This is a genomic window from Pigmentiphaga sp. CHJ604 (assembly GCF_036972535.1).
Lineage (GTDB): Bacteria > Pseudomonadota > Gammaproteobacteria > Burkholderiales > Burkholderiaceae_B > Pigmentiphaga > Pigmentiphaga daeguensis.
Genome location: NZ_CP136998.1, coordinates 5,071,549 through 5,129,219 on the forward strand (window position 1 = coordinate 5,071,549; position 57,671 = coordinate 5,129,219).

Genomic DNA, 57,671 nt, shown 5'->3' on the forward strand with positions numbered 1-57,671 from the left:
TCGGTCCAGACCTTCAGCACTTCCCCGACGTTGACCACCAGCGTTCCCCCGATGGGCGGCACCGCCACCCATTCGCCGTCCCGGTTACGCACTTCGAGTCCGCCATTCGCGTCCTGGGCCAGGATGGTGAAGGCATTGGTATCGGTATGTCCGCGCGCCCCCAGGTGCTCGCCCGATTCGTCGGGGCGCTGCGGCGGATAGTGCAGCAGGCGCAGCGAATTCATGTCCTTGGCGAAGCTCGCCTTCAGCGCGCCGGCCGTCAGGCCCAGGCTCAGCTCGAACAGATCCAGAAGCCGATAGCCCAGGTCGTTGACCTTGTCGTAGTAAGCCATCATCCGCGGCTTCAGGTCCGGCATGGCGGACGGCCAGGGAATGCGGCCGTGCAAGGGCTTGCCGGCCAGCAGGTCGGGATCGTCGTCGGCCAGCGGCCGGCGGATCTGGAACGCTTCCTGGAGGTTCTCCTTGATGTTCGCGTCGTTGCCCTTGCTCATGCCATGCAGGTAGCCCTGGGCATGGTCGTTGAGCTTGAGCGAGACCTCCATCTTGGCCTCCATGGGCAGGCTGTGGAAATCCACGGCGGTCTGGAAGATGTCGCGGATGTCCTGCTCGGCCAGGCCGTGGTTCCTGACGTAGAAGAACCCCACGGTGCCGGCGGCGGCGGCGATGGCCTCGGCCACTGCGGCACGGCCGGCATCATCGCGCCAGGCCGGCCCGAGGTCGACGATGGGCACTTCCGAGAAAACCAGTTTTCTTGCGGTGGGCAACATGTGCAGTCCTTGTTGAAAATTGCCGCTCAGGCCTCGGGCCGGATGTTCTCCCGGCGGGCCAGTTCGTTCCACTTGACGAATTCGCTGCGGTTCCAGGCGGCGAAGTCCGCGTGGCCGCGCACCGTCACCTCGAAACCCGCGGTCTGCAGCCTTTGGATGTTCTCGGACTGCCTGCCACCCTTGACGATGGCATCGGCCAGCTTGTCGATGTTGGCCTGGGGCGTGCCGACCGGCGCGTAGGCCCCCAGCCATCCCGTCGCGACGAAGTCCTCCATGCCCAGTTCCAGCAGGGTCGGCACATCAGGCAGCGCCTGCGCGCGCCTGGCCCCCGTCACCGCGATCGCCCGCAGCGAACCGGCGCGCACCAGGGAGGCCACCGATGGCAGGTTGGCGAAGGACACCTGGATGTCCCCGTTCTTCAGGCCGGTGATGATTTCACCGCTGGAGCGGTACGGGATATGGACGAAATGCGTGCCCGCGCGCTGGTTGAACAGCACCGAGGTGAAATGGGCCAGCGTGCCTACGCCGTTGGAGCCGTAGTTGAGCTTGCCCACGCGCGTCTTGCCGTAGGCGATGAGCTCGGGCAGCGTGCGGGCCTCGACGTCCCGGCCCACCACCAGCACGTTCATCAGCTCGGCCAGTTGGGCCATGGGAACGAAGTTCTCCTGCGGATCGATGGGCAGGCGAGGATTCAGGATGGTCGGCAGGATCAGCCCGCCCAGACCGCCGGACAGCAGCAGGTGGCCATCGTGCGGCTGCTGGAGGATGTATTGCTGGGCCACCGTGCCTGTGCCGCCGCCCTTGTTCTCGACGATCACGGGCTTGGCGGGGAACTCCTTGGCCAGGATGTCCGCCAGCACCCGCCCCAGCAGGGCGGTGATGCCCCCGGGCGGATAAGGAACCACCACCTTCATCAGGCGGTTCGGAAACTCTTCCTGAGCCCATGCCCTGCCCGCGGCCCCCAGGCCCGCGGCCGCTCCCAGACGCAGTACATCTCGACGATTCATCGACTCACTCCCATGCAAGCAGACTTACTGCACAATGCCGGTGCCGCAACCACGAAACGCGGGACTAAGTTATCGGAGACGTCCGCCTGCCCACAAGCGACGTCTCATCATGAATTCATTAGCAGGATTAATGACATGCGTCGCAAGATCCCCTCGCCCGTCATGCTCCAGGCGTTCGAGCTGTCGGCACGCACGCTGAGCTTCACGCAGGCGGCGGACTCGCTGAATCTGACGCAGAGCGCCATCAGCCACCAGATCCAGGCGCTGGAGGACTTCCTCGGGGTCCGGCTGTTCGAACGCGTACGCAAGCGTCTGCAACTGACGTCCGCGGGCGAGATCCTGCTGCTGCGCCTGACGCCCGCGCTCGACGCGTTGGAATCGGCCATCATCGAAACCGTGTCGACCGAGCCCGCGGCCAGCGTGCTGCGGCTGGGCGTGGTGCCCGCGGTCGCCACGCAATGGCTGATCCCGCGCCTGCCCCGCTTCCAGCGCGAACATCCGCGCATCGCGCTCACCCTCGTCACGCGGCTGCCCTTCAACTTCCAGAACAACAGCCTGGACGCCGCCATCAACCTGGGCAACACCCGCTGGCCCGGCGCCCGCTCGGACTGGCTGATGGACGAACACATGGTCGTGGTCTGTACGCCGGAGATGGCCGCGACCACGCTGCGCACGCCGGACGACCTGCCACGCGTGCCCATGCTGCAGATGACGTTCCGGCCGCATGCCTGGCACGACTGGCTGGCCGCCAGCGGCCTGCCCGCCGAAGGCACCACCGGAGGAATGAAGTTTGAGTCGTTCTCGCTGGTGCTGCGGGCAGCCATGGCGGGCCTGGGCGCCGCGGTGGTGCCCCGCCTGCTGGTGGAAGAAGAGCTGGAAAATGGCCGGCTGGTATCGCCCTTCGGGCCGGTGGTGCGCTCGCCGACTTCGTACTATCTGGTCTACCCGCCCGCCAATGTCACGCTGCCCGCCCTGCAGGCCTTTCGCGGCTGGCTGCTGCAACAGACGGGCGCGCCCGGGGGCTGAGCGTCCGCCGGCACGGCAGGCGCGTCACTTCGCCAATCCGGGAGACCCTTCGGCGGGAAGCGGATCCGCATCGGCGGCCACCGTCACGACGCGGTCCCTTCCCATCGCCTTGGCCGTGTAGAGCGCGGCGTCCGCCCGCGCCATCAGGCTGCTCAGTTCCTCGCCGGGGCGATACTGGTCGACCCCGACGCTGAACGTGACCTTGAGCTTGCTTCCCGGCAGCGCGCTCTCGGCCTGCGCGACCCGGGCGCGCAGCCGGTTCAGCAGCTTGACCGCGTCCCGCATGGACGTGTCCGGACAAAGAATGGCGAACTCCTCGCCGCCCAGCCGGCCGAAGGCATCGCCGGCGCGCAGGTTGCTGGCCACCACGCCGGTGAAATGGGCCAGCACCCGGTCTCCCGCCGCATGCCCATGGGTGTCGTTGATGCTCTTGAAGTGGTCGATGTCGACGATGGCGAACACCAGCGGCCGCCCGGAGCGCGATGCGGTGCGGGCGGCCGCGTCGGCCTGGGCCAGGAACGCGCGCCGCGCCAGGATGCCGGTCAGTTCATCCAGGTTCGCCAGGCGTTCGAGCCGATGGGCCAGGCGATCATGAGTCAGCAGCACCATGCCGATCGACAGCCAGGGCAGCGCCAGCACGCCCAGCGCCAGGAAGGCGATGTTGACGGGCGTCGATTGCAACAGCTCCGCCTGCCTGACCCATCCCACGCCGTAGGCCAGCCCCCGGCCCACATGGCCGATCGCGCCCAGGCATGCGCCGATGCTGACGAACCAGTAGGCGTAGTGGGGCCGGGACAGCGGCCGCGCCATGAACACGATCCTGGCCACCAGGATGTAGGCGTAGGCATAGAACGCCGACACCAGCGCGATGCGGATGTTGATGTCGGGCACCACATAGGTCCAGTAGGCCATGGCCGCCAATAGGGCAACCCAGCCCGCATATTCTGCGTAGCGCACGGGCCGCATCCCGACGAACTGCCTGCACCCTTGCAGGATGACCAGCATGGCCAGGGCCAGCAGCTGGTTGGAGACCAGGATCGTCAGCCACCGCGGCCCGACGTTCTGGAACAGGAACAGGGCCAGCGCTGCGATGGCCATGACGCTGGCCTTGAACCAGCGCCTGACCCCGGGAATGGCGGTGGGCAGCAGCGACCCCAGTACCGCCGTGCTCATGATGGCGGAGAAGATCGTGACGAAGATGACGCTGATGGGGTCTAGCATGGCATGCCGCGGGAATCCACGCGGCGATCGGAACCCGCGCGAGAGCCGCCCGATGATAAAGCATTTCCGGGCCTGGCCAGCCCGGCCGCCATCAGCGCCCGGCCGCTCGCCGGTGGCGCGCCAGGTACGCCCGATCGTCCAGACTGGAGAACAGCACCGCCAGCACGATGCCCGCCGCCGCGCCGACGATGGTGTCGAATACGCGCTCGAGCGCCATGTTGCCGGCCATGGCGGGCGCAGCCAGGTGCGTCATCAGCAGCGCCATGGGCGTCACGGTGATCTGTCCGAGCGCATAGTTGTAGCCGATGATGATCTCGGTCACGAACTGGAAGAGCGCGATCAGGCCCACCACGGCCCAGAACGAGGGCGATTGCGCCAGGATGGCGCCCGCCACGCAGGCGCCCACGACGGTGCCTGCCATCCGTTGCAGCGCACGGCTCATCGTGATGTGCAGGTGCCCGCCCTGCATGACGGCGGTCGCGCCTATGGCCGCCCACGAGGGATGCTGCCAGCCGGCCGCGTGCGCCAATAGCGCGGCCACGGCGGCGCCCGTGGCGATGCGGCCGGCGGCGATCAGCCGGTGCCGCATGGGGCGCGGAGGATCGCTGGGAAAGGCGCCCGTCGCGGGCTCTTCATGCCTGAGGCGATCGGTCAGGACACAGATGATCCAGGCCAGGGCGCCGCCCGCGGCCGCGGCGGCGGCGCGCGCGAAGACCGCTTCCCAGGACCCGGCCGCGCCCAGCGCCGCGCCTGCCGCGAACACGATGATGACGGCACCCGGTCCGCCCAGGCGCCAGCTCGACACTGCGACCGTGGACACTCCCGCCACCAGCGCAAGAACCAGCACCATCATCGTGGACGAGGCCCCCGCCTGGGCCGCCATCGATGTCGCAAAGGTCGCGGCGACCAGCAGCAAGGCGCTCAGGAAGACCATGCGGCGGCGGCGCACGCGCGAGGCGTAGCGCCCGAACAGCGAAGCCAGCGCGCCCAGCGCGCCCAGCGCGCCGAAACCGACCAGTTGCGGCCAGGGCGAATAGTGGAAACACGCCAGGGCCACGACCACGGCCAGGGTCGCCTGCATCCCGGCCACCACGGCATTGCGCACGGACAGCGGCGCGGCCATGGCCAGGCTTTCTTCCAGCTGGGCCGGCGTGAGCAGGTACCGCGCCGCGTTGGCGCGCGTCGTCCCGCGCGGCCGGGCAGGCGCGGGCGAACGGCGATCGTCTTCGTCAATCATGGGCATCCAGAAAAAAATCGCGCGCTGTGCCGGGCATGCCGGCGCAACGCGTGCGCGCCCATACGGCGTATGCCGTACGGCGGAAGCGATGAGAGAACCGCGGAAGGGACGGCTCCGCCTGGGCGGCGGCGCGTCAGCACGTCGGCGCCTGCGGCCAGGCGCAGGCGCGATAAGACACCATTCTACTTCAAACCTAGGGTTTACCCTAGTCTGTCAATCCATCTTGATGTGGGCCGCCTGCACCACCGTCTTCCAGCGGTCGATCTCCTTGCGCTGGAACGCCTTGAAGGCATCGGGCGCCATGCCGCTCGGATTGGCGCCCTGCGCGATCAGGCGCTTGCGGACCTCGGGCTGCTCCAGAATCGCGGCGACCTCGCGCTGCAGGCGGTTGGCGATGTCCGGCGGCGTCCCGGCGGGAGCGAACAGTCCATACCAGGCATTGGCCTGGTAATCGGGCACGCCCGATTCGGCCAGCGTGGGCACCGACGGCAGCACCGGACTGCGTTCCCGATCACCCACCGCCAGGGCTCGCAGCGAACCGTTCTGGATATAGGACAGCACCAGCGGCAGGTCGGCGAACATGACCGGGACGCGACCGCTGATCAGGTCGGGAATCGATCCCGCGCTGCCCTTGTATGGCACATGCACCATGTCGACCTTGGCAAGATACTTGAACAGCTCGCCGGCCAGGTGCTGGGATGCGCCGACTCCGCCGGACGCATAGCTGACCTTGCCCGGCCGCTCCTGCAGATAGGCGATGAGTTCCTTGACGTCGCGCGCGGGCACCGAGGGATGCACGACCAGCACCAGCGACACCGAGGCGACCAGCGTCACGGGCGTGAAATCCTTCACGGTGTCGTATGGCATGGAGCCGTAGATCAGACTGTTGGTCGCGTGCGTGCCGATGGACCCGATGACCAGCGAGTAGCCGTCCGGCGCGGCCTTGGCGACGAGGTCGGCGCCGATGTTGCCGCCCGCGCCGGCCCGGTTCTCGACCACCACCGGCTGGCCCAGGCGCGTGGCCAGGCCATCGGCCACGGTACGCGCCAGCATGTCGCTCGACGCCCCGGCGGCGAAGGGCACGATCATCTTCAATGGCCGGTCCGGGTAGGCGCCCGCCCAGGCCGCGACAGCCGCGCAGCCCAGCGACAGGGCCAGGGAAAACTTGGCAAGATAACGATGCATGGTTGGTCTCCTTCCTCGTTGTCGGCAAGACGCCCGGCGCCCCCTCGCTTGTCTCCGGAGGGTGGCGCCGGACGGCGCGGCGTTCAATACACGCCGTCGATCACGCCCCCTTGCGCGCGCAGCCTGGCCTGCAGTTCCTTCACCGGCAGGCGGCGCACGTCGGCATCGCCGCGTTCGGCGCACATGGCCGCCGCGGTGCCCACCGCCTGGCCCATGGCCATGCAGGGACCCATGGTGCGGGCCGTGCCCATGCCTTCCCGCGTCGCGGACAGGCAGCGGCCAGCGACCATGACGTTCTTGAGCCCCTTGGGCAGCAGGCAGCCGAAAGGGATGTCATAAGAGCCGCCGTTGGCGATGGGAATGCGTATCTGGGTCGTGCCGGACTGGTGGATGTCGACGTGCTGCGCGCCCTTGGCAACCACGGAGTCCGGCTGCTTGCGGCCCGACACCACGTCTTCCTTGGTCAGCAGGTAGTCGCCCATGACGCGTCGCGTCTCGCGCACGCCCACGCGCGGGGCCAGTCCGGCGAACACCGAGTTCTCGAAGCCGGGCAAGTGGGCCTTGACGAACTCATAGGTCTGCCAGACCTGCTCCATCAGGGTGCCCACGGTGGCGCTGACCGCCGCGGTGTCGGTCCCGTCGATGTTGCCCCCCACCCGGGTGGCGTTGACGCAGACCTCCTTTCGCGCGGCGGAAGTCGGCTGGATCATGATCAACGCGGTGGGCGCCAGGTCGCCACGGCGGATCGCATCGCCCAGGAAAGGCCCCTCGCTCTTGAAGAACACCGATGGCTGGCCCTGTTCGACCAGCAGGTCCAGCAACTGCTCGTCGGTCTTGTCCCCGCGGATGTAGTCGCTCTCGCCCACCGCCATCGAGGCGGGATTCTCGCGCGCGAAGCGCAACAGCGTCGCGCTGTCCACGCTGCCCACCCGGAACATCAGCGACACCGGCTGCAGATCGCCGCTGTCATCGCTCATCTCGAACGGCGCGCCGGCGCGGACAGCCAGGTCGCCGTCGCCCGAGCAGTCCAGGAAATGATCCGCCGTCACCAGCGTGCGGCCGCTCTTGTTGACCACCACGAGGCCGGTGACCACGCCGTCCCGGACCACGACGTCCTCGGCGAAGGAATTGACCCAGGTAGTCACGCCATGCCGGTCGAGGACGCGCATCACGGCGATTTTCATGATCTCGGGATCGACGCACACATAGCAGATCAGGCGATGGTCGTGCACCGGACCGATGAAACCGTCCATGCGCCGGCATTCGTCGAACAACTCGTCGGAAATACCGCCCACCACGTATTCGCCGCGGGCATTCAGCACGCCGTCCAGCGACATGCCGCTGAGCAGTTCGCCGCCCAGGATGGGATTGGCCTCGATGATGAGTGTCTTGCGTCCGTTCTTGGCCGCTGCCGCGGCGGCCGCGACGCCGGCGGCGCCTCCGCCCAGCACGACGACGTCGTAGTGCGCCTGTTTGAGTTGCTGCGCCATCTTCCTGTCTCCCTGGATAGCAGGCTGGTGTGGTCCTGTGGAAGAAGCCCAATAATCCATAATATGGAATATATTTGGCCTTCATTACTCGATTTGAGTCGGTCCAGTGTGTTTTATCCAGTAAATCACTGTCAATACGAGTCCATAATATGGAAAATCAATCCAGTTCCACGGGCACGCAAAGCATAGAGCGGACCATCCTGGTCCTGAAGAAAGTGGCCGCCCGCAATACCGCTGGCATCACGCTGGCGGAGGTGGCGCGCGAGACCGGGCTCAAGTCCCCCACCGCCCATCGCATCCTGGCCTGTCTGGTCGAGCAGGGGTTGCTGATGCAGCGCGGGCCCAAGCGCGAGTACTTCCTGGGCATGCTGGCCTACGAATTGGGGCTGGCGGCGAACTGTCACTTCAACCTGCGCGAGCTGTGCGGCCCGGTGCTGAACCGGCTGGCGCGCGCCACCGGCGACACGGTGTTCCTGACCACGCGCAGCGGCACGGACAGCGTAGTGATCGAACGCGCGGAAGGCAGTTATCCGGTCAAGGCCCTGACGCAGATGGTGGGAGAGCGGCGCCCGCTGGGCAGCACGGCGGGCGGACTGGCGCTGCTGGCCGCCATGCCCCAGGCCGAACGCGACGATGTGATGCGCAGGAACCGGCACCGGTTGAACCGCTACGGGAAACTGTCCGAGGCGGTGCTGGACCATATGGTCGAGCGCGCCTGCCAGCTGGGCTACGCGCTGAACGACGGCGACATCCTGCCCGAAGTCACCGGGCTGGGCGTAGTCGTGCCGACGCTACTGGGCAGCCACTATGCCGCGATCAGCATCGTCGCGCTGAACCATCGCCTGCGGGGAGACAGGCGCGAGGAAGTGGTGCAAATGATGAACGCCGAGGCGGCGAAGCTGAGCCAGACGCTGGCCGATGCCGGCGCGGCATTCGCGTAGCAGGCGGGAACCTGCGCATTCATCTGACCGGGCTTTCCGCATAGCTGGCGGCGGGCCGCAGCGCCAGCCGCATGAACAATGCGAAGGCCAGCACATCGAGCACCAGCGCCGCCATGCCCAATGCGGGATAACCGCTGAGCTTGACCAGCGTGCCGCCCAGGATCGGGCCGACCGCGGCGCCGATCATGGTCATGGCGGGAGTCGCCGCCGCCGCCCGGCCCGACGGGTCCAGCGCGGCGAACTGCCCGAACGCGAAGATGTGCGTGAAGACCATTACCGCCACGAATACGGCACCGGCTGCCGCGTACGGCTCGAAGGCCGTGCTCGAGGCCAGCAGCATGGCGAGCACTCCCTGCGCGGTCGCGCCGCACAGCACCACGACGCGCGCATTGATGCGGGCCTGGAACAGCGCCGCGATCACCCCCGGCAGCAGGTTGAACAACCCCACCGCGATCAGCAGGCCATTCAACTGGGAAACGGAAAACCCGCGGTCCGCGCCCATGCGTTCCATGAAGCTGAAAACCATGCCTTGCACGATGGCCATCACGCTGATGCCCCAGATGCCGAACCAGACGCTCGCGGACAGCTTCGCTGCCTTGCGGGACACCGCCTGCTGGCCGCCGGCGGCCGCCACGTCAGGGAAGAACAGCCCCGTCACGAGGCTGGCCACCAGCATCACGCCGCCGAACACGCCGAACAGGGCTGGCCCGCCCAACGCCCCGATGAGCTGCGGCGTGGCCGCCATGAAGATCACGCCGAACACGCCCAGCATGGTTTGCATGATTCCGAACAACCGCTGCGGGTTGCCCGTGCGCGCCACGGTGCCATGCGTCACGCTCAGGCCTACGCCGTTGGCCAGGCCGCCCGCGAGATGCAATGCCGCCAACGCGCCGAACTGGCTGACCTGGGAGCAGGCGAAGAACGCCAGTGCCGCGGTCCCGAAGGCCGCCGGCGCGATCCAGCGCCCGTTCAGGCCATGGAAACGCGGTGCCAGCCAGGCGCTGGCGAGCACCGCCCCGGCCAGGAACAAGGTCGCCAGGGCTCCCGCCTGCTGGGCATCGAGGCCGTAGCGGGACATCAGCGTGCCCACCCATACCGGCAATGCCACCAGGTCCACCATGCCGGCGCAGTGCGCCACCATCAGCGCGCTCCGCGCCGGCCACCGTTGGATGTCGTTCATGTCGTCTCCCAGCCCTATTTGTCGTTGCGGCTAGGATAGAAGGGCTTGGATGGCCCGAAAAACGCATTCTGTTTCTACGAGGTATCAGTTTCGTCCACGCATGCGGGTAAACCCGGCGCCGGCCGCCGGTGGAGGATAATGGTCTGGACCTCCACCAACCGGTATCCGCGCCCATGACCATCGAGCTCCATGCCTGGAACACCCCCAACGGCCGCAAGATCAGCGTGGCCCTGGAAGAAATGGAACTGCCCTACGAGGTGGTACCCGTCGACATCCGCAACGGGCAGCAGTTCGAGGCCTCGTTCCTGCGCATCAGCCCCAACAACAAGATCCCCGCCATCGTCGATCCCGACGGGCCCGGCGGCCAGCCGATCAGCGTGTTCGAGTCCGGGGCCATCCTGTTCTATCTCGCGCGCAAGACCGGCAAGTTCCTGCCGGCCGACCTGCGGGCGCAGACAGTGGTCATGGAGTGGCTGATGTGGCAGATGGGCGGCTTCGGGCCCATCCCGGGGCAAGTCCACCACTTCCGCGCGGTGGCCGACGAGACCGACCGCCGCTACGGCCTGCAGCGGTTCAGCGTCGAGACGCACCGCCTATACGGCGTGCTGGACAACCGCCTGGCCTCGTCCGACTACGTGGCGGGCGAATTGTCCATCGCCGATTTCGCCATCCTGGGCTGGGCCTGGCGGCACGAGCGCCATCAGGTCGACTTGGCGGCCTATCCCAACGTGGCGCGCTGGTACGCGGCGCTGATGGAGCGTCCCGCCGTGCAACGCGGGTTCGCCCGGAAGCTGGACTGAGCCCGCCGCCGCTACACCACCAGCCGCCCCCCCGCGTCCAGCTGCACCAGTTCCCCGGTCAGCGCGGCCGGGCCATGCACCAGCCACCAGACGGCCTCGGCGATCTCGTCCGGGGTCTGCACCGACTTGAGCGGGTTCTTGGCGATCAGCGCAGCCCGCACGGCCTCGTAGCGCTCGCGCCCCATGCCGTTGATCAGCCAGTCGCCTTCGATGAACCCGGGCAGCAGCGCGTTGACGCGGACCTCGGGCGCCAGCACGCGGGCGAACGAGAACGTCATGGCGTTGAGCGCGCTCTTGGACGCGGCGTAGGCCATGCTGGACCCGGTGCCGCGCAATCCGCCCACCGACGAGATGTTCACCACCGAGGCATTGCCCGTACGCCGCAGCAGTGCGGCCATGGCCCGCGTGACGACGTAGACGCCCGATACGTTGACCGCGAACACCCGCTGGAAGTCCTCGAACGACAGGCCGTCCAGGTTCTTGTGGTCGTTGAAGGTGGTCACGGCCGCGTTGTTGACCAGCGCGTCCAGTCGCCCCCAGCGCTGCTCGATGTCGCGCGCCATGGCGCGGCAGGCGTCGTCGCTGGTCACGTCGGCGCGGGCCACGAGCACGTCGGCCGCGCCCAGCGAGCGGCACTCGGCCGCCACCTCCTGCGCCGCCGCCTCGTCCCGCGAGTAGTTGACGACGACGCGCCAGCCCTGCTTGGCGAAGAATTTGATGGTGGCCGACCCCGCGCCGTTGCGGCCGGTCGCGCCGGTCACCAGGCAGACTTGTTTCATGCTTGCCCCTTTCATGTCCAGTAAGGCTGGCGCAGCTCACGCTTGAGCAGCTTGCCCAGCGCCGAACGCGGCAGTTCGCTTCGATATTCCACGGCGGCCAGCCGCTGGGTGCGCCCGACCTGGCCGTTCACCCACGACCGCAGCGCCTCCGGGTCCAGCGTGCTGCCCGGCTTGAGCACGACCAGCGCCAGCGGCGTCTCGCCCCATTGCTCGCTGGGAATGCCGATGACCGCCACGTCGGCCACCTCGGGATGGGCGGCGGTCACCGACTCCAGGTCGGTCGCGTAGATGTTGAACCCGCCGGAGATGATCAGGTCCTTCTTCCTATCGAGCAGGATCAGGAATCCCTCGTCGTCGAAGCGGCCGATGTCGCCGCTGCGGTGAAAGGCGATGCCCGAGTCGTCGCGCCAGTAGAAGGCCTCGGTGGCCTGCGGCTGCTTGTAGTAGCCGGCCATCATGTACGGCGACCAGCCGACGATCTCGCCGACCTCGCCCTGCGCGAGCACCCGGCCGTCGTCGTCGACGATGCGCATGTCGTGGTCCGGCGCCGGACGGCCGACCGTGCCGAGCTTGTCCGGAAACTCATGGGCGTCGAGCACGCAGCTGCATCCGCCTTCGGTCATGCCATAGATCTCGCGCAGCCCGCCTGGCCACCGGTCCAGGATCTGCGACTTGACCCTGGCGTCGAGCGGCGCGCCGGTACATTGCTTGAGCACGAAGGACGACAGGTCCGTGCGCGCGAAGTCCTCGTGCGCCAGCAGTCGCTGGTACTGCACGGGGACCAGCATGGTATGGGTGACCCTGTGCGCGGCGCACAGCCGCAGGTACTCGGCGGCGTCGAACTTGCGCATCAGGACCGTCGACCCGCCATTGGCCACCGTGGCCAGCATGGGCTGCAACGTGGTGTTCGAATACAGCGGCGTCGACAGCAGCATGACGCTGTCCGGCCCCAGTCCGAAGCTGCGCCGGTTGGCCTGCCGCGACCGCATCCCATGGAGGTGCAGGATGCCCTTGGGCTTGCCGGTGGTGCCCGAACTGTAGATCAGGTTGAAGGCCTGGTCGGCCCGGTGGTCCACGGCGGGCGGCTGGCCGCCGCGCGCCAGCCAGTCGTCCCACCCCAGCCAGCCCGGCGCCTGGAAATCCAGCGCAACCAGGCGATGGGGCAAGGCCGCGGCCAATTCCGCCTCGACGGCCTTCAGGCTTTCACGCGCGTCGGCATCGGCCACCAGCACCGTGGCGTCCGAATCGCCCAGCATGCCCATCAGCGTCGCCGCCGTCGCCGACGTGGCCAGCGGCACCACGCAGCCGCCGGCGCGCACCACGCCAAAGAACGCCTGGATGGCGCGCAGCCCCGGCGAGGCCAGCAGGGCGACCTTGCCATCGGGGCCGACGCCCAGGGCCGCGCAGGCGGCCGCGACGCGTTCCGTCGCGCGGGCCAGTCCGGCCCAGTCGAGCGTGTCGCCGCCGCAGCGGAAGGCGGGCGCGCCGGGCCGCTCGCTCGCGTGGCGGGCGATCAGGGAAGGAAAGTCGACGAAGGGCTGCCGGGCCTGCCGCGCCATGATGTCGTGCACGTTCTGGGTCATGGCGGCGTCACTCGTCATAGACCAGCATCAGGAACTCGGCGACCAGCGCCGGGCGCTCCTTGCCTTCGATCTCGATGGTGCAGTCCGACACCACGCGCGTGGCGCCTTCCTGCCCGCCCCCCTCGCCGCGCTCGACCGCCTTGATGCGCTGGCGCAGGCGGATGCGGTCGCCGACCTGGACCGGGTTGACGAAGCGGATCCGGTTGGTGCCGTAGTTCAGGCCGCGGCCCCGGTGCGTGATCGCATAGACCGAGCGGACCAGATAAGGAATGAAGGACAAGGTCATGAAACCATGCGCGATGGTCTTGCCATCCGGCATCTCGCGCCGCGCGCGCTCGACGTCCACGTGCAGCCAATGATCGTCGCCCGAGATGCGGGCGAAATCGTCGATGCGCGACTGATCGATGGCCAGCCATTCGCTGACCCCTATTTCCTTGCCTATCCACGCCTTCAGATCGGCGGGACGGTCGAGAACCACCATGACGACTCCCTTGAAAAATGCCCTCACGCTTGCCGCTTCGCGGCGCTGCCCCCAAAGGGGCTTTTTTCAAACTGTCAGGCCTGCGCGCGCGCCGGCACCCTGCCGAGCGACACCAGCGACATCACGGCATCGCCGTCCTGGTTGCGCACCGTGACGCGCGTGCGGATCATGCCCATGCCGGGGCGCGACTTCGACCGCACGGTCTCGATGACCTCGCGCTCGACCACCAGCGTGTCGCCGGCCTTCACGGGTTTCGTCCAGCGCAATTCGTCCAGGCCCATGCCCACCATGGGGGTCTTGCCATAGCCGCCCGCCTGCAGGAAGACGCGCATCGACAGCGCGGCGATCTGCCAGCCGCTCGCGATCAGCGTGCCGAAAGGGCCTGCGCGCGCGGCTTCCGGGTCCATGTGCATGGGCTGGGGATCATTGGCGCGGGCGAAGGCGATGATCTCTTCCTCGGTGATCACCGTGGGCTCGCTAATCCAGCGCTCTCCCACCTGGAAATCCTCGAAACAGCGGGCCTCCCCGCCGTTCGCGGCGGACGGGGCGGAATGCATTGCAGCAGTCGTCATGAATCAGTTTCCGTAGCCGAGTATGGCCTTCACCTCGAGATATTCCTCGAATCCGAAGACCCCGAATTCGCGTCCGTTGCCGGACTGCTTGTAGCCGCCAAAGGGCAGGCTGCGATCGAACGGCGCGCCGTTCAGATAGACGCGACCGGCACGGATCGCGTTGGCCACGCGCCGGGCTCGCTCCAGGTCCGGCGACTGCACGAACCCCGCCAGCCCGAACGGCGTATCGTTGGCGATGGCGATGGCCTGGTCCTCGTCGTCGTAGCTCATGATGGACAGCACGGGGCCGAAGATCTCCTCGCGCGCGATCCGCATGTCGGGCGTCACGTCGCCGAACACCGTGGGCCGCACGTAGTAGCCGCGCTCGAGGCCGCGCGGACGCCCGGTGCCCCCGGCCACCAGGGTGGCGCCCTCGTCCACGCCCGACTGGATCAATTGCTGGACCTTGTCGAACTGCGCCTGGCTGACCAGGGGTCCCATCGTGGAAGCCGGGTCCATCGGATCGCCCAGGCGTATCGCCGCCACCGCGTCGCGTGCCGCCGCGAACACCTCGTCGCGCCGATCGCGCGGGACCAGCATGCGGGTGGGCGACTGGCAGTTCTGGCCGGCGTTCGTGTTGCACGCATGCACGCCTGCGACCACCGCGGCACGGATGTCGGCGTCGGGCAGGATGATGTTGGCGGACTTGCCGCCCAGCTCCTGCGCCACGCGCTTGACGGTATCGGCCGCCAGCTTGGCGACTCTCACCCCCGCCCCCGTGGACCCGGTGAACGACACCATGTCGATCGCGGGATGGGCGGCGATCGCCTCGCCCACGGTCGGTCCGTCGCCGTTGACCAGGTTGAAGACGCCCGGCGGCAGGCCCGCCTCGTGCACGATCTGGGCGAACAACAGCGAACTGAGCGGCGCGATCTCGCTGGGCTTGAGGACGACGGTGCATCCGGTGGCCAGCGCCGGCGCGACCTTGGAAGCCACCTGGTTGAGCGGCCAGTTCCACGGCGTGATCAGTCCGCAGACGCCGATGGGCTCGCGCCGGACGATGCCGCTGCCCATGCGCTCCTCGAACGGGTAGTCGGCCAGTACGCGCAGCGCCTCCTCGAAGTGGAACAGCGCAACGGTGGCCTGGCGTTCGGTGGAGAACGTGATGGGCGCCCCCATCTCCATCGTCATCGCCCGCGCCAGCTCCGGCAGCCGCGCGCGAAAGCCCGCGACGATCCGTTCCAGCCACCCCAGGCGCTCCTGCACGCTGGTCGCGGCATAGGCCGGAAACGCCCGCCGGGCAGCGCGCACGGCCCGCTCCACGTCTTCGGGCGACCCCAGGCTGATGCGCGCGAAGCTTTCCTCTGTCGCCGGGTTGACGACTTCCAGGTTTCTCGGCGCCACCGGATCCACCCAGGCGCCGTCGATATAGAACTGCAGCGTGTTCATGGTCATTCGATCGAGATCCGTGCCGACTTGACGACTTCCTGCCACTTCGTCGCCTCGTTCCTCATCAGCTCGCGCAATTGTTCGGGCGTGCCCGACAGCGGCACCATGCCCAGCGAGTTCAGCTTGGCCTTGCCTTCCGGCGACGCCGTGTATTTGTTGATCTCGGCGTTCAGCGACGAGACGATGGACTTGGGCAGGCCGGCGGGCCCGACCATGGCGCTCCATACCGTGGCTTCCAGCTTGACGCCCTGCTCGTTGGCCGTGGGCACGTCGGGCAGGCCCGGGAACCGCGTCTTGGACATCACCGCCAGCGCCCTGAGCTTGTTGGCCTGGATATTGGGAATCAGTGACGTGACCGGTGCCACGACCGCCGAGACCGAGCCGCTCATCGCATCCACCATGGCCGGCGAATCGCCCTTGTACGGCACCGGCTGGAGCTTCGCCCCGGTCTGGATGCTCAGGTACTCGGTGGCCAGGTGGCCGATGGTGCCGTTGCCCGGATTGGAAACCGTCACCGCATTGGCGGACGACTTGCTCAAGGCGACGAACTCGGCCAGGGTAGTGGCCTTCACCGCCGGGTTGACCGCGATCACGACGGGGATCTCGCCGACCAGCGCGATCGGCGTCAGGTCCTTCTCGGCGTCGAACGGCATGGGGTGGTACAGCGACTTGTTGTTGGCCAACGGACCGGACGTGCCGATGCCGAGGGTATAGCCGTCCGGCGCGGACTTGGCCACCGCATCGACGCCGATGTTGCCGCCGGCGCCCGCGCGGTTCTCGGCCACGAACTGCTGGCCGTAGTGCGCGCTCAGGCTTTGCGCCACCTGCCGTCCGACCAGGTCGGAACTGCCGCCGGCGGCGAAGGGCATGATCACGCGGACGGGCTTGCTGGGCCAGGATTCCTCCGCCTGCGCGGCGGCGCCCTGCAGGGCTAGTAGCAGCGCGGCCAGCGTGGCGCATGCGCGGGGGGATGCGTAAGGTTTCATCGTCGTCTCCGTGTGCTGTGTTCAGCGTATCGAGAAGCCCGCGGGAAGCGGGCTCCGCTTTTTTTCGATGAATGCAGGCGAGGCGCGCCCGACACGTCGGAGGCACGTCGCTGGAGACGGGGAATACCCTGGCTGGTATCGCGGGGCGCGGCAGGCGTTCAGGCCGTCTCGCCAAAGAGGATGCACCCCGGCGTCCCGCGCCATCAAGGCGAGTTTTGAGAGTTTTCGGCCAGTGAAAAGTTTGAGCGGGTTCAGTTTTCCAGTGGTCCATGCAAGGCCGTGTACTCCGCGGTCGCCTCCTTGAAGGCGCGGGAAAACGAGAGCCCTTCCCGGACCAGACGGCCCGCGATCCGGTCACGGCCTGCGATCCAGTCCGCCATGGCCGCCACCTGAGCGAGCCGGCGCGCCGGCACGCAGGCGATCCCGCTTGCATCGCCGACCAGCACGTCCATGGGCTGGACGGAAACGCCATCGATGACGATGGGACCGTTGACCCGTTCGATGCGGACCCGGGTGCGGCCGGTGACGGCCACCCCATGGCGTACGTGGATGGGAATGCCGGCTTCCCCCAGCTCGTCCACGTCGCGCATGCCGCCGTCGACCACCCAGGCGGCGACGCCGCGCCGCGCGCTGGCCAGCGCCGCGATGCCCCCCGCCAGCGAGACGCGCGCGCCGCCCGCGTCGATCGCGATCACCTGCCCCGCGCCGGCGTGGTCGGCATACTGCGCGATGTCGAAATCGCCCGGGTCGTAAGTGCCGAGCGGCCCTGTCGAAGCCTGCACGGTGAAGGCCGGCCCCGCGAACGATCCGCCGGGGCGGATGGCCGGCAGCCCGGTGATGGTGCCGGTGGCGCCCAGCATGTCCAGTACCGCGCACACGGTGCTGGCGCCGGCGGACCGGAGCCGTTCGTGGATGTCGTGCATGATGGTTTGCTCCTCGGCCATGGCCGTTCAGCCCAGGGTTTCCAGCGACGCGCGCACCTTGGCGGACTGCGCGCGGGCGGCGCCCAGCAGGTAGCCGAGGTCGCTGCCGACCACGAAGAACCGGGCTCGCGCCTGGGTGACGTAGCGCCGGATGAACTCGGGGTCGTAGCACCCGCCCACGCCCAGCACCTTGCCATGGGCCGCGCAGGCGCGCGATACCCGCTCGATGGCCTGCGCGACGGCCGGCGCGCCCACCTCGCCCGGGATACCCATCTCGGCCGACAGGTCCTGCGTGCCCACGTGAAGGATGTCTATGCCCGGCACGGCCGCGATCTCCTCGCAGCGCTCGATGGCCTCGGGCGTCTCCAGCATGACGGCGATCAGCGTTTCGCGGTTCACGAAGTCCATCAGCTCGCGAGGGTCGTGGCTGGCGAACTCGACGTGCGGCAGGCCATAGGCCATGGAGCGGTGGCCCGCCGGCGCATAGCGGCAGATGTCGACGATGTGCCGCGCCTCGTCGGCGTTCTCCACGTGGGGAAACACCAGGCCTTGCGCGCCGCTGTCCAGCGCATGGATGGCGTGGACGCGCTCGAGGTTGGGCGTGCGCACGATGGGCGCGATACCCGAACCCAGGGCGGCCTGGCAGATCTGGCTCACGACGTCGGCCGGCACGGGGGTGTGTTCCGTGTCGATGAACAGGAAATCGTAGCCCGCGGTCTTCATGATCCGCGCGATGTCCACGGTGCGGGCCTGGCGCACCGCGACGCCCAGGACGGTCTGCGAAGCGGCGAGTTTCTTGACGAGAGGATTGGGAATCATGCTGGCGTTCCTGGAACCTGGGGTTGGGAAGAATGCAGGCGCGCCGCGGCGAACGCGCGATCGCGGACGGCTGACAGCCGGCTTTGGGCGCTGAGGTGTTCGATCTCGGTAGGCAGCTCGATCAGGCTCGGCACGCCCGCGTCCAGCGCCCGCCGAAGCGCCGGCGCGAAGTCCTCGTGGCGCGTGACCCGCTCGGCGGACAATCCGAAGGAGCGGGCCAGCGCCACGAAATCGGGGTTGCCGATGTCGGTCGCGTAGACCCGCCCGGGAAAGCGCCGCTCCTGGTGGGCGCGGATCGTGCCGTACGAACCGTTGGCCACGACCACGACGACGATGGCGGCGTTGTAGCGGACGGCCGTCTCCAGCTCCTGCACGTTCATCAGGAAGCAGCCGTCGCCCGCCAGGCACACGACCTGTCGCCGCGGCTCGTGGATCTTGGCCGCGATGGCCGCGGGCAGGCCGTAGCCCATGGCGCCGTTCAGCGGCGCGAGCTGGCCGCGGAAATGCTTGTAGCGGTAGTGCCGGTGCAGCCAGGTGGTGTAGTTGCCCGCGCCGTTGGTCACGATGGCATCGGGTGCGAGTTCCTGGTCCAGGGTGGCCACGACCTGGGCCATGTCGACGGTGCCACCTTCCCGCGTGGGCGCGAGGAAGCGCAGATAATCGGACCGGGCCGCGCGCGTCCAGTCCTGCCATGAAGGATCCGCCGCGAGCGACGGCTGGCGGGCCGCCAGCGCCGCACGCAGGAAAGCCTCCGGCGTCGCGGGCACGAGGACGTCGGCCTGGTAGACGCGGCCCAGCTCATCGACGTCGGCATGCACATGGATCATCCGCTGGCGCGGCCGAGGCACGTCGACCAGCCGATAGCCGCCGGTCAAGGCTTCCGACAACCGGCCGCCCAGCACCAGCAGCAGGTCGCTGTCGCGCACGCGGGCCGCCAGCGCCGGATTGGTCGACAGCCCCAGGTCGCCGGCATAGCTGTCGTGGCGATTGTCCAGGTAGTCCTGGCAGCGGAACTCGGCCACGACCGGCAGCCGCAGGGTTCGCGCGAAGTCGGCCAGGGCTTCGGACGCCTGCGCGCTCCACCCGCCGCCGCCCACGACCAGCAGTGGCTTGCGGGCGCGCGCCAGTTCGCCATGCACCTGGGCCAGCGCGGCCGCCGTCGGTTCGATGCCGAGCCGCGACCACGCGCGCGACGGCGCGACGGGAGCGGGGGTTCGCGCTTCCAGCACATCCTCCGGCAGCGCCAGCACGACCGGACCGGGCCGGCCGCCGGCCGCGACCTGGAAGGCGCGAGCGACGATCTCGGGCAGCCGGGCCGGATCATCCACCTCGGCCACCCATTTCGCCATGCCGCCGAACATGGCGCGGTAATCGACCTCCTGGAAGGCACCGCGGCCCATGTGCCCGCGCGCGACCTGCCCGACGAACAGCACCAGCGGCGTCTCGTCCTCGTGCGCGGTATGCACGGCGATGCTGGCATGCGTGGCGCCAGGCCCGCGCGTGACGAAGCACACGCCCGGCTTGCCGGTCAGCTTGCCGTAGGCCTCGGCCATGTTGGCGGCCGCCGCCTCGTGGCGGCACACGATCAGGCGCAGCCGCCCGCGCTGTTCGAACAGGGCATCCAGCGCATCCAGGTAGCTTTCGCCCGGCACGCAGAAGGCCAGGTCCACCCGCTGCTCGATCAGGCAACGCACCAGCAGCTCGCCGCCGCTCGGCGATGCCGCCGCGGAGTCGTTCATCGTTTCCATCTCCATCAGATATAGGTCCCACCGTCGATGACGTGCCTGCGCCCCGTCACATAGCCTGCCTGCGCGCCGCACAGGAATGCGCAATAGGCGCCGAGCTCCTGTGGCCGGCCCGCTCGCCGCACGGGAATCGAGGCCACGCGGCGTGCGCGCAGCTCGTCCGCGCCGATTCCCAGATTGGCGGCCTCGGCCGCCAGGTTGTCGCGCAGCCTTTGTGTCTCGATGCTGTGCGGCAGCAGATGGTTCACCGTCACGCCGTACGGCGCGACCTCGCGCGCCAGCAGGTCGCAGAAGGCGATGAGCGCAGCGCGGGGCGACACCGACAGCGCGAATCCGGAGCGCGGACTCAGCACCGCGGCGGAAGAGATGTTGACGATGCGGCCGAAGCCCCGCGCACGCATCCCGTCCACACAAGCGCCGATCAATGCCCTGGGACCATGGAAGAGGCCGTTCATCGCCGATTCCCACAGCGCGCCGTCGATGCCGGTCGCGTCATGCCGTACCGGCGGCCCGCCGCCATTGGTGACGAGGATGTCCGGAACGCCGGTGCGGCTCGGCAGCTCGCCGCATACCCGTGGATCCGACAGATCGGCGACGACGGTCGTCACCGCCGCCCTGGCGCCGGTGCCGGCGATGTGCCGCGCCGCGGCGTCCAGCCGGGCCGGGTCCCTTCCGACGATGACCACCTCCACGCCCTCGCCGGCCAGCGCCTGCGCGCAGGCCAGCCCGAGGCCGCTGCTGGCCGCGCACACCAGGGCACGGCGTCCTTGCAGACCGAGATCCATGCCTATTCCACCTTCAGGTTGGCATCGCGGACGATCTGCAGGTACTTGGCCTGCTCCCGCTCCACGAACGCGCGGGTCTCGTCCGGCGACGCCGGAACGGGCACCGCGCCCACCTCCAGCAGCCGCTTGCGTACGGGCTCGGAAGCCAGGATACGGGCCGATTCCGCGGCCAGGCGCTTGACGATGGGGCGCGGCGTACCCTTGAGCACCGCGATGGTGTTCCACACGCCCACGTCATAGTCGGCATATCCGGACTCCGCGATGGTCGGCAGGTCCGGCAGCGCGGGCAGGCGCTGGGGCGTCGATACGGCCAGCGCCCGCAGTTTCCCGGAATGGATGTACGGCAGGGTCGTCGTCACGGGATCGATCATGAAATCGAGCTGCCCCGCGATCAGGTCCGTGATCGATTGCGAACTGCCCCGATAGGGCACGTGCACGGCCCGGAAACCGGCCCGCGAGGCGAAAATCTCGACCGCCAGGTGCGGCGCGGAACCGATGCCCGACGAACCGTAGGACAGCTTGCCCGGATGCTTTTTCGCATGGTCCACGAGTTCGGCCACCGTGCGTATCGGCGACTTCGCGTTCACCACCAGCAGTTGCGGCACGGTGGTCAGCATGGTCACGTAGTCCAGGTCGCCCGGCGCATAGCGCAGGTTCGGCAGCAGCGCGGGGTTGAGGGCCTGGGTGCCTATCGTCGCCAGCATCAGGGTGTAGCCGTCCGGCGCCGCCTGCTTGACCGCATCCATGGCGACCGCGCCGGCCGCGCCCGTCTTGTTCTCCACCACCACCGTCTGCCCCAGCCCCTTGCCCAGTTCGCCGGCGTAGATCCGCGCCACCAGATCGGTGACGCCGCCGGCCGAGAACGGGACGACCAGGCGCAAGGGCCTGTCCGGGTAGTCCTGGGCCTGTGCGGCATGGTTGAACACGGCCAATGCGCCAAGCATGACGAGTACCCGGATGAAGGCCATGGCATGTCTCCTGTGCTTTGTGTTGTGGCTCCCACTCTACTGGGCCGCGAGCCGCCATGGCATGCAAATTCGTATACTTGTTATTCACTATCGAATAAAGGCGCCGGCCATGAAATTCGGTGAACTCCAGAACGCCGACTTCACGTCGCTGCACTTCTTCGTGCTGGCCGCGCAGGCGGGATCGCTCTCACGCGGCGCGCTCAGCGCCGGGGTCAGCCAGCCGACGTTCAGCCGCCACGTCCTGAAACTGGAACGGGAGATGCATGCCCGCCTGTTCGAGCGCGTGGGCCGGGGCGTGACGCTGACGGCGGCGGGGCGGCGCCTTTACGAAGCCGTGCTGCCGGGCTTCGAGCAGCTGCTGAACGGACGCCGGCTTGCCATGGCGGAAGTCGAGGATGCCGGCCTGCGCCAGGTCACCATGGGCCTGCCGCCATCCATCGCCAACATCCTGGGCCCACGGCTCCTGAGCACTGTAAGGACGACGCTGCCGACCCTGCGCATGCACGTCGTCGAAGGCTTCCATCGCGCCCTGGTCGACTCCCTGCACCGGGGACACCTGGACTTCGCGCTGCTCTATACGATGATCCCGATCGCGGGCCTGCATGCCGACCCGCTGATGGACGAAGAGCTATGCCTGGTCATGACGCCCGCTCGAGCCCGCAACAAGAAATCCGTCAGCTTCTCGCAGTTGGGGGATTTCCCCCTGTCCCTGCCCAGCCGCCCCCACGGCTTGCGCGAGCTGCTGGAAGACCAGGCGGCGGTGCACCGGGTGCGCCTGGACGTGCGCCACGAGTTCGACACTTCGCTCACGCTGACCAAGCAGATGCCGATGACGGATCTGGCCTGCACGGTGCTGCCCTTCTCCGGCGTGCACGACGAGGTCGAGACAGGCCGGCTCGCGGCGCTGCCCATCCGCAAGCCCGACCTGTCGCGCCGGCTCGTCATCGCCTATGCGAACAACCGCTCCATGACGACCGGACTGTGGCAATTCCTGCGGATGCTGCGGACGCAGTGCGAGGCGCTGGTGGCCGATGGCGTCTGGAAGGGAGCCCGCATCGTGACGCCGGGGGCGTGATGTCTCGTCAGGGAATACCCTTACCCTCGCCGGAGGGAATGAAACCCCGCCCGGCGCGCTCTTGTACGACATGATCTCTTCCGCCGAGTCGCGCTACAACCAATGGGTGCGCGAACACTATCGTTTCCTGCTGCGCAGCGCCTGGGCTCTGACCGGCTCCCGGGCGATCGCCGAGGACGTGGTGCAGGACTGCTTCACCAGCGCCTGGCGCTTTCGCCACCAGTTGCGCGATCCGGCCATGGCGCGCGCCTGGCTGTTCCAGATCATGCGGCGCCATGCCTTCCGCAATCTCGATCCGGCCCAGACGAGCCTGCAAGGGGACGGCCGGGTCGAGGAAGAAGCCGACCCCCGCGCCCATGCGCTGGACGAGCAGCTTGACGTGGTCAAGGCCCTGTCCCGCATCGCCCCCATCCACCGCGAAGTGCTGGTGCTGTACTACTTCGACGACATGCCCACGGCCCTGATGGCCGAGGCGCTGGACATCGCGCCCGGCACCGTGCTGTCGCGCCTGGCGCGCGCCCGCGATGCCTTGAAGGCCGCCCTGCAAGCTCCCCCGCGCCCTGCCGCGCCGGACACGGCGGCCAGTGTCATACCGCTGCGAAAACAGACCCCATGAATTGCGACGACAGCCTCCAAGACACGGAATTCGACCTGCGCGCCCGCGCCGAGCTGGCCCTGGCGTTCGAACCGGGCGATCCGCCCGCGCACCTCCTGCGCCACACGCCCTGGCACGCGCGGCGCGGCCTGCGCGGCATGCTGGCAGCCGTGCTGGTCGCCGGCTCGGCGGCCGGCGCCGTCTTCGCCATGCGCCCGCCCGAACTGGTGCGCTCGGCCATCGAGCACGAATACTACGAGCGCACGCTGCGCGGCAGCTTCCTGCCCGCCACGGAAATGGCGCGCCACCTGGACCTCCCGCCGCAGCAGGCGCTGCCCGGCTACATCCAGTTGATGCGCCCCTGCGACATCGGCCGGGAACGCGCCTACCACCTGACCACCTTCTTCGAGAAAGGCGGCATCGTCACCGTGCTGTCCTTCGAGCAGTTCCAGCAGATTCCCGACGGCGAGGGCTGGTGGGCCAACACCTACTGGAAAGTCGTGCGCTCGCACGAAGGCCGCCCGCTGATACTCATTGCCCAGAAGAAACAGGCCCTGTCCGTGGCCTCGCGCGCGCTGGGGCAACCCGAAACCGCCCCCGCGTCCTGATTTCCCGTTCTCATCCACAACAACAAGGAGAGACCATGCAAGACACCACCCCCACCTCCCTGCCCCGCCGCCGCCTGCTCGCGGGCGGCGCCACCGTGGCCGCGACCGCCGGCCTGGCGGGCCTGCACGGCCAGGCCCTGGCCCAGGCCGCCGCCCCTGCGGCGGCCAAACCCCTGCCCGGCTACGCCGGCTGGAAGAACGCCGACGCGGTCGTCGTGCACAGCAGCACCACCATCGAAACCAAGCGCAGCGCCTTCGGCACCAGCGTGGTCACGCCCACCAACCAGCTGTACGTACGCAACAACCTGCCCACGCCCTCCGAATCCATCGTGGCCGACCGCGACGCCTGGCAACTGCAGATCGCCGGCGTCAAGCAGCCCAGGACCCTGAGCCTGCGCGAGCTCAAGACCCTGGGGCTGGAAACCGTCACCATGGTGCTGCAATGCTCGGGCAACGGCCGCGGCTTCTTCCCCAGCAAGCCCAGCGGCACTCCTTGGACGGTCGGCGCCGCCGGCTGCGTGACCTGGAGCGGCGTGCCCGTGCGCGACGTCGTCCAGGCCCTGGGCGGCCTGATCGACGGCGTGCCCTACATGACCGGCACCGGCGGCGAAGTGCTGCCGGCCGGCATCGACCCCAAGACCGTCATCGTCGAACGCTCCGTTCCCGTCGCCGCCATGCAGGACGCCATCCTGGCCTGGGAACTGAACGGCGAGCCCATCCCCCTGGCCCACGGCGGCCCGTTGCGCCTGATCGTGCCCGGCTACACCGGCGTCAACAACATCAAGTACATCAAGCAGCTCGCCTTCACCCCCAAGGAAAGCGACGCCCGCATCATGTCGCACGGCTACCGCATCACGCCCCCGGGCGGCAAGGGCGACCCCAGCCAGCCCTCGGTGCAGGAGATGAGCGTCAAGTCCTGGATCAACAGCCCCGTTCCCGAGGACGGCACCCAGGCGGCCGGCACCGTGCAGATCCACGGCGTGGCCTTCGGCGGTCTGCATGGCATCAAGGGCGTGGAAGTCTCGCTGGACGGCGGCAAGACCTGGCGCGCCGCACGCCTGGTGGGCCCCGACATGGGCAAGTACGCCTGGCGCCAGTTCGTGCTGCAGGCCACCCTGCCCAAGGGCAAGCACGTGCTGGCCAGCCGCGCCACCGACGACCAGGGCAACGTCCAGCCCGAAACGCGCGGTGAAAACCAGAGCGGCTACAACAACACCAGTTGGGCCGATCACGCCGTCACCATCACCGTCGCCTAGGCGGCGGTACGCCCCGGGGCACTCCCCGGGGCATGTCTCTCCTCAAGCCAACACTCTAGACATGAAGAACGTCCTTACCTTCTGTACGCTGGCCTTCTCGGCCCTGGCCGCCACCACGGCGCATGCCGCCGACGACGCCGCGCAAATGGCGCGCGGCAAGAAACTGTTCACCACCGCCACCCCGGCCTGCGCCGTGTGCCACACCCTCAAGGATGCCGGTGCCGAAGGCACCATCGGCCCCGTGCTGGACGAATTGCAACCCGACGCTCCCCGCGTTGCCCGCGCGCTGCGCGACGGCATCGGCAGCATGCCGTCGTTCAAGGCCACCATGAGCGACGCGGATATCGAGGCGCTGGCGCTGTATGTGAGCAAGGCCAGCCGGGGCAAGTAATTCCCCCGCGGGGGTGAACTATTCGAGGATGGACAGAGCGGAGTCCGTCCCCTTGCGGCCGCAGTAGGCGCTGCAGTGGGCCAAGGCCTCGTGCAGCGCCGTATCGACGGTCCTGATGGAAACCCCCAGCCAATCCGCCACGTCGCGCCGGCTGCGCTGCTCGACGCGCACGGCGATCAGGACCGCGCGCTGGCGGCGCGAGAGTCCCTCCAGGGCGCGATCCAGCCGTGCAAGCTCGGAGCGGGCCTCGACGGCCGCCTGCGGTCCCCGGCCGGCATCGGCCAGTCCGAGGGCGTCGATGTCCGGATCGTCCAGGGACACCGACGGACGCTGCGATCGCAGGTGGTCGGTGGCCGTATGGCACAGCATCCGCCATACGTAGGCGTCGGCATTCGCCACGTCGGCTTCGACGGGCCGCGACAGCTTGAGCCACACGTCGTGCAGACAGTCGGCGGCCAGGTCCACGCATCCCAGGCGGCGGGCCAGGCGTTGGCGCAGCCTGGCGTAGTTTCCGACCAGGTGCGCGCGAGTGGATGCGGCGATGCTAATCGTATCCATGACGGACCAGTCTCCACGCTCAGCGGTTGCGCTCCAATTGCCGTCTTTCGCTTTCCGTCAGGCGGGCAGCCAGGCGCGGGTCGATGTTGTGCCCCAGCCCGACCAGCTGGATCAGATGCCCCGGATCGTACCGCCGGTCCCCGCCAGCCTGCGCCTGGGGCCCGGATCGCGCCTCGCGGCCTTCGCCGCGGCTCTCGCTGGCCGGCTCGCCGCCGAAGCCAAGTACCCGAACGGTAAAGACGGATGGCAGGTTTTGCCTGGCCGCGACGCGCTCGCGCTGCACCACGTCCTGCGCGGCGGCGACGGCCTGCGATGCCGCCGCGCTGGCATTGGTCAGGGCGCCGACGTTGACGGCCGCCACCTGCGGCAGGCCCTTGCTCTGCCCCTTGACCTGGATGTTCTCGGCGTTGAGCACGTGCAGGGCCGCAATGTTCAGATTGCCGGCCACCCGCACGCCGGCATCGCCCGCGTTGACGGTCCCTTCCGGCGCGATCAGGTCCAGGTCGCCGTCGCCCACGGTACCGATGCCGCTGCCGCTCATGTCCGAGCGCTCGCGCATCGTCGTAAAGCCGTCGATGTCGGTCAGCACCTCCGGCGCCGATGGCACGCGCAGCGTCTTGGCGCCGCGCCCGGCATCGATATCGCCTTCGGTGGACCAGATGATCATGTCGCTGCCCTCGCGCCTGGCTTCGGGCACGAACGCCAGGATACGGGAGCGGTTCACCACGACGTCATTCCTGGCGAAGATGTCGATATGGCCGGAATCCAGCGTGACCAGGCCATAGCCTGGCGCGACCGTAGCGCCCAGCGCCGCCACCTGCAGCCCGCCCCCCGGCGTCAGCACGCTCACGTCGCCACCCGCCATGGTACGCAGCATCATGGTATTGGCCGCCACGCTGCCCCGCCAGCCGTCGCCAGGGAACAACGTCTCGATGGCCGCATGGCCGCGGTTGTAGCCGCCATTGCGCGGCAATCCGCCGATGCCGGGTTCGTTCTGGTCGCGCCCGGCCTCGCGCAGCTCGAGCAGGTACACCTGCCGCAGGAATTGTTCGCGAGCCAGTCGCGGCAGATCCTGAAAGCGCTTCCACGCGTCGAGCGGGGCCAGCGTCTGGCCGGTCATGTCCCGCATGTAGGAAACGAGGCCGCGCCGCACCACTTTCTCCTCCCCGCCGGGCCGGACCTCGATTCCGTCGGTCAGGTAGACCGGCAGCACGGCGCCCCCGTCGCCGGCGGCTTTCAGGTAATCGGGCATGGCCGCGACGTTCGCCGGGTCCAGATAGGCGGCCGCGAACGCGTCGTAGCCCGGCGCCTTGTCGAGCCCGGCCATCACGGTGATCGCCGCTCCGGTCGCCGGCAGGCCGTTGACGTCGGTACCGGGGATGGGCCGATTCGTGGCCGGATCGAACTGGCGATTGCCCACGGTCTCGACCGTCAGGTTGTCCGCATATACGTCGCGGCCCGCCGCCAGGACCAGCGCGCCCGGCCCCTGCACCACGATCCGGCCTGTCCCGTTGTTCAGCCCCCACCGGTCGCGCACCGGCCTCATCGCCAGGATATCGTTGCCGGCATCGATCAGCGTGATGTCGCTCGCCCGCACGTTGCGCGCATCGACCAGCAAACCCCTCACGTCCGTGCCGGCGCGTATCCTCATCTGCTCGCTGGCGGCCAGGTCGAGCCCGACGATCGACCCCCGCGCGGCATAGATGCGGCTGGGCTCATGATCGTCCGCCAGCGGCAATACGTCGGGGTTGGCGAGCCCCTTGTAGTAGGCATGCAAGCTGGAATACGGGCTGATGGCATTCTGCATCAACGCCATCAGATCGGCCTGGAACGGATTGCCGCCCCCGCCCGCGGGCATATCGGGCGAAGGCATCATCCCGGGAATCGCCCTGGCCATGACGATGCGCGCGTAGGGCGCCGAGCGCGTGGCATCGTCGATCACCTTGAAATTCTGGACATCGAAACGCACATCGCCGTCGGCGATCACGTTCAAGTCCATGCCCGCGCCGGGCATCACGAACATCGGTCCCTGGTTCTCCACATTGCTGTTGAGCGCGACGACGCGGGTCAGGGCGGGATAAAGATTGCCGCCCAGGCCGACGAGCCGGTCCTGGCCGGTGGTATTGCTGCGCAGGGACACGTCGCGGAACGCGAACTCGGCCTGGTTCACCAGCGTGACATTGCCGCCCGTGGAAACCAGGCTCAACGCGCTGCGTCCGGTATAGCCGCTCATGTAGGAACCGTGGTCGAGCCGCGGCAGGAAACCCGTGCCGTCATCGCCGTAGCGGATCAGCAGCGGGTCGATCACGGACTGCACGCGCAGGTCCCCGGCGGTGGCAAGGCGCAGCGTCGCATCGCCCAGCGCCAGCACGGGCGCGACGGGCAGCACCGTGATCCGCTCGTCGATTTCTCCCTGGTTGCGGGTAACGACCACATTGTGGCCGCTGGCGGTCTCGCCAGCGCGCAACTGGCCCGAGCCTCGCGCCACGTAGTACTGGCCGCCGCGGATCGCGCCGGCTGCTTCCACCTCCATCGATCCGCCGTTGCGGACTTCCATGGTGCGGGCCTCGTCGGCCGTCCGCCCGCCGCGCATGCGCATGGTCGTGGGCAGGACGACGACCAGGTTGTCCAGATCGCCGCCGGCGGAGACCTTCACGTTGCCGCCGCCCAGCGCCCCGACTCCCTGCTGGAAGGCGCCGTAGTTGATCCACCAGCTGGACTGTTCCGGCGGCAGATAGATGTAGCCATACGATCCGTCGGGACGAACTCCGTACTCGCCGCTGTTGTATTCGCCGAAATACATGCCTTCGCCGACGTTGCCCTGCCGGTTCAGCCACTCGACGAACCGCTGGCCGGAATGGCTGGCCTGGATGCTTCCGCCCGCCTGGATGTCCAGGTGGCCTCCCTGTACGCCGTACACCGCCGCCGGATTGGCCGTCGTGAAATCGCTCCACGTCGTCGTGTCCCGTCGGCCCGCGGTGTAGATCACCGACTCCTTGTGGGCCAGCACCAGATCGCGGCCGGCACGCACCTCGATATCTCCCGTGCCCGTGCGTACGAGCTTGCCGGCCCCCTCGTCGCCGTCCTTTCCCGTGCCTGCGGTGCCGACGCGCACGGATCCCTTGCCGTCGGCCTGCGCCGCCAGCGGACGCAGCGCCAGCGCATCGGCCGCCGCCAGGTCGGCGCCGGCGACAAGCCTCAAGTTCCATGAAGCAGTATCCCGCAGGACGCCGCCACGATCCGCACGGTCGAACCCATCGCTCAGGTGCCCTCCCACGACGAGGTCGCCACCCGCGCGCAGCGTAAGCGTTCCTTCCCTGGACGCGGCGAAATCGGTCAGCAGGTTCCAGTCGCTTTCGAGTGCCAGGTCGGCCGCGCTGCGTATCTCGATACCCGGGGCGAGCGTGATGCCATCGCCGCCCAGCCTGGCGGCGATGGTGCCGGCATTCGCCATGAACGTCCCGGCATCCTCTATCGCCGCCGCCTTGACCGCGTCGACCGAACCGCTGTCGTAGACGGCCACGCCCTCCAGCACGGTCGACCGCGCGCCGGCCACGGCCACGTCCAGCCGGCCGACCCGGACGTCCGCATGATCAACGGTTTGTCCGGCCCGCAGGCGCACCTTGCCGCCCTCCGCGCCGCCCACGTCGATGACGCCGCCGGCCAGGGCCAGTTCGCCGCCCGTCGCCTCGATCGTCACACGGCCGCTGCCCAGCTCGCCCGTGGCGCCTGCCAGGAGGCGGGCGCTGTCGCGCATGCTCACGCCGTCGCCGCCGATGACACGGATGGATCCGCCGTAGCCGGCTCGCGCATCGACGGTACCGGCGATGTCCACGGTGCCGGCGTCGGCGGTCAACAGGAAATGTTCGACGATGGTCGTGCCGTCGAGCAGGACATCTCCCTTGCGGACCCGGAACTCGCGGGTATGGTTGAAGCCCGCTTCATTCAATCGCACGTTGAGTGCCCCGAAGGCAGGCAGCGTCTCGATGTCCAGCGCGACCTTGCCGGCCTGTCCGCCCTCGCCCGCATGCGCCGCGATCGCGCCGTCCAGCATGACGTTGCCGCCGCCGGCCGCGGCAAGCGTCAAGGTCCCGGCGTTGCCGCCACGCGCGTCCGCCGCGAGATTCAGGCTGCTGCCCGCCCGCAGATCGACGTTGCCGCCCACGGCCGACAAGGCAATGCGGCCTGCATCCGCGAACTCGGCCACGTCGTAGAACGCCTTGGCAAAACCGCCGACATCGATGCGCGCCCCTTCCGCCACGACCAGGTCGCCATGGGTGGCCACCATTTCCACGGCACCGCCTAGCGCGGCGACATGTCCGTTCACGTCGATGCTTGCGCCCGTGAACGAAAGCCGGGCGCCCAGGCTGTCCTGCGGAGCAAGGCCGGAAGCGTTGCCGTCCGAGGCTTCGATCGCCAGGCGGCCCGTGGTCGCCAGATGCTGCGCGGCGCCGCCACGGCCGGTCACCAGCGGAGTCGCCAGCGTCAGGGCAGCCCGCCCGGCATCGACGCCGCCCGTCCCTTCCGCCACGATCTGCGTGCGGCCGGCGAAGGTCATGCCGTCGAAGCCGCTGAACCGCTTCGACCCTTCTCCCAGCACCAGCGTGTCGGCGTCCAGGACGAGATGCCCGCGGCCGGCGCCCGCCTCTCCCGCATGGCCGCCGCTGTTGGCCAGGACGATCGTGCCTCCTCTTACCGTGATGTCATGGTCGCCGTGGCCGGCGAACGATGCGCCGTCGAAGGTCAGCGAAGACACGCCGGCCTTGCCCAGGTCCAGCGACGAATGGAAATCGAAGCTGGAATAGCTGCGCAAGGTCAGGTGACGGGAGTCCGACAATTGGCCGAGCGTTGCCGTATCGAGCACCATGCCCGACCCGCCGCCAAAGCCTATGCGCCCCGCCGCCACCGACAGATCGTCGGCGGAAATTCGTGCGCCTGCAGCCAGCTCGGTCGTGCGTGTCGCATCGATCAGCAGCGACGCGCCGCCTTCCAGGACCGCGCCCGCCCCCACCACGGCCAGCCCGCCTCGCGTCGTATCCACATTCTGGCGAATGACCTTGAGCGCATCGCCATTCGCGACCCTGATCAGGGCCCCCCAATCGGCCGCGGGACTCGTCAGCACGTCATCCGCGGCATCGAGTTCGTTGATCACGCCATCCCAGTTATCGTCGAGATTGCCGTCGGGATCCGTGTAGACCGCTTGCCGCTGCGGCTGGACGACCAGATCCCCGGTGCCTCGGGCGGCGTCGCCGCGGGCATGGATCACGCTGCCCCCATCGACGGCGACGCGATCGCTCGCGGCCAGGATGATCTCCGGACCATACAGCGCCGACCCGGCATCGTTGCGGACGATGATGTCGCTGGCCGTGACATCCAACATGAGGCCCTGCGGGGCGCCCTGGCGGCGGCCGCCTATGAGCAGGCTGCCGGCGCCGAACGTCGACAGGCTTGCGGCGTCGATGACGAGATAGCCTTCGCCCCGCAGCGCCGCGGCGTCCTGCCCCTTGCCAAGAATGGCGATCTTTTCTCCGGCGATGTCCACGAGCCCGCCACGGCCTTCGCCGGCGGGCGCGGAGCGCAGGGAACCGTCCAGCAGCAGGGTCTGTCCGGCATTGAACACCACGGCGCCGCCGTCGCGGGGCAGGCGGGGCGTCACGATGTCCTGGCCGGTCAATCGGTACTGCGTCAGCTTGAAGGCATCGGACGAGAAGAACTCGTTGGCGAACGCTTCGTTGTATTCCGTGTAGCGCCGCACCGTACTGCCCGGCAGAACTCGCCAGACCGCCGCCGTCACGGGCTCGAAACCGTCATACGCGTTGCCCCGCCGCCCCTGCATGACGAGGCTGCCGTCAGGCGTTTCGAAGCCTGGCCGGTCCGGACCGGACCACGACCTACCCGTCGCCTGCACCGCGAAGGCGCCAGGCAGCAGGGCGTACCTTGCCGGCAAAAGGGTGTACCAGCCCGACGCCAGGCCGGGCCCGCCGGCCAGCCATACGCGCTCGCCCGCAGGCAGGTCGCTGAATGGCGCCGCTCCCGGCGCATCGGGCACGATCGCATACATCCCGGGCATGGCCAGCACGTCGTGCGATCCGCCCGGGCCGGGCACGTGTTCCCACGCATACAGATCGCCGCCGCCGGAAATGTCGACCACCGCCCCGGCGCCCACCGCCACGTCGGGCGCCTGCAGCGAAATGCGTTTTTCGGGCGGCACGGCCAGCATGGCCTGCGATGTGCTGGACCCGTCATCGGCTTTGGTCGGGTCCCGCCACTGCTCGTCGTTAGACAAGGTTCCGTACGGAACGGCGATACCGGCCCCGGCGACCGAGGTCAGGCTGCCCGCGCCCAGGACGAGACGCTGGCCGGCAACCAGCTCGATGGTTCCCAATGGCGCGCGCAGCACGCCGTCCTGCTGGATGACCGGAGCCTCGATACGTAGCGTGCCGCCCGCCGAAAGCGGCACCGGAAGGTCGCCGCCCAGGCGCTCGACCCGGATGGCGTTGCCGGCGCGCAGCGTGGCGGTCATCGCCGTGCCGGGATAGACCTGGCCTGCCTCCAGCACCAGGTCGCCGTCTACGTCCAGGTCTACCCGCAGCGCCTCGTTACCGGTCATTTGTTCCGGCAATGCGCTTCCCAGGCGGATCTCTCCGGCCCGGAAGCGGGTCTCGCCGAATCCCGTGATCCGGGCCCGGCCGCCGCCGGCCGCCAGCGCGGCGGCATCGGCCACGACATCGATCAGCTCCGCATTCAGCGCCAGCCGGCCCGCGCCGCCTTGCGCAACCGGCGCGGAACCGCCCGGCGTGGCCATCGCGCTCAGGGCGATGTGCGGCGCACGCAGCGACGACGAGGTCCCTTCGTGTCCCACCAGTTGCCCGCTCAAGACCATGGATCGGTTCGCCGACACGTCCACGCCATCCAGCCTGATGGCTCCCTGCACTGAATTGACCAGGGCCAGGTCCGCGAATCCTCCGGCGGCGAACGCGCCCGGCCTCACGGTCAGCGCGTGGATCTTGCCGGGACTCTGCAACACTTCCCGCAACAGGTCCGAGTAAAGCAGGCTGTCGCGGAAGAAATCGAGCGCCGCATCGCTCAGGCCGAATGCCGCCGGATCGAGCGGTTCGGATTCGAGCGCGGGAGCCGGCAGCCCTTCGGACAGCACCAGTTCCTTGCGGTCTTCCAGATGAGCCAGCAGGGCGGACGGAATCACGAAAGGCGCGGCCCCGCCGATCAACGGGCTCCAGTCGAAGTCCAGCGCTTCCTGCCAGTTGCTGTAGTCGCACACGCCATTGCCGGCCAGGCCATAGCAGTCGGGATCCATCCATTGCATCGCCTGCCGCAGCCTTTCCGCCGCGGAACCGTCGGGCCCGCTCGCCGCCTGCATGTCGAAGCGCAGCCGCCCCCCGGCGGCGCGAGGCCCGCCTGCCAGCCCGCGCAGCGTGCTTTCGACCAGCCCGGTTCCCGAGATCGAGATCGAGCCGCCGTTGCTGTCCAGCGTGACGGCCTGCGGATCGCGCGGTCCCCATGGACCGTACGACGGCTCGTCGATGCTTCCCGAGGCGCCCGAAACGTCCACCAGCCCTCCCCGGGCCAGGGCCAGCCTGGCGGTGTTGATGGAAATGGCGCCGCCGTCGCGCACCTCGCCCCGGCGCCAGCCGCGCGCGTCGCGATAGATCACCGGCGTGCCGCGCGCGAGCAGTTCGCCGCCGGCGGACAGCGTCACCTGCGTGCCGGCCAGGTCGATACGGCCGGAAGGCGCCTCCAGCCGGCCCGCCACCACCACGGTACCGCCGTTGACCCCGGCCGCCAGCGCCAGCGAGCCGCCCACCTCGGTGCGCACGCGCGCGCCCTGGCCCACCACGATGTCGCCGCCGCGGGTACCCAGGGACAAGCCCGACGCGCCGCGCGCCACACGCTGCTCCAGACGCGGCATGGTGGCAGGCAGGTGGTCCGCCAGGCGCTCTCCCGTCGCCAGCCGATGGTAGTCGAGCAGCGCCAGATCGAGCCCCACGGCGGCCTGCACGATATCGGCACCTTCGGGAATGACAATGTCGCCGCCGTCGGACATGACAGAGATGGACACGTTTCCGAAGCCATCCTGGGCAAACAGCGAAGCCGGCACGTGCAGTGCCGCATCATCCCGTTCCACCGCGCCGATCGTGACCGAGTCCGTCGTCATCAGAGCCAGGCTGCCGGCGTTTCCAAGCGCGTAGGCCCGCAGGTCCAGGGCCTCCAGGTCCATGCCCGCGCGCAGGCCGCCCAGACGCACGCTTCCCGCGTTGCCGGCCCGCAGTATCGGCTCGCCCCGCGAACCGCTTTCCACTCGCCCGCCTCCGGACACGTCGATGATCGCGCCGGGCGCGGCCACCAGCTCGCCCACGCCCAGGTCGACGGTACCGGCATCGATGGCCCATGCGGACGGCATCGCACCGTCGCGCCACCGGTTGACCCATTGTCCGCCGGCATCCAGCCGGCTGTCCGCGCCCAGGAACAGCCGGCCCGCGGAGGAGTCCAGCCGGAGGGATCCGCCCGGCGCCCGGATCGTGCCATCGATGTAGATGTCCGAGGTCGATCCTTCGCCCCCCGACACGAACAACGATGCCCCTGGCGACAGTTCCAGCACCGCATCCGCGGCCAGGACGAAATCGCCGCGGACGATGTTGAGGGCGATCTCGCCCAGGCCCGAGCGGCTGAGCCCATCGGCCAGCAGGTGTGTCAGCTTGCGCGATTTCGACGGGTCGGCCATGTAGAACTCGTCACCCAGGGCCGAAGTCGAGACGAAGTCCGCGCCCAGCCGCAGCGGATCGTTGCTGACGACGATCTTGCCGGGCGACCAGGGTTTGTCCTCGACCGAGCCGCCTCCGAGTTCGAGCCTGCCCCCGCCGTTGCCACCCGACTGTTGCCGATCGCCGATGATCGTACCGCCCCAGACCTCGCCTTCCAGCACCATCGCATCGCCGGCGAAGACCTGGACCGATCCCGCGTTGCGGCCTTCGACGTACCCCCCTTCCATCGCATTGGCGCCGATGACCGGACTGCGCCAGGTCTCCTTGACTCCCCAGCGCGGGCTGGACGATGCGTACTGGCCCGCGATGCCCACATACCCGATATCGGGCAGCGCACGGTCCATGGTGTAGAGCCTGCCGTCCGCCCCCAGCAGCTTGGTCGCCGTGTTGACACCGTCCGTGTACCGCACCGAGCCACCCGAGATGTCCAGCATCGAACCGCCGCGGGTGATGACCGAGCCGCCTGCCCGCATCGTGATGGTGCCCGCATCGGCCGACAGCTCTGCCAGGTCTGTCTTGCCCACGCCCACCCAGCCGGCGACGTCGCCCAGGGGCGTGCCTATCCACTCGCCCGGCACGTAGCCCACCTGGCCGCTGCCGTTGTCTTTCTGCACCCAATTGACGCCGGCCATCGGACCGTCCGTAAAGATGCCGTTGGCGCGACGGTCGACGATGAGCTTCGACCCCCGCAGCCACGAGTCGCGCAGCAATGGGGAGTCGCGCAACTCGTTGATGCGCAGCTCGACCTCGACGAAATTGCGTGCCATGGGCACCAGCACGTCCCTCACGCCGGCCACGCTCAAGAACGCGTCGCTGTCGATGTAGATCCGGCTGGCATCGCCCACGCTGCCGGGTTTGTACCAGGGCTGCTGGGTGAACAGGGGATTGACCGCCGACTCGATGTTGATGGTGCCGGCCGGCACCAGCACGCCCGCTTGCGGCTTGAGATCGATCAACTGCCCATACAGGTCCACCCGTCCTGGCTGGTAGCGGGTGGCAAGCGCGGAGGCTTCGATCTCGCCGATGTCGGATGTATCGGGCAGAACTTGTGTCACGCTGGACGGCCCGAGCGTCAGCGTGCCGGCCGACCAGTTCACCAGTTCGTTCATGCCGTCCGCATACATGTGCGTGCCGAGCCCCCAGGCACGCAGCAGGATGGAGCCGCTGCGATTGTTGAGCGCGGTCGTCGCGGTCAGCGCGCCAAGCTGCCGCACGTCGCGCGCCTGCAGCGTGATGTTGCCGCGGTCGGACCGGATGCTGCCGGTGTTGACCACCTCGTAGCCCACCTGCGCGGCGCGCTGGGCCATCTCGGGAAAGACCACATCGCGCAGGCCGGCCACGAACTGCGCATCGCCATAGACCGGCGACAGGCCCAGCGCTCCCGCGACCTGTCCGCCGGTGAACGCCCAGCCGGGCACGGCCGACACGGCGACGTCCAGGCCGCGCACGCCCGCGGGGTCGTCCAGGCGCGGCGTGGCCAGGAACACATTCTCTCCTGCCGCCAGGATGACCTGGCCGTCGGGCGCCGACAGAGCGCCGGCGTTGCGCACCTTGGGCGCGAACAGCATCAGCTTGCCGCCCTGCCCTGTGGCCAGCGTGGCGCCCGCCTCGACGACGACCTCGCCGGGCGGGGCTCCCGGCACGAAGCGGTCGATGGTTCCCAGCTTGTCCGGTGTCGTGCCGTCTCCGGGCTGGTACCCCGACTGCCCATAGATGACAGGCTGCTCGGTGGTGAACTCGCCGAACTGGGGAATGGCGAAATCGTTGCCCCCGTTGCTCATCCGCCGGGGATTGTTGATGCCCAGCTTGAACTGTTCGTCGGTCAGCCGCAGCGAGCTGGCCACCAGGGAGCGGGTATTCACCTGGCTCGTGCCGGTGAACAGGATGCCGTTGCGGTTGACGATATAGACCGAGCCTTCGGCCTGGATCCGGCCGGCGATCTGGCTGGGGCGGCCGCTGGGATCGTTCACTCGGTTCAGCGCGATCCAGGTGTTGGAGCCGTCGGCCTGGGCGCCTCCACGCTGGTCGAACCTGACCGTGGTGTTCCGGCCGACGTTGAACGTCTCCCAATTCAGGATCGCCTTCTCGGCGGTCTGGCCGATGACCACTTCGGTCCTGCCTGCCGACTGCGTCTGCACGGGAGCCTGGGCGTTGAGCCAGCCGGCGGTCAGGCTGTTCCCGTCCACCTTCAGGCCGCCCTCTCCCAAGCCGTCGACGAGGTCCGGGCCCCGGCCCCATGCGGCCTCGCGCGCCGCTGCCTGCACGGCCTGCTGTGCCGCGATCGCGCGGGCGGCCAGGTTCAGGTTCTCGTACGAGCGCTGCGCATTGGCGCGTTGCGCCGCATTGATGCCGGCCAGGCTGGATGCCGGCGCGCCGTTGGGCAGGCGGCCGGTCGTCGCGGCGTTGGCCTGCGCCGCCCCCTTGGCGGCGAACCATGCGGGGCTGAAGGCCTGCTGCGCCTGGACGCTTCCCACCATGCCGCCCGCCGCCAACGCCATGGCGATGGCGCGCGCCACGGGCGCCGGCTTGAAGTGCCGCCACTCCTTGCGTGTCATCCCACGTCCCATGTCGCCGCGCCCCCGTGTACCCATGACCGATCCCGCCAATAGTTGAGCCATTGCCATGCCGGCGGCATCGCCGCCGGCCGTATCCGCGCGAATCCCGCACCATCCGCCGGTGCGTTTCCGGATCCGATGCGCTAAGACGGAACGTGGTTTGGAAAAACCGCAGGTTTTTTCGATCAGCTGAGAATCAGCAATCCGCCGGGCAGCGAACGGGCGTGCAAATCGAAATTGTGTTGAAGCTGGGAAAGCGCCGAGTCGAGCGCCGCGATCACGAAACGGCCCGTTACCGGACGCTGTGCGGCCGCATCGTTCAGCAACATGATCTTCCCTGGGCGATAGCGGTTGATCTCGTCCAGCACGTCGCCCAGCCGGGTATGGTTGAAGACCAGCTCCCCCCTGCGCCATGCGGACACGTTGCCCGGATCGACCGCGGCCACTCCGCTCAAGGATGTCTCGTCATAGACGGCCTGCGTCCGCGCTTGCAACATGGCGCCGCCGGCCGGATGCTCGATACGGACCAGCCCGGCGATGCAGGTCACGCAGACCCGCCCCTTCAGGTTGCGCACCTCGAAGCTTCCCGTCTGCGCCGTGCTGCGGCCGGCACCGGCCATCACGGTGAAGGCCCGGCCCGCGCCGTCGAAATCGATGGCGGCCTCGCCCGCCAGCAGCTCGATGCCATGCATGCCGGTACCCGCGCCCTGTTGCCGGATGCGCGTCTGGGTATTGAGTGTGACGTTGACATGTGCAAGGCTCAGGGCCTGCTGCTCACCGGCGGCGGTGTGGAAATCGGCCCCCCATGCGCCAAAGGGCGGCCACACCCCCGCCGGCGGATAAAGCACCGCCACCGAAGCTGCCGCGGCCACCCCCGCGGCGGCCCCCAGGAACGCGCGTCGGCCGTGCCTCGGGACACGCAGTGTGCGCTCGTGAAAGACCGCGGCCTGGGCATTGGTTCGCAGCATCTCCGCCACCCCGGGGCCCAGTTCGTCCCACCGCCGCCGGACATCCCGGAATGCCTGCTGGTGAGCCGGGCTGGCATGCAGCCATCGCTTGAACGCCTCGGCATCCCAGGGCTTGACGTCGCCCGACGCGAGCGTGCGCAGCCACAGGCGCGCCTGCCGCTGGATCGCGTCGGCCGAGGCCGAAGAGCTGTCGAAAGATGTCGAGCGTCTCATCGCATGAACTTGTCGTGGGTGCCGGCCGTCCTGGCCAGCGCCGGCCGGATTTCCCATGGATCGACTATGACGGTTTGACGACCGCCATAACCGCAACTATTTTTCATTTGTCATCCGGGCATCCAGATATTCGTGCGCGCGCTTCAGATCCATCTCCACGGTTCGCAGCGACACGCCCAGGCGCCGGGCCACTTCCTTCTGCGCCATGCCTTCCAGGCGCACCAGCACGATGACTTCGCGCTGCCGGCTGGGCAGACGGTTCAACATAGCGACCAAGGCGGCAAGGTCGGAGCGCGCCTCGGCCTGTTCGGCCGGGCCGGGCGCCGGATCCGCCAGCTCCAGCAGGGCGCTGACCTCCTCATGCGGCAACGACTGGCCATGCCGGCGCTGGATGTCCACCGCCGCGTTGGCCGCCATGCGCATCAGATACGCCCTCGGACTCTGCACCGACCCGATGCCGCCGGACTTCTCGCTGTTCAACCGCAGCCAGGTGTCCTGCAACGCATCGCCGGCCAGATCGGCATTGCGCAGTACGCGCGCCAGCCGCAATTTCAGTTCGCCGTAACGCTTGGTCAGGTAATCCAGCAGAATGGGTTGCGCGCCCTGGGACATGGTCAGGGCGCTCCGCAGTGCCGCCAGCCGGCCGGATCGCCGGGATCGTTCGGCAGCACGATCATGGTCAACGGCTGCGGCATGCCGGACGGCGGCGGCATCTCCATCCGCACCAGGCCGATCGCACTGCGCACCGCCCGGTCGCGCACCGCGTCTCCCGTCGATTCCAGCAGTTGGACCGCCCCTACCCGCCCCTGGCCGTCGATCCGGAACCGCAGCAAGGCACGATACGCGCCAGGCATGGTCGCGGGCGAATCGCACAAGGCGTCCCACAAGCGCGCCTGGACCCGGGCCGGATAGTCGCCGGCACGATTCAGCGCCGACGCCATGGACCACGCCAGACCCTGGACGGGCTTCAGCACGAATGCATCCGCGGGGCCGTCCGCTATGCTTTCCGCCTCCAGACCGCTTCCCGCCAGCAATCGCGCCAGTCCTTCGTCGGATGTGTAACGCCCCTTCACCGCCGACGACCTGCGGCCGGCAACCGTTTCGCTGCGAACCAATGCGGCGCGGCGGGTCAGCGAGGCATAGCGGTGCAGCGCGTCGGCCAGCGGCATCGCGGGAATGTCGAACTCGAACACAGCCTGTGCCCGGTCCGCCGCGGGCTGGGCGGAACTCGAATCCTCAGGAGAGAAAACGCGTGGCGACTCGGCGCCCGAGGCTGGATCGGACCCGCATGCTCCCCAGGCCATCAGTCCGGAACCGATCAACCCCGCAGCCATGGCACGCATTCTGGCCGGCCTTTGCGTCCCGTCCCGAGGGAGATTGGAAAGATTGATCGCATCCGCACGAACTGGAAAGCATTCTCGGACCGCGCATGGTGACAGGCGGATATGTCGGTTTGGTTACTCGGCTGAGCAACAACCGCCGGACGCAGGACAAGACACTAGTCATAGTCCTTCAGGAATTCGGCAACCAGCCGCACGAACGCCTGCGTGACCAGCGACCGGGGTTTTCCCGCCGGAAACAGCATCGCGAAGTCATTGAAGAACGCCGGCTCGAACCGGCGCGCAACCAGGCCCCGGCCTGAAAAATCGTGGGCAGTGACGGGATCGACAATGCTGTAGCCCACGCCTTCTGCCACGAACGCGCACATCGACGCGAACAGCGGCGTCTCGACCTTGATGGACAGGGTGGCGCCATTTTCGGCGAACAGCTCCTGCAGGCGCTGCGTGCGGATGTGGTCGCGCGGCGCTGTCACGATGGGCAGTCCGCTCAGGTCGGCCGGACGGATGACATCCTTTCCCGCCAGCGGATGCTGTGCGGGCAGGACACAGACGCAGCGCAGGCGGAGCTTTTCGGCGTCGACCCATCCTGGGTCATACGCCGTCTCCGAGAATCCGATGTCGAACTGCTGGGTGGTGACCAGGGTCACGACCGTGGGTGAGCTGCGTGCCTGCAAGGTGACGTTGACGCCCGGGTAGTCCCGCAGGAAGTGGGCGGCGACGCGCGGCAGGAATTCGAGCGCCAGCATGGGAAGCGCCGCGATCCGCAAGCTGCCCGCCTTCGCATCGCGGATATCTGCCGCGAGCTGCGCTATGCCGTCCAGCCCTTGAAGCGCGCCCACCACCGCGCCGTGGAGATACTTGGCCTCTTCGGTGGGCTGCAGGCGGCTTTTTTCGCGCACGAACAGGCTGAAGCCGAGATCGGACTCCAGCCCCGCGATCAGGGTACTGATGGCGGGCTGCGACAACCCGAGCCGCACGGCGGCCCCCGTCACGGTTCCCGCGACCATCACTGCGTGGAAAGCCTCGAGCTGACGCACTTTGAACATGGCGGAATCGGGTATAGGCGATTTTTATGGGTTCAGAGAAAAACAGGATTGGATCGCGGATTTCGGCGTCTGTATGCTGGGGACAGTAGCGCATCCGCGGAAATGATAGTGCTCGAAACCGGGGGAAGAATCATGAAACATGCAACAGCGTGGGGCTTGAAGTTCTCTCTGGGGGCGCCGTTGGCCGCCGTCCTGGCGGGCGGGCTGGCCTTCGCGCCCCGCGCGGGCGCGGCCGACGACTACCCCGGCCGGCCGATCCGCATGCTGGTTGGGTTCTCGGCGGGCGGCGCCACCGACCTGTCCGCACGCATGATCGCGCTGCAGTTGTCCGAGCGGCTCGGGCAGTCGGTCGTGGTGGAGAACCGTCCCGGTGCGGGCGGCAGCATCGCGGCCAGTGCCGTGGCGAAGGCTTCCGCCGATGGCTATACCCTTCTTTACACCTCGGCGGCCCACGCCATCAATGCCGCGCTCTACAAATCGCTGCCCTTCGATCCGGTGGCCGATTTCCAGCCCATCACCACGGTGACCACCACGCTCAATGCGCTGATCGCCCATCCGTCCCTGCCCGTGCGCGGCGCCGCCGAGTTCATCGCCTACGCCAAGGCGAGCCCGGGCGGCGTCAGCATGGCTTCGACCGGTATCGGCTCGTCCAGCCACATGGCGCAGGTCCTGTTCACCAGCATGGCCGGCATCCAGGTCAATCACGTGCCCTACAAAGGCACCGGCGAAGCCATACGCGACATCGTTTCCGGCGAGGTCAAGGTCACCATCGACGCCGTCACCGCCTACCTGCCTTACCTGAGGAACGGCAGCCTCAAGGTGGTCTGCCTGGGCGACGTCCGACGCAGCGCGCTGCTGCCCGATGCCCCCACCTGCGACGAAACGGGCCTGCCGGGCTACGCGGTCAGGAGCTGGCAGGGAGTGCTCACCACGGCCAACGTTCCGCGCAACGTCGTGGATCGGCTCAATCGCGAGATCAACGCGATCCTGAAATCGCCCGAGACGATCCGGCAGATGCAGGCGGCGGGCGCCCGCCCACTGGGAGGCACGCCGGAGGAGTATGCGGCGATCATCAAGCAGGACATCGCGAAGCTCAAAGAGCTGGTCTCCCTGGCCGGCATCCAGCCGCAATGACACGCGGGGCAACCATGAACAGACCGACACCCACGGCGGCGCAAGCGGAAGAGACCGCCCGCCGCATCCACGCCGAGCACATCGTCATCGACTCGCTCGCGCCCAGCTTCGTCGACGAATGGGCGCTGACGCCCGCCATGATCGAGATCGGCAAGGCCTTGCAGGCCCAGGGCGGCTCGCGCCCCGCCATCAAGAAGGCCATGGCCGAACACCTCATCGCCCAGTGCGCGCAGGATCCCGAAACGCGCGAAACCTATCTTTCGTACTGGCGGCGCTCGGGTGTCACGGCATGCAACTACACCTTGTACGCATCCGGTCCGCCCGACACTGCCCTGGATGCGACGATCGCCAGCGCGCGGCGCGCCGAAACGCTCATGGCCTCGCTGGGTGGACAGGTGACGCTGGCCACCAACGCCGCGCAACTCGAGGCCGCGCACCGCGACGGCCGGCACGCCGTCATGTACAACCTGCAGAACGCCGAGCCCGTCGGGGCCGACCTCGGCCGGGTGGAAGTCCTGCACGAACTCGGCGTGCGCAGCATGCAGCTCACGTACAACCTGCGTACCCGCTTCGCCGACGGCTGCCTGGAGACGAACGACGGCGGCCTGAGCCGCTTCGGCGCCGCGCTGGTCGAGAGGATGAATGCGCGGCGCATGATGGTCGATCTCTCGCACGCCAGCGCGAACACCGCGCGCGACGCGGTGGCCGCGTCCAGGGCGCCGATCGTGGCCACCCACACCGCCGCCCGCGCGCTCAGCGGCCACCCCCGAGGCCTGCCCGACGACGTACTGAAGGGCATCGCCGACGGCGGGGGCTACGCCGGCGTGGTGGTGCTGCCGGCCTTCATCCTGCCGGCCGAAGGCGACGGCCGAGCCGAGAAACACGGCAAGCCGCGCAGCTGGGCCACGCTCGACACCGTCGTCGACCACCTCCAGCACCTGGTCAATGTAATGGGCGAGGATCACGTCGGCGTCGGTACCGACTGGGGCAAGCCCTACTACAACGCACTGGCCTGGACGCCGTCGATGATCCGGCCCGAGAGCGGCAGCTTCAACTGGGTGGGCTGGCGCCCGCAGGACCGCTTCGATCCGAACGCGCAGACGCTGGACCTGGAAACCTGGGACAAGTGGCCCAACCTGACCGCCGCCATGCTGCGCCGGGGCATGGCCGAATCCACCGTCGTCAAGATCGTCGGCGCGAACTACATGCGCGTATTCCGCGAGATATGCGGATAGCGGCAACCCCATCGCCCGGCCCGGAACAGCGTATCGCCGTGATAGGCGCGGGCATCGTCGGCGCATGTATCGCTCATGCCTTGCGCCGACGTGGCGCCGACGTCGTGCTGATCGACCGTGACGAGCCGGGCCGCGGTTGCAGCTTCGGCAACCTGGGCGCGATCAGCATGAGTTCCGTCGCCCCGCTGGCCATGCCCGGCATCCTGGCCTCGCTGCCCAGCATGCTGCGCGATCCCGAAAGCCCGCTATTCCTTCCCCTGGGCTACCTGCCTCGAGCGCTGCCCTGGCTGCTCAGGTTCCTGGCGTCGGCCCGCGCCGCCAAGGTCGCGGAAGCGTCGCGCACGCTGGCACGCCTGCACGCCGGCGCCGTCGCGGCGCACCAGGCCCTTGCCCGCGAAGTCGGCGTCCCGGAACTCATCCTTCAGCGCGGCCAGCTTCACCTCTATCCCGACAGCCATGCCCACGCCCAGGACGAAGCCGCGTGGCGGCTGCGCGCCTCGCACGGCTTGCCCTTCACGCTGCTCGACCGTCCCGGCATCCTGGAACTGGAACCGCATGTGGGCAAGCGCTACACGGTTGGCGTATTCCTGCCCGACGACGGAACCATCCTCAATCCGCTGCGCTATGTCCAGGCCATCGTGCGGGCGTTCGCCGCGCGCGGCGGCGAGGTACGGCGCGACGAGGTGCGGGCGCTCAAGCGCGACGGCGACGGATGGGAGCTGAATTCCGGACGAGGTGGCGAACATTTTTCCCGGGTGGTGGTGGCCGCCGGCGCATGGTCCACGCGCCTGCTGGAGCCGCTCGGCATCCGGCTGCCGCTGGAGAGCCAGCGCGGCTATCACGCACAGTTCTCGGGCTGTGCCGGGCTGGTCTCGCGCTCGGTGGTGCTGGCCGACCGCAAGATATTCCTGGCCCCGATGGAGGACGGACTGCGGGTAGGCGGCACGGTCGAGATCGCGGGCCTCGACCGTCCCCCGGACATGCGCCGCGCGCGCCTGCTCGAACGCATCGTACGCGAAACCTTCGACGGACTGGCTAACGCAACGGCTACACACTGGATGGGCCATCGTCCCTGCATGCCCGATTCGCTGCCCGTCATCGGCCCGGCCATCGAGCCAGGTCTCTGGCTGGCCGTGGGACACGGTCATCTTGGCATGACCGACTCGGTCAATACCGCGCGGAGAATTGCGGATGGGATGCTGGGGCCGGATGTCGAGCCATCTTTATTGCCATAATCAGGTCAACGCATATAATGAGAATCGTTCGCATCAATATGCTCCACCCCGCGCAGGCCCCACATGCCCTCCGGCGACACCACCGTCAAGTTCCACACCCTGTACAGCGACCACCACGGCTGGCTGCAGGGCTGGCTGCGCCGGCGCGTGGGCCACGCGGGGGATGCGGCCGACCTGGCGCATGACACCTTTCTGCGCATCCTGCTGACGGGAAGAACGCCGGAGGCCGACCAATCGCGCGCCCACCTGACGCAGGTCGCCAAAGGACTGGTGATCGACCTCCACCGCCGGCGCCTGGTGGAAGCCGCCTATCTGGAGGCCCTGGCGCACCGGCCTCAGGCGCAGGCCCCCTCGGCTGAACAACGGGCGCTGATCATCGAGGAACTGCTGCTGGTGGACCGCGCACTGGGCGCGCTGCCGGCCAAGGTACGCCAGACGTTCCTGCTGTCGCAACTCGACGGACTCACGTATTCCCAGATCGCCAAGAGCCTGGGCATTTCTTTCGCCACGGTGCGCAAGTACATGCTGCGGTCGGCGCAATCCCTGCACGCAGCGATGCTGGCCGCGGAAGGTGGGAACAAGCAGTGAGTGCCGCGCATGCTACACCGGCCCCGGAATCTTCCGGCGTCCCGGAGTCCGCGGTGCAGCGCGCGCTGGAATGGCAGGTGACATTCTGGTCGGGCGAAGTCACGCCGCGCGAGCGCGCCGCATTCGACCGCTGGCTGGCGCAGGACACCGACCATGCACGGGCCTGGAGCCAGGTACAGCGCACCGGCCAGCGCGTCCGGTCGCTGACCGGACCGGTGGAAGGCGAGGCGCTACGCGCGGCGGATGCCGCGCGTAGCGCCTCCACCCGCCGCACCCTGTTGCGGACCGTAGGCCTGTTCGCGACAGCAGGCGTGGCCGCCTACGCGGCGCGAAACACGGCACCGGTGCAATCCATGCTGGCCGAGCATCGGACGGGCCGCGGCGAACGGCGGGACCTGCTGCTACCCGACGGCACGCGCCTGGTGCTCAACACCGACAGCGCGATCGACCTGCGGTTCACGACGCAGGCGCGCGACGTGCTCCTGCGCGCCGGCGAGGTCTTCATCGCGACGGCGCCGGACCCGCTCGGCGCCGAGGGTCTTGCCTCCCGCCCTTTCACCGTGCATACCCAGCACGGGGCCGTACAGGCAATCGGCACGCGGTTCACCGTGCGGCTGTCCGACGGCAGATCGATGGCGTCGGTGGACGAAGGCGCAGTGCGGATCCAGCCGCGCCTGACCGCTGCGAGCCCGGTACGACTTGAAGCGGGACAGCGTGCATGGTTCTCCGCGACGGCGGTGGAATCGCCGGTGGCATCCCTGCCCGGGGATTCAGCCTGGACACATGGACGGCTGGTAGCCGAACGCATGCGCTTGCGGGACTTCCTGGCTGAATTGGGCCGCTATCGCAGCGGCCTGCTGCGCTGCGACCCGGCGGTGCAGGACCTCGTCGTCTCCGGCGTGTACCCGCTCGACGACACGGACCTGGCCTTGTCGACCCTGGCCCATGCCCTGCCAGTGCGCATCGACAGCGTGACGCGATACTGGGTGACGGTCCGCGCGCGGGCAGGCTAGAAACCGCATCGAGTTTTTTCCGCTTGCCGTAGCACTTTTTCCTTTTCATCCGGGATACCAGGAAAGGCCCTCGCGCAGATACGAGGCCGCAACGCTCCCCTCGGAAAGGAAAACCATGCATCCGCGCCACCGCAGCCGACCCCATACCCCGCCCTCTTGCCCGCGCACGCCGCTGGCGCGCGCGGCGCTGATGCTCTGCCTGGCGGCGGGCACCCTGGCACTGCCCGCCGCGACCCGGGCCCAGGCCGCGGCGCAAGGCGATGCGGTACTTCGGCACGAGATTCCCTCGGGCACGCTGGACCAGGCACTCAATCGCTTCGCCGCCGCCGCGGGTATCACGCTGTCGATCGACGGCTCGCTCACCGCCGGCAAGACCAGCCGGGGCCTGTCGGGCAATTTCGGCGTGCGCGACGGCCTGGCGCATCTGCTGGCCGGCTCGGGGCTGGAAGCCGTGACCACGGCCGGCGGTGGCTATGTCCTGCGCGCCGCGCCGCTCCTGCCATCGACCAGCGATACGATGCTGCCGACCATCACCGTGACGGCGCGCGGCGAATCCGAAGCCGAACTTCCGCCGCCGTACGCCGGCGGACAGGTCGCGCGCGGCGGCCGGCTGGGCCTGCTGGGCAATCAGGACGTGATGGACACGCCCTTCAATGTGGCAAGCTACACCAGCGAACTGATGCAGAACCAGCAGTCAGCCACCCTGGCCGATGTCCTGGACAACGACCCCGCCGTGCGCATGAGTTCGCGCGGGCGCAATACCAGCGTGGGCGGCGGCGACAACTTCTTCCTGCGCGGCTTCGGACTGGGCAACCGCGATATCTCTCTCAATGGCCTGTACGGCGTCCTGCCCTATGGCACGCTGTCGCTGGAAACGGTAGAACGCGTGGAGGTGCTCAAGGGTCCCAGCGCGCTGTTGACAGGCATGGCCCCCAGCGGTGGAGTGGGCGGAGCCATCAACGTGGTACCCAAGCGCGCGACCGACGCGCCCATCACGCGGCTGACGGGCAGCTATGCCTCTGATTCGCTGTGGGGAACGCATGTGGACCTGGGCCGGCGATTCGGCGAACAGAATCAGTTCGGCGTGCGGGCCAATGGCGTCTATCGCAGCGGAGACACCGCGACGTCGGGACAATCGGTCAAGCTGGGCGCGGCGTCGCTGGGCCTGGACTACCGGGGCGAGCGGCTTCGCGCCTCGCTGGATCTCGGATACCAGTCCGACGACGCGCGCGCCGCGTCCGTGGGCTATCGCCTGGCGCCCGCGCTCACGGCCGTGCCCGCCGCGCCGAAGACCGGCGCGCGCTTCGCCCAGGACTGGGAACGGCGCAAGTATGTGGACGACTACCAGGTCGCGCAAGTGGAGTTCGACGTGTCGTCGTCGCTCATGGTCTACGGCGCCGCTGGCGCGCGCGACCACCGCCACAGCAACTACCGCACCGAGTCTCGCATCCTCAACCCGGCGGGTGATCTTGCCACTTCGCCCGTCAACTATCCGGAAACATCCAAGTCCAAATCGTTCCTGGCGGGCGCCCGGATGAAGTTCGAGGCGCTGAACGCCCTGCACGAAATCAACGTGGCGGCATCCTCGCTGGACACCACGGCCGGTTACGGATTTGCACAATGGGCGGGTACCGCCTCCAACCTGTACAACCCCGCCAGGATCCCGGACCCGCTGCAAGCCGGCGCGCCGTTCGCGGGCTTTCTGGATACCCGCAAGGCCTCGGAAACGCAGTTGTCGTCGGTGGGCATCTCGGACAGCATTTCCTGGAACGACGATGCGGTGCGGCTCATTCTGGGCGTGCGCCGGCAGAAGATCAGCGTGGACAACTATGCCGCCACCGCGCCCGTGAATCCGCGCACTTCCGGCTACGAACGCACGGTCAACTCGCCCGCTGTCGGCCTGGTGGTCAAGCCCTGGAACCACGTCTCGCTGTATGCCAACTACATCGAAGGGCTGAGCCCCGGCGCCACCGCACCGGCCGATGCCGAGAACAGCGGAGAGACCTTTCCGCCGGTCAAGACCAAGCAGAAGGAACTGGGCGCCAAGATCGACTTCGGACGGGTGATCGGCACCGTATCCCTCTTCGAGCTCAAGCAGCCCAACGCGATCACCGTGCCCGGCAGCACGCCGCTGGCCTATCGCTACGTGATGGACGGGGAACAGCGCAACCGGGGGATGGAACTCAGCGCCTTCGGCGAACTGGCGCGCGGCGTGCGGCTGCTGGGGGGCATGACCTACCTGCAGGCCAAGCAGATGCGCACGCAGGGCGGTACCAACGACGGCAAGGACGCCATCGTGGCGCCGCGCTGGATCGCCAACGTCGGCCTGGAGTGGGACGCCCCCTTCCTGCCCGGCCTGACGCTGACCACGCGCGTGCTCGCCACCGGCAAGCAATACGTCAATGCGGCCAACACCCTGCGGCTGCCCGGCTGGACCCGCTGGGACGCCGGCGCGCGCTACCGGACGCGGGCGCTCGGGTACCCCGTCACCCTGCGCGCGAACGTGCTGAACCTGGCCAACAGCAGCTACTGGGAAGGAAGCGCGGGATCCGGCGGCATCGTCCTGTCGGCGCCGCGCACGGTCTACCTCTCGGCCACGATCGACTTCTGAGCCCGGCATGCGCTTACGGCCGGCAATCGCGCGGCTGCACCGCTGGATCGGACTGGTGGCCGCGGGCTTCCTGCTGGTCGCGGGCCTGACCGGTGCGCTGCTGGCCTGGTACGACGAGCTGGATGCCTTGCTCGCACCACGGCTGTTGACGGCGCACCCGTCTCCCGGCGCCGCGCAGCCGCTGGATGCCCTGGCGCTGCGCGCACGGGTGGCGCAGGCGTATCCGCACCGGCGGGTCAACCATGTACCGTTGAGCCAACCTCCAGGCCGCTCGGCGGTCTTCTTTGTCGCGCCCGGTCCTGACGATACCGGCAAGCCTGTCCCGCCGGTGGCGCAGGTGCTGGTCCAGCCCTATACCGGCCAGGTGCTCGGCGACCGTGTCCTGGGGCAGGCCGCACCTGGCGCCCGGTACGTCATGCCCTTCATCTATCGCCTGCACCATTCGCTGGCGCTGGGCCTGGCGGGCACGCTGATGCTGGGCGCCGCGGCGCTGCTCTGGACGGTGGACTGCTTCGTCGGCCTGTGGCTGACCCTGCCGGCCGCTTCGGCCTCGCCGCGGCGGGCCGGCGGAATGGCCGGCAAATCCTGGCTGCGGCGATGGATGCCTGCGTGGTGGGTACGCTGGCAAGGCGGCAGCTACAAACTCACGTTCGACCTGCATCGGGCGGGCGGCCTGTGGATCTGGGCCATGCTCTTCGTATTCGCGTGGAGCAGCGTGGCGTTCAACCTGACACCGGCCTACGATGCGGTCATGGCACGCGGCGGCCTGTCGTTCCAGGCCGATACGCGTTCGCAGCCGACACTGACGGCGCCCCAGGACCAGCCCGGTCTTAGCTGGCAACAAGCCCTGGAGACCGGCCGGAGGTTGATGGAAGAACAAGCGTCGGCGAAGGGATTCTCCATCCAGCGCGAAGACCTGCTGTACTACGATCCGCGGCGCGCGCTGTTCAGCTACTACGTGCGCAGCAGCCTGGACGTGCGCGAACGCGTGGGCCGTACCGTCGTCGCCTTCGATGGCAACACGGGCGAGCTTCGCCTGTCCTGGTTTCCCACCGGCGCCGCCAGCGGCGACACGATCACCAGTTGGCTGGCCGGCCTGCACATGGCTGCGCGGTGGGGTTGGCCGCTTCAAGCGCTCGTTACGGTCGTTGGGCTGATGGTCGCCATGCTGAGCGCGACGGGCGTCCTGGTCTGGCGGCGCAAGGCAGGAGCGCGCCGGCGAGCAAGGGCCGACCCCGCGCCCGCCTGTACGCGGCCTTAGGCGCCGGATGCGGATACGCACGCCTGCTCGGCGCTGGCGGTCAGGCTTGCAAGAATGCTTTCGAACGACTCTTCCGCGAGTCGATGCAGCTCCACGGTCGTGCGGTTCTGCATGGGGTGCGGCACGTAAAGCGACGCCCCTTCGAAACCAATTGCCGCGCATTGCTTGGCAAAGGCATCGCGGAACTCGGTCGTCAGCACGCTTACCCCCGGCAAGCCCCGTTGATCCAGGTCGCCACGTCGAATTCCGCGCCCCATTCGATTTCCGACTGGAGGCCGGCTATGGTGCCCATACGCAGCGTCACGGCTCGCCCGGCCGCTTCCTCCAGGCGGGGCAACAGGCGGACCAGTACATTCTTCACCGCCATCGTCGCCATGACGGTACAGCCGAACGAGTTCCCGACCATGCTTCAGATTCGCGCCAACATAGTGATGAGCCATGCTATGGCGCGAAGCCCCGGCCACCAAGCGACCATTTCTTAATGCTCGAATAGGCCTGCTAAATTCGTACGGGGCGGCTGACCCGGGCGAGGATCGGAGCCTACGCAGAAACAGGGCCGAGGCGGAGCAGCTCGATGGCCTCCTTCTCGATATCGTAGTCATACAGCGACTTGCGCAACGTCGAAGAGTTGGCGATCTCCCGGTCGCGCTGTCCGAGATCCGCGTACTTGGAGTCGTAGCGCAAGCCATTCTTCCGGGCTTCCGCCTGCACCATGGCGGTACGGGGCCGCCGCAGCGCCTCATAGCGCTTCAGCGCGTCGTGAACCGAGTCGCCATCGGCGCATCCTTGCAGCAGGACCGCCAGGGCCGTTCCATCTTCGATGGCCTGGTTCGCGCCTTGCCCCAGGTGGGGAAGCATCGGATGAGCCGCATCGCCAAGCAATGCCAGGCGTCCGTTCACCCATTTCTCGAGCGGCTTGCGGTCGAACAGTCCCCACCAGAAACACGTTTCGACCTTGGCGAGCAATCCGGTCACGCGCGGGTCCCAGCCGGCGAATGACGCGGCGAGCTCATCGCGGTCGCCAACGGCGGACCAGGATTCCACCGTCTCGCTCGTTGTCGGGACGAAGCCGACGTAGTTCACCATTTCGCCTCGGCGGACCGGGAACACCATGAAATGCTTGCCGTCCCCCATCCAGACCTGGTGTGCCTCCCGTCTCCATTCGGGAATCCGGTCAGAGGAGATCAAGCCCCGGTATGCCCGGAATCCCGCGTATTCAGGGGCCGACGGTTCCACGACGTATTTCTGCAAGACCGAATTGATGCCATCGGCCCCGATCACGACGTCCGCACGCGCGACGTGGCCGTTGTCGAAGGTCAGGCTTGCCCCCGCTTCATCCTGGCTGAAGCCGATGCACCGATGACCGGTATGTATGGACCCCGCGGGCATCGCATCCTCCAATACCTTCAGGAGATCGGCGCGATGCATGCCATACATCCCGTTCCAGCCGCTCGAGTCGGTGGTCAGTATCTTGCCGACGACCGAACCGTCCATGCGGTAATACTCCGACCCCTGGCCCACCCTGGCGCCGACCCGGGCCAGGGCTTCGCCCAGGCCGATCCGCTCGAGCTGCCTCAGGCTGTTGGGATAGACAAAGAGGCCTGCGCCGACTTCCCGCAGCACGCTCGACTGTTCATAGACCGCGACCCGGATTCCCCGATGAGACAACGCCACTGCGGCGGCGAGCCCGCCGATGCCACCACCCACAATGGCTACCTGAATGCTTTTCGACATCACTGATCCTTCATTTTCCGTTCTTTGAAGTGGGACCGAGCAGCTCCTTGATGGATCGATACTCGGTGGCAATTTCCTCGGCCAGCGCCTGGCGGGATCCCCATTCCTGCGTCATGCCCGATGGAAGCAATTGCGCCGAGATGGCGGGGCTGCGTGCCGCCTGTTCCAGCGCGGGAAGCAAGGTGTCGATGACGTGCCCGGGAACGCCGGCGGGCATGAAAAAGCCGAACCATACGCCCAGGAGATCGGCGTTGTATCCGAGCTTGCGCAGCGTCGGGATGGCGGGGAAATCCGGGAACGGCGACGAGATCGCCAAAGCGCGCAACGATCCGCTGCGGATATGGGCGCTTACGGCGCCCAGCGCAAGGATCACCGCATCGATGTAGCCGCCGAGCAGGTCGGTCACGGCGGGCGCCGCGCCCTTGTAGTTCACCGAGTTCAACGGCGCGCCCACCGCCGCATTCATCAACTGGACGCTTATCTCGCCGACGGATCCGGGTCCGGCATTCCCGATGTTGATGCCGCCGGAACGCTGTCGTGCGAGGTCGACCATTTCCTTGATGGTCTTGAAAGGCGCGTCTTTATGGACCACCAGTACCGACGGGCTTCTGGTCGTCAGCGCCAGTGGCGTCAGGTCCGTCAATGGATCGTAGTTGGCCGCCTCGGGATCGATCACGCGCCGGATGGTCAGCGGGCTGTTCTGTGCGTAGAGCAAGGTATATCCATCCTTGGGCGCCCGGATGACGGCTTGGGTCCCCAGCGAACCGCCGGCGCCCGGGCGGTTCATGACCGTGACGGCAACGCCCAGCAACTTCGAGAGTTCCTGCCCGATCAGGCGCGCCGCGCGGTCCGCGGCATCCCCCGCCGCGAGCGGGGTCACCAGGTTGATCGGCATCCGCGGGTAATCATTCGCGCGCGAGATCAGCGGGACGGCCAACAGCGAGGACATGCCCAGGAATGTTCGTCTCTTTATCATTTGCCTATGCCCTGAAAAGTTGATGAATACGGACGATCCCCGGTCTAGCCGCAGTAGAAGCTGTCGGCCGACTGCGTTTCGCCACTGCCCCTGTAGACAGCCTGACGGGGGTACGGACACATCAGGCGCTGCAACATCACCGGCTTGGTGACGTCGCCGTCCTGGAACTTCGTCGCAACGAATTTTTCTGGCGCGGCACCCTTCTCCACCCAATTGCGCAGTGCCAGGACGGCGTCATGTTCGGCATCGCCCGCCACGGCCTGCTGCGCAATCGCCCCGAAGTGCCACGCACCTTCGCCGGCGCCTCCGTGCCCGACCCCTGACATCATGAACAGGCGATAGAAGCTTTGCTCCGCGGCAAGGTCGCCACCTGTCGTGCGGTTCCGGACCTCCTCGTAGTACTGGACGATGCGTTCCGGCATCGTCACCGCGTCTTGCCAGCCGTGATACTGGATGAGCTTGCCCCCGGCCTGCCTGAACGCGCTCAAGTCAGCCTGCTGGTCGGCGTTCATGAAGCCGAGCGTGGCCTCGACCAGGGGCAGGTCAGAGTGAACGTCGAACGTGGAAGCATCCCAATCGGGCTGCCCCAGCGCGATCTTGTAGACCGTGGCCGCGTGTGCAGGCGTGCCATTCACGTAGCCAAACCCTGTCCAGTCGTTTTCGAACCCATGCAGGTACCCCGGGTACAGATATTCGAGCGTGACCGGGTCGCGCAACGGGGACAGGACTGTCGTCAGCGCATCGGCTTGCAGGCTGGTCAGGCAGCTCGATGAGTCTTGGCCGGCATGGCACAGAAGCGCGTGAGGATCCCATCGGCAGGAGCGCGGATCCCGCAAGATGCCGTCGGAAATGCCGTCGTCGGCATCGCACGCGGCGATGGCCGATTTCCTTGCCAGATCCAGCAAGGAGGCGCCCGCCGCGCCCTGGATCCCGGCCTTCAGCAACTGTTGACTCGCGTAGAGCTTCTGCGTCGCCACGCGGGTCCAGTTGATCAGCGCCGAGCCGGCAAGCACGCCATTGAAGTCCGTCGGGAATTTCTGCGCCGACATCAGGCCATCTCTGCCCCCGGTCGAAGCGCCATTGAAATAGGAGTAGACCGCGGACTTCCCATAGAACCCCTTGATGATCGCCTTGGACGCGACCGCCGTCTCATGCGTGGCGCGATACGCGAAATCAACGATGCGCTCCGGAAAGCCGATCGCCCACGTGGCATCGGTGACGGCGGTCGCGGCGTGCCCTCCGTCGGTGATGGCGATGGCGTAGCCGTTCCGGAGATGAGGCGCCATCGAGCCCCAGTAGGATGAGAACGCCGTGCCCCAGCCGTTCTGCCCCAACTGCTGGTACCGGCCATTCCACGACGCAGCGGGCAGCCATAGCTCGACGCCGATCCTGGACCCCGGTACCGGCGCCAGACTGGCGGTCACCCTGCAGAATGCGGGAAGGTTGCCGAAAGCCGAGGTGCTTCCAGCCGGTTGGTAAGTCCCCGCAGGCACGGCCTGGGCGGCGGTGATCTCGACGTTCTGAAGCCGAAGGCTCCGGAGGCTTTCACAGCTGGTGGCGGCCGCGAAAGTCTCTGCCGGCGCGGCGGCCGGCGCACTGCCGTCTCCTCCGCAACCCGCTATCCCCATCAAGCCCAGCAAGGCGGAAATCGCCAGTACGCGGACAAGTTGCTCTTCGAACATGCTGTCTCCTTGTTCTTGGGCGGTGATCTCTCAAGGCCGTACAGGCACCGGATCGTTACGCCGCAGCCATTCTATTGAGGCCGGTTCGTTCCACAAATAGCTTTTCCGGATAACATTGTTCCCAACAAGGAACAATCAAGATCGTCATGAAACCCCACCTGATTCATCACGTCCGCGTTTTCCTCGAGGTCGCGAAAACGGGCAGCTTCACGGCGGCGGCGAACGCGCTGGAAATGCCGAAGTCGTCTACCTCCCGCAGCATTGCCGCGCTGGAGAAAGAGCTGGGCATCAAATTGATCAATCGCACCACCCGGACGCTGGTGCTGACGGAAGAGGGACAGCGCTACTTCGAACAATGCAGCCGGGGGATGAATGAAATCGCCATGGCAACGCAGCTGGCGCAGACGGCGCCGTCCCGGCCCAATGGCCCCTTGCGCATCGCGGCTCCCATCGATTTCACGGTCCGCCTCACCGCAGACAAGGTGCGGGAATTTCTCGATCGGTACCCCGACGTCACGCTGGACCTGCACTTCACTCCCAAGTGGATGGATCCGCTTGCGGAGCGGTATGACGTCACGGTGCGCATGGGAGAGCTTCCCGATTCATCGCTTGTCATCCGGCGCCTGGGCGACTTGCCCAGGCGGCTGTATGCCTCTCCCGACTACCTTGCCCGCTTCGGTCATCCGCGCAACCCGCAGGACCTGACGAAGCACCAGTGCGTGCTTCGCAGCGAACGGGGTTCCGACCAGATCGAGCGGCGTTGGACGTTGCGGGCCTCTCGACGCTCCGTGGAAGTCGAAGTACGGGGTCGCGCGGCAGCCAATAACGTGGGCTTCATCCGCAATCTGGCCGTGGCGGGAAATGGCATTGCCGTCATGGCCGACGTTTTCGCCATTCCCGAAGTCGAGGCTGGCCGGCTGGTTCCCGTGCTTTCCGATTGGAGCGCCACCAGCCTGCCTGTCTACGCAGTGACGACCTCCCAGTTGTTGCCTGCCAAGACCCGGGCGTTGCTCGACTTCCTGTCCGACCTGCTCGCTCCGCTGCGAAGATAGGGTGAAAGTTCGACGGCTGTCGTTATTGACGCGCTTCCTGGTGCAACGCCCTGCACGTACACGAACCTGTAAGCGCCCGGCGAACCCATCTTCCCTCTAGTTTTGTCCCCGGCTAGTGTCCACCTCCTTTAGGTGGACACCATGACCAGGACAGAATTAAGCGTGGTTCGCCCACGGCGAACGTATACGAAGGCGTTCAAGGCGCAGGTGGTAGCCGAGTGCGGCGAACCGCAGAGCTCGATAGCCAGTGTGGCGCTGGCGCATGGGCTGAACGCGAACCTGGTGCATAAATGGCTCAGAATTGCCGAGGCGCGAGCAGATTCCGAGCCGGCCTTTGTGCCGTTGGTGCCGGCAGGCCGCACGCCAGGGACCGGGCAGCCGATCGAACTGGAGATCAGGCGAGCTAGCGTGCAAGTCTCGGTACGTTGGCCGGCCAGCGATGCGATCACTTGCGCGGCCTGGCTGAGCGAGTGGTTGAAGTGATCCGCGTCGATGCGATCTGGCTGGCAACGCAGCCGCTGGATATGCGCGCCGGTGCCGACACGGCCCTGGCCCGTGTGGTGGCGGTGTTCGGCGCAGCCCGCCCGCATCATGCCTATTGCTTTACGAACAAGCGTGCCAATCGCATGAAGGTGCTGGTGCATGACGGCATCGGGGTATGGCTGGCGGCGCGTCGTTTGAACCGCGGCAAGTTCACGTGGGCGAGCGAGATCCACGGCCCGCAGGTCAGCCTCGATGCCGAGCAGTGGCACGCCCTGGTGCTGGGCTTGCGCTGGCAACACGTGGGTCAGGCGGGCACGATCTCGGTGCTGTAGCCCAGCGCAATCGGGCAATGTGCCAATGGTGTTGGCCTTGGAGCTGGGCGATACTTGCACCATGAACCCGGCAGCCCCATCCCTGGACGATCTGGACGCGCAACAACTGCGCGCGCTGGCGGCCGAGTTGATGGGCACGCTGGCACGCAAGGATGAAGCGATCGCGCGCCACGAAGCCGAACAGATACGCAAAGATGACGCCATTGCGCGCCACGAAGCCGAGCAGGCCCGCCAACTGCAAGTTCTGCATCACAAGCAGACCCACATCGACCAACTGACGCAGGAGCTGGCGCTGTACAAGCGCTGGCGCTACGGGCGGCGCAGCGAGCAGCTCGATGCTGCCCAGGGCAGCCTGCTGGAAGAGACGATGGATGCCGACATGGCGGCCATCGAGGAAGAACTCGATGCCATCCGCGAGGAGGTGGCCGGGCGCCCCATCGAGCGCCAGCAGCCGCGCCGCATGCGTCTGCCGTCGTCCCTGCCGCGCACCGAGATCCACCACGAGCCTGAGTCCACGACCTGCCAGTGCGGCTGCGCCTTGCAGCGCATCGGCGAGGATACGAGCGAACGGTTGGACTACACGCCTGGCGTCTTTACCGTCGAGCACCACATCCGAGGCAAGTGGGTGTGCCGGCACTGCGAGACGCTGATCCAGGCACCGATCCCGGCGCAGATCATCGACAAGGGCATCCCCACCGCAGGCCTGCTGGCCCAGGTGCTGGTGGCCAAGTACGCCGACCACCTGCCGCTGTATCGCCAGGAAGGGATCTTTAGCCGCGCGGGCCTGACGCTGCCGCGCTCGACGCTGGGCGAGTGGGTGGGCATCTGCGGGCTGCGCTTGCAGCCGCTGGTAGATGCGCTCAAGGCCGAGGTGCTCACTAAAGGGGTGCTGCATGCTGACGAGACCCCGGTGCAGATGCTCAAGCCCGGCGCCGGCAAGACGCATCGCGCCTACCTGTGGGCGTATGCGCCGACGGCCTACGACAGCCTGCGGGCGGTCATCTACGACTTTACGCCCAGCCGGGCG

General features: G+C 68.0%; 48 protein-coding genes (2 of these 48 only partly in view). 19 read left to right on the top strand and 29 right to left on the bottom strand.

Features of this window, described 5'->3' with window-relative positions; all coding sequences use genetic code 11:
* Nucleotides 1-767, bottom strand: the 5' portion of a protein-coding gene (locus R4823_RS24320) for a 2OG-Fe(II) oxygenase family protein (protein WP_087836731.1). It extends 244 nt beyond the left edge of the window; the window shows 767 of its 1,011 coding nt (coding positions 1-767); it begins with the start codon at nt 765-767; its stop codon lies off the left edge, out of view.
* A gap of 26 nt (nt 768-793) precedes the next feature.
* Nucleotides 794-1,774 carry a tripartite tricarboxylate transporter substrate binding protein gene (locus tag R4823_RS24325; protein ID WP_132980499.1) on the bottom strand — a complete coding sequence of 327 codons (981 nt, stop codon included), beginning with the start codon at nt 1,772-1,774 and terminating at the stop codon, nt 794-796.
* 135 nt (nt 1,775-1,909) lie between these two features.
* Between R4823_RS24325 and R4823_RS24330 the strand changes: the two genes are divergently transcribed.
* Complete coding sequence (locus R4823_RS24330) at nt 1,910-2,800, top strand: LysR substrate-binding domain-containing protein (protein WP_165963309.1); 891 nt, start codon at nt 1,910-1,912, stop codon at nt 2,798-2,800.
* A 24-nt stretch (nt 2,801-2,824) separates the two neighbouring features.
* On the opposite strand, the gene R4823_RS24335 is transcribed toward R4823_RS24330, so the two are convergent.
* The 4 genes from R4823_RS24335 to R4823_RS24350 form a co-directional block, all read right to left on the bottom strand.
* A complete protein-coding gene (locus R4823_RS24335; protein WP_132980497.1) occupies nt 2,825-4,021 on the bottom strand; it encodes a diguanylate cyclase in 1,197 nt (398 codons plus the stop codon).
* Between the two features lie 91 nt (nt 4,022-4,112).
* Nucleotides 4,113-5,258, bottom strand: a complete 1,146-nt coding sequence (locus R4823_RS24340; protein ID WP_132980496.1) for an FUSC family protein — start codon at nt 5,256-5,258, stop codon at nt 4,113-4,115.
* Nucleotides 5,259-5,471: 213 nt separating this feature from the next.
* Nucleotides 5,472-6,443 carry a tripartite tricarboxylate transporter substrate binding protein gene (locus R4823_RS24345; RefSeq protein ID WP_132980495.1) on the bottom strand — a complete coding sequence of 324 codons (972 nt, stop codon included), beginning with the start codon at nt 6,441-6,443 and terminating at the stop codon, nt 5,472-5,474.
* A gap of 83 nt (nt 6,444-6,526) precedes the next feature.
* On the bottom strand, nt 6,527-7,933 hold the full coding sequence (locus tag R4823_RS24350) for an FAD-dependent oxidoreductase (RefSeq protein WP_165963308.1): 1,407 nt from the start codon (nt 7,931-7,933) through the stop codon (nt 6,527-6,529).
* Between the two features lie 149 nt (nt 7,934-8,082).
* Here R4823_RS24350 and R4823_RS24355 point away from each other — a divergent pair, with 149 nt between their 5' ends.
* Complete coding sequence (locus R4823_RS24355; RefSeq protein ID WP_132980493.1) at nt 8,083-8,874, top strand: IclR family transcriptional regulator; 792 nt, start codon at nt 8,083-8,085, stop codon at nt 8,872-8,874.
* Between the two features lie 19 nt (nt 8,875-8,893).
* Here the strand turns inward: R4823_RS24355 and R4823_RS24360 are convergent, their stop codons facing one another.
* Nucleotides 8,894-10,054 (bottom strand): MFS transporter, encoded by a 1,161-nt coding sequence (locus tag R4823_RS24360; protein WP_132980492.1) that lies wholly within the window; start codon nt 10,052-10,054, stop codon nt 8,894-8,896.
* Nucleotides 10,055-10,227: 173 nt separating this feature from the next.
* Here R4823_RS24360 and R4823_RS24365 point away from each other — a divergent pair, with 173 nt between their 5' ends.
* Entirely contained in the window at nt 10,228-10,854 is a 627-nt protein-coding gene (locus R4823_RS24365; RefSeq protein ID WP_338616371.1) for a glutathione binding-like protein, read from the top strand.
* 11 nt (nt 10,855-10,865) lie between these two features.
* Here the strand turns inward: R4823_RS24365 and R4823_RS24370 are convergent, their stop codons facing one another.
* The 11 genes from R4823_RS24370 to R4823_RS24420 all read right to left on the bottom strand — a co-directional run bounded on the left by R4823_RS24370 (nt 10,866) and on the right by R4823_RS24420 (nt 21,923).
* The gene (locus tag R4823_RS24370) at nt 10,866-11,633 is read right to left on the bottom strand and encodes an SDR family oxidoreductase (RefSeq protein ID WP_338616373.1); all 768 of its coding nucleotides are present in this window, start codon (nt 11,631-11,633) and stop codon (nt 10,866-10,868) included.
* 11 nt (nt 11,634-11,644) lie between these two features.
* Nucleotides 11,645-13,216, bottom strand: coding sequence for a class I adenylate-forming enzyme family protein (locus R4823_RS24375; protein ID WP_338616374.1), 1,572 nt, complete (start codon nt 13,214-13,216; stop codon nt 11,645-11,647).
* A 7-nt stretch (nt 13,217-13,223) separates the two neighbouring features.
* Nucleotides 13,224-13,697, bottom strand: a complete 474-nt coding sequence (locus R4823_RS24380) for a MaoC family dehydratase (RefSeq protein WP_087836717.1) — start codon at nt 13,695-13,697, stop codon at nt 13,224-13,226.
* A 74-nt stretch (nt 13,698-13,771) separates the two neighbouring features.
* A complete protein-coding gene (locus tag R4823_RS24385; RefSeq protein WP_207958684.1) occupies nt 13,772-14,269 on the bottom strand; it encodes a MaoC family dehydratase in 498 nt (165 codons plus the stop codon).
* 3 nt (nt 14,270-14,272) lie between these two features.
* Entirely contained in the window at nt 14,273-15,697 is a 1,425-nt protein-coding gene (locus tag R4823_RS24390; RefSeq protein ID WP_338616375.1) for an aldehyde dehydrogenase family protein, read from the bottom strand.
* Nucleotides 15,698-15,699: 2 nt separating this feature from the next.
* On the bottom strand, nt 15,700-16,683 hold the full coding sequence (locus R4823_RS24395; RefSeq protein ID WP_338616377.1) for a tripartite tricarboxylate transporter substrate binding protein: 984 nt from the start codon (nt 16,681-16,683) through the stop codon (nt 15,700-15,702).
* A gap of 251 nt (nt 16,684-16,934) precedes the next feature.
* Nucleotides 16,935-17,627, bottom strand: a complete 693-nt coding sequence (locus tag R4823_RS24400; protein WP_338616378.1) for a hypothetical protein — start codon at nt 17,625-17,627, stop codon at nt 16,935-16,937.
* 6 nt (nt 17,628-17,633) lie between these two features.
* Complete coding sequence (locus tag R4823_RS24405; protein WP_087836713.1) at nt 17,634-18,425, bottom strand: aldolase/citrate lyase family protein; 792 nt, start codon at nt 18,423-18,425, stop codon at nt 17,634-17,636.
* Nucleotides 18,422-20,164, bottom strand: coding sequence for a thiamine pyrophosphate-dependent enzyme (locus tag R4823_RS24410; RefSeq protein ID WP_338616382.1), 1,743 nt, complete (start codon nt 20,162-20,164; stop codon nt 18,422-18,424). Before R4823_RS24410 ends, R4823_RS24405 begins: the two co-directional genes overlap by 4 nt.
* A 14-nt stretch (nt 20,165-20,178) precedes the next feature.
* Nucleotides 20,179-20,955 carry an SDR family oxidoreductase gene (locus tag R4823_RS24415; protein ID WP_087836712.1) on the bottom strand — a complete coding sequence of 259 codons (777 nt, stop codon included), beginning with the start codon at nt 20,953-20,955 and terminating at the stop codon, nt 20,179-20,181.
* Nucleotides 20,956-20,957: 2 nt separating this feature from the next.
* The gene (locus tag R4823_RS24420; RefSeq protein ID WP_165963306.1) at nt 20,958-21,923 is read right to left on the bottom strand and encodes a tripartite tricarboxylate transporter substrate binding protein; all 966 of its coding nucleotides are present in this window, start codon (nt 21,921-21,923) and stop codon (nt 20,958-20,960) included.
* A gap of 109 nt (nt 21,924-22,032) precedes the next feature.
* On the opposite strand from R4823_RS24420, the gene R4823_RS24425 reads away from it, so the two are divergent.
* The 5 genes from R4823_RS24425 to R4823_RS24445 all read left to right on the top strand — a co-directional run bounded on the left by R4823_RS24425 (nt 22,033) and on the right by R4823_RS24445 (nt 25,848).
* Nucleotides 22,033-22,998 carry a LysR family transcriptional regulator gene (locus tag R4823_RS24425; protein WP_338616385.1) on the top strand — a complete coding sequence of 322 codons (966 nt, stop codon included), beginning with the start codon at nt 22,033-22,035 and terminating at the stop codon, nt 22,996-22,998.
* Between the two features lie 70 nt (nt 22,999-23,068).
* Nucleotides 23,069-23,614 (top strand): RNA polymerase sigma factor, encoded by a 546-nt coding sequence (locus tag R4823_RS24430; RefSeq protein ID WP_087836735.1) that lies wholly within the window; start codon nt 23,069-23,071, stop codon nt 23,612-23,614.
* Complete coding sequence (locus tag R4823_RS24435; RefSeq protein ID WP_087836709.1) at nt 23,611-24,201, top strand: hypothetical protein; 591 nt, start codon at nt 23,611-23,613, stop codon at nt 24,199-24,201. Before R4823_RS24430 ends, R4823_RS24435 begins: the two co-directional genes overlap by 4 nt.
* Before the next feature lie 35 nt (nt 24,202-24,236).
* A complete protein-coding gene (locus R4823_RS24440; protein WP_338616386.1) occupies nt 24,237-25,457 on the top strand; it encodes a sulfite oxidase in 1,221 nt (406 codons plus the stop codon).
* 145 nt (nt 25,458-25,602) lie between these two features.
* Nucleotides 25,603-25,848, top strand: coding sequence for a cytochrome c (locus tag R4823_RS24445; protein WP_254914535.1), 246 nt, complete (start codon nt 25,603-25,605; stop codon nt 25,846-25,848).
* Between the two features lie 18 nt (nt 25,849-25,866).
* Here the strand turns inward: R4823_RS24445 and R4823_RS24450 are convergent, their stop codons facing one another.
* The 6 genes from R4823_RS24450 to R4823_RS24475 all read right to left on the bottom strand — a co-directional run bounded on the left by R4823_RS24450 (nt 25,867) and on the right by R4823_RS24475 (nt 41,308).
* On the bottom strand, nt 25,867-26,406 hold the full coding sequence (locus R4823_RS24450) for an RNA polymerase sigma factor (RefSeq protein WP_087836706.1): 540 nt from the start codon (nt 26,404-26,406) through the stop codon (nt 25,867-25,869).
* 19 nt (nt 26,407-26,425) lie between these two features.
* Complete coding sequence (locus R4823_RS24455) at nt 26,426-37,741, bottom strand: filamentous hemagglutinin family protein (RefSeq protein ID WP_338616388.1); 11,316 nt, start codon at nt 37,739-37,741, stop codon at nt 26,426-26,428.
* Nucleotides 37,742-37,926: 185 nt separating this feature from the next.
* On the bottom strand, nt 37,927-38,922 hold the full coding sequence (locus R4823_RS24460; RefSeq protein ID WP_176400624.1) for a DUF4880 domain-containing protein: 996 nt from the start codon (nt 38,920-38,922) through the stop codon (nt 37,927-37,929).
* Between the two features lie 96 nt (nt 38,923-39,018).
* Nucleotides 39,019-39,534, bottom strand: coding sequence for an RNA polymerase sigma factor (locus R4823_RS24465; protein ID WP_087836703.1), 516 nt, complete (start codon nt 39,532-39,534; stop codon nt 39,019-39,021).
* A gap of 2 nt (nt 39,535-39,536) precedes the next feature.
* A complete protein-coding gene (locus tag R4823_RS24470; protein ID WP_087836702.1) occupies nt 39,537-40,265 on the bottom strand; it encodes a TonB family protein in 729 nt (242 codons plus the stop codon).
* 155 nt (nt 40,266-40,420) lie between these two features.
* Nucleotides 40,421-41,308 carry a LysR substrate-binding domain-containing protein gene (locus tag R4823_RS24475; protein WP_087836701.1) on the bottom strand — a complete coding sequence of 296 codons (888 nt, stop codon included), beginning with the start codon at nt 41,306-41,308 and terminating at the stop codon, nt 40,421-40,423.
* A 132-nt stretch (nt 41,309-41,440) separates the two neighbouring features.
* Between R4823_RS24475 and R4823_RS24480 the strand changes: the two genes are divergently transcribed.
* From R4823_RS24480 to R4823_RS24510, 7 genes are all read left to right on the top strand, one after another.
* Complete coding sequence (locus tag R4823_RS24480) at nt 41,441-42,442, top strand: tripartite tricarboxylate transporter substrate binding protein (protein ID WP_165963303.1); 1,002 nt, start codon at nt 41,441-41,443, stop codon at nt 42,440-42,442.
* A gap of 14 nt (nt 42,443-42,456) precedes the next feature.
* The gene (locus R4823_RS24485) at nt 42,457-43,677 is read left to right on the top strand and encodes a membrane dipeptidase (RefSeq protein ID WP_165963302.1); all 1,221 of its coding nucleotides are present in this window, start codon (nt 42,457-42,459) and stop codon (nt 43,675-43,677) included.
* On the top strand, nt 43,668-44,912 hold the full coding sequence (locus R4823_RS24490) for an FAD-dependent oxidoreductase (RefSeq protein ID WP_087836698.1): 1,245 nt from the start codon (nt 43,668-43,670) through the stop codon (nt 44,910-44,912). The genes R4823_RS24485 and R4823_RS24490 overlap by 10 nt, the downstream gene beginning before the upstream one ends.
* Nucleotides 44,913-44,975: 63 nt before the next feature.
* Entirely contained in the window at nt 44,976-45,500 is a 525-nt protein-coding gene (locus R4823_RS24495; protein ID WP_087836697.1) for a sigma-70 family RNA polymerase sigma factor, read from the top strand.
* Between the two features lie 53 nt (nt 45,501-45,553).
* A complete protein-coding gene (locus R4823_RS24500) occupies nt 45,554-46,513 on the top strand; it encodes a FecR domain-containing protein (protein ID WP_338619228.1) in 960 nt (319 codons plus the stop codon).
* A 115-nt stretch (nt 46,514-46,628) separates the two neighbouring features.
* Nucleotides 46,629-49,124, top strand: a complete 2,496-nt coding sequence (locus tag R4823_RS24505; RefSeq protein ID WP_087836695.1) for a TonB-dependent receptor — start codon at nt 46,629-46,631, stop codon at nt 49,122-49,124.
* Between the two features lie 7 nt (nt 49,125-49,131).
* Complete coding sequence (locus R4823_RS24510; protein WP_087836694.1) at nt 49,132-50,385, top strand: PepSY-associated TM helix domain-containing protein; 1,254 nt, start codon at nt 49,132-49,134, stop codon at nt 50,383-50,385.
* On the opposite strand, the gene R4823_RS24515 is transcribed toward R4823_RS24510, so the two are convergent.
* The 5 genes from R4823_RS24515 to R4823_RS24535 form a co-directional block, all read right to left on the bottom strand.
* The gene (locus R4823_RS24515) at nt 50,382-50,585 is read right to left on the bottom strand and encodes a hypothetical protein (protein WP_087836693.1); all 204 of its coding nucleotides are present in this window, start codon (nt 50,583-50,585) and stop codon (nt 50,382-50,384) included. The two genes, R4823_RS24510 and R4823_RS24515, sit on opposite strands and share 4 nt — an antisense overlap.
* Nucleotides 50,586-50,587: 2 nt before the next feature.
* Nucleotides 50,588-50,791 carry a hypothetical protein gene (locus R4823_RS24520; RefSeq protein ID WP_087836692.1) on the bottom strand — a complete coding sequence of 68 codons (204 nt, stop codon included), beginning with the start codon at nt 50,789-50,791 and terminating at the stop codon, nt 50,588-50,590.
* A 134-nt stretch (nt 50,792-50,925) separates the two neighbouring features.
* Nucleotides 50,926-52,119, bottom strand: coding sequence for an FAD-dependent monooxygenase (locus R4823_RS24525; RefSeq protein ID WP_087836691.1), 1,194 nt, complete (start codon nt 52,117-52,119; stop codon nt 50,926-50,928).
* A 10-nt stretch (nt 52,120-52,129) separates the two neighbouring features.
* The gene (locus R4823_RS24530; RefSeq protein WP_165963301.1) at nt 52,130-53,068 is read right to left on the bottom strand and encodes a tripartite tricarboxylate transporter substrate binding protein; all 939 of its coding nucleotides are present in this window, start codon (nt 53,066-53,068) and stop codon (nt 52,130-52,132) included.
* 71 nt (nt 53,069-53,139) lie between these two features.
* Nucleotides 53,140-54,777 (bottom strand): tannase/feruloyl esterase family alpha/beta hydrolase, encoded by a 1,638-nt coding sequence (locus tag R4823_RS24535; RefSeq protein ID WP_087836689.1) that lies wholly within the window; start codon nt 54,775-54,777, stop codon nt 53,140-53,142.
* Between the two features lie 146 nt (nt 54,778-54,923).
* Here R4823_RS24535 and R4823_RS24540 point away from each other — a divergent pair, with 146 nt between their 5' ends.
* The 4 genes from R4823_RS24540 to R4823_RS24555 all read left to right on the top strand — a co-directional run.
* A complete protein-coding gene (locus tag R4823_RS24540; RefSeq protein WP_087836688.1) occupies nt 54,924-55,829 on the top strand; it encodes a LysR family transcriptional regulator in 906 nt (301 codons plus the stop codon).
* Nucleotides 55,830-55,970: 141 nt separating this feature from the next.
* On the top strand, nt 55,971-56,312 hold the full coding sequence (locus R4823_RS24545) for a transposase (protein ID WP_140416844.1): 342 nt from the start codon (nt 55,971-55,973) through the stop codon (nt 56,310-56,312).
* Nucleotides 56,300-56,644, top strand: a complete 345-nt coding sequence (tnpB, locus tag R4823_RS24550) for an IS66 family insertion sequence element accessory protein TnpB (protein ID WP_140416843.1) — start codon at nt 56,300-56,302, stop codon at nt 56,642-56,644. The genes R4823_RS24545 and tnpB overlap by 13 nt, the downstream gene beginning before the upstream one ends.
* Nucleotides 56,645-56,705: 61 nt before the next feature.
* Nucleotides 56,706-57,671, top strand: the 5' portion of a protein-coding gene (locus R4823_RS24555) for an IS66 family transposase (protein WP_087838253.1). The gene runs 654 nt beyond the window's last position; 966 of the gene's 1,620 nt are visible here — the first part of the coding sequence; it begins with the start codon at nt 56,706-56,708; the stop codon falls past the right edge of the window.

Bases quoted from the DNA above. Each gene is read 5' to 3' on its own strand.
- R4823_RS24520 (WP_087836692.1), bottom strand. From the start codon at position 50,791: ATGGTCGGGAACTCGTTCGGCTGTACCGTCATGGCGACGATGGCGGTG.
- R4823_RS24495 (WP_087836697.1), top strand. From the start codon at position 44,976: ATGCCCTCCGGCGACACCACCGTCAAGTTCCACACCCTGTACAGCGAC.
- R4823_RS24340 (WP_132980496.1), bottom strand. From the start codon at position 5,258: ATGATTGACGAAGACGATCGCCGTTCGCCCGCGCCTGCCCGGCCGCGC.
- R4823_RS24480 (WP_165963303.1), top strand. From the start codon at position 41,441: ATGAAACATGCAACAGCGTGGGGCTTGAAGTTCTCTCTGGGGGCGCCG.
- R4823_RS24460 (WP_176400624.1), bottom strand. From the start codon at position 38,922: ATGAGACGCTCGACATCTTTCGACAGCTCTTCGGCCTCGGCCGACGCG.
- R4823_RS24445 (WP_254914535.1), top strand. From the start codon at position 25,603: ATGGCGCGCGGCAAGAAACTGTTCACCACCGCCACCCCGGCCTGCGCC.
- R4823_RS24330 (WP_165963309.1), top strand. From the start codon at position 1,910: ATGCGTCGCAAGATCCCCTCGCCCGTCATGCTCCAGGCGTTCGAGCTG.
- R4823_RS24415 (WP_087836712.1), bottom strand. From the start codon at position 20,955: ATGGATCTCGGTCTGCAAGGACGCCGTGCCCTGGTGTGCGCGGCCAGC.
- R4823_RS24505 (WP_087836695.1), top strand. From the start codon at position 46,629: ATGCATCCGCGCCACCGCAGCCGACCCCATACCCCGCCCTCTTGCCCG.
- R4823_RS24510 (WP_087836694.1), top strand. From the start codon at position 49,132: ATGCGCTTACGGCCGGCAATCGCGCGGCTGCACCGCTGGATCGGACTG.
- R4823_RS24475 (WP_087836701.1), bottom strand. From the start codon at position 41,308: ATGTTCAAAGTGCGTCAGCTCGAGGCTTTCCACGCAGTGATGGTCGCG.
- R4823_RS24400 (WP_338616378.1), bottom strand. From the start codon at position 17,627: ATGGCCGAGGAGCAAACCATCATGCACGACATCCACGAACGGCTCCGG.
- R4823_RS24485 (WP_165963302.1), top strand. From the start codon at position 42,457: ATGAACAGACCGACACCCACGGCGGCGCAAGCGGAAGAGACCGCCCGC.
- R4823_RS24395 (WP_338616377.1), bottom strand. From the start codon at position 16,683: ATGAAACCTTACGCATCCCCCCGCGCATGCGCCACGCTGGCCGCGCTG.
- R4823_RS24345 (WP_132980495.1), bottom strand. From the start codon at position 6,443: ATGCATCGTTATCTTGCCAAGTTTTCCCTGGCCCTGTCGCTGGGCTGC.
- R4823_RS24465 (WP_087836703.1), bottom strand. From the start codon at position 39,534: ATGTCCCAGGGCGCGCAACCCATTCTGCTGGATTACCTGACCAAGCGT.
- R4823_RS24390 (WP_338616375.1), bottom strand. From the start codon at position 15,697: ATGAACACGCTGCAGTTCTATATCGACGGCGCCTGGGTGGATCCGGTG.
- R4823_RS24470 (WP_087836702.1), bottom strand. From the start codon at position 40,265: ATGCGTGCCATGGCTGCGGGGTTGATCGGTTCCGGACTGATGGCCTGG.
- R4823_RS24540 (WP_087836688.1), top strand. From the start codon at position 54,924: ATGAAACCCCACCTGATTCATCACGTCCGCGTTTTCCTCGAGGTCGCG.
- R4823_RS24355 (WP_132980493.1), top strand. From the start codon at position 8,083: ATGGAAAATCAATCCAGTTCCACGGGCACGCAAAGCATAGAGCGGACC.
- R4823_RS24535 (WP_087836689.1), bottom strand. From the start codon at position 54,777: ATGTTCGAAGAGCAACTTGTCCGCGTACTGGCGATTTCCGCCTTGCTG.
- R4823_RS24490 (WP_087836698.1), top strand. From the start codon at position 43,668: ATGCGGATAGCGGCAACCCCATCGCCCGGCCCGGAACAGCGTATCGCC.
- R4823_RS24350 (WP_165963308.1), bottom strand. From the start codon at position 7,933: ATGGCGCAGCAACTCAAACAGGCGCACTACGACGTCGTCGTGCTGGGC.
- R4823_RS24430 (WP_087836735.1), top strand. From the start codon at position 23,069: ATGATCTCTTCCGCCGAGTCGCGCTACAACCAATGGGTGCGCGAACAC.
- R4823_RS24405 (WP_087836713.1), bottom strand. From the start codon at position 18,425: ATGATTCCCAATCCTCTCGTCAAGAAACTCGCCGCTTCGCAGACCGTC.
- R4823_RS24435 (WP_087836709.1), top strand. From the start codon at position 23,611: ATGAATTGCGACGACAGCCTCCAAGACACGGAATTCGACCTGCGCGCC.
- R4823_RS24410 (WP_338616382.1), bottom strand. From the start codon at position 20,164: ATGAACGACTCCGCGGCGGCATCGCCGAGCGGCGGCGAGCTGCTGGTG.
- R4823_RS24335 (WP_132980497.1), bottom strand. From the start codon at position 4,021: ATGCTAGACCCCATCAGCGTCATCTTCGTCACGATCTTCTCCGCCATC.
- R4823_RS24360 (WP_132980492.1), bottom strand. From the start codon at position 10,054: ATGAACGACATCCAACGGTGGCCGGCGCGGAGCGCGCTGATGGTGGCG.
- R4823_RS24380 (WP_087836717.1), bottom strand. From the start codon at position 13,697: ATGGTGGTTCTCGACCGTCCCGCCGATCTGAAGGCGTGGATAGGCAAG.
- R4823_RS24455 (WP_338616388.1), bottom strand. From the start codon at position 37,741: ATGACACGCAAGGAGTGGCGGCACTTCAAGCCGGCGCCCGTGGCGCGC.
- R4823_RS24370 (WP_338616373.1), bottom strand. From the start codon at position 11,633: ATGAAACAAGTCTGCCTGGTGACCGGCGCGACCGGCCGCAACGGCGCG.
- R4823_RS24420 (WP_165963306.1), bottom strand. From the start codon at position 21,923: ATGGCCTTCATCCGGGTACTCGTCATGCTTGGCGCATTGGCCGTGTTC.
- R4823_RS24385 (WP_207958684.1), bottom strand. From the start codon at position 14,269: ATGACGACTGCTGCAATGCATTCCGCCCCGTCCGCCGCGAACGGCGGG.
- R4823_RS24325 (WP_132980499.1), bottom strand. From the start codon at position 1,774: ATGAATCGTCGAGATGTACTGCGTCTGGGAGCGGCCGCGGGCCTGGGG.
- R4823_RS24440 (WP_338616386.1), top strand. From the start codon at position 24,237: ATGCAAGACACCACCCCCACCTCCCTGCCCCGCCGCCGCCTGCTCGCG.
- R4823_RS24450 (WP_087836706.1), bottom strand. From the start codon at position 26,406: ATGGATACGATTAGCATCGCCGCATCCACTCGCGCGCACCTGGTCGGA.
- R4823_RS24545 (WP_140416844.1), top strand. From the start codon at position 55,971: ATGACCAGGACAGAATTAAGCGTGGTTCGCCCACGGCGAACGTATACG.
- R4823_RS24375 (WP_338616374.1), bottom strand. From the start codon at position 13,216: ATGACCCAGAACGTGCACGACATCATGGCGCGGCAGGCCCGGCAGCCC.
- R4823_RS24525 (WP_087836691.1), bottom strand. From the start codon at position 52,119: ATGTCGAAAAGCATTCAGGTAGCCATTGTGGGTGGTGGCATCGGCGGG.
- R4823_RS24425 (WP_338616385.1), top strand. From the start codon at position 22,033: ATGAAATTCGGTGAACTCCAGAACGCCGACTTCACGTCGCTGCACTTC.
- R4823_RS24365 (WP_338616371.1), top strand. From the start codon at position 10,228: ATGACCATCGAGCTCCATGCCTGGAACACCCCCAACGGCCGCAAGATC.
- R4823_RS24530 (WP_165963301.1), bottom strand. From the start codon at position 53,068: ATGTCCTCGCTGTTGGCCGTCCCGCTGATCTCGCGCGCGAATGATTAC.